At 34.1% G+C, this 57,671-nt stretch carries 54 protein-coding genes and 3 pseudogenes (1 of these 57 running past the window's edge); 38 read left to right on the top strand and 19 right to left on the bottom strand.

Features of this window, described 5'->3' with window-relative positions; translation table 11 throughout:
- Together BM211_RS13695 and ppsA are read left to right on the top strand one after the other, a co-directional pair.
- Positions 1 to 797, top strand: the 3' portion of a protein-coding gene (locus tag BM211_RS13695; protein ID WP_090997999.1) for a protein adenylyltransferase SelO. It extends 679 nt beyond the left edge of the window; only the last 797 of its 1,476 coding nucleotides appear in the window; its start codon lies off the left edge, out of view; its stop codon occupies positions 795 to 797.
- A 231-nt stretch (positions 798 to 1,028) separates the two neighbouring features.
- Positions 1,029 to 3,641 carry a phosphoenolpyruvate synthase gene (gene ppsA, locus BM211_RS13690; protein WP_090997996.1) on the top strand — a complete coding sequence of 871 codons (2,613 nt, stop codon included), beginning with the start codon at positions 1,029 to 1,031 and terminating at the stop codon, positions 3,639 to 3,641.
- 346 nt (positions 3,642 to 3,987) lie between these two features.
- On the opposite strand, the gene BM211_RS13685 is transcribed toward ppsA, so the two are convergent.
- From BM211_RS13685 to ric, 3 genes are all read right to left on the bottom strand, one after another.
- Positions 3,988 to 5,406, bottom strand: coding sequence for a PQQ-dependent sugar dehydrogenase (locus tag BM211_RS13685; RefSeq protein WP_035434233.1), 1,419 nt, complete (start codon positions 5,404 to 5,406; stop codon positions 3,988 to 3,990).
- A 212-nt stretch (positions 5,407 to 5,618) separates the two neighbouring features.
- The gene (locus BM211_RS13680; RefSeq protein ID WP_035434237.1) at positions 5,619 to 6,308 is read right to left on the bottom strand and encodes a Crp/Fnr family transcriptional regulator; all 690 of its coding nucleotides are present in this window, start codon (positions 6,306 to 6,308) and stop codon (positions 5,619 to 5,621) included.
- 264 nt (positions 6,309 to 6,572) lie between these two features.
- Positions 6,573 to 7,280 carry an iron-sulfur cluster repair di-iron protein gene (gene ric / locus BM211_RS13675; protein WP_035434239.1) on the bottom strand — a complete coding sequence of 236 codons (708 nt, stop codon included), beginning with the start codon at positions 7,278 to 7,280 and terminating at the stop codon, positions 6,573 to 6,575.
- A gap of 339 nt (positions 7,281 to 7,619) precedes the next feature.
- On the opposite strand from ric, the gene BM211_RS13670 reads away from it, so the two are divergent.
- The 5 genes and pseudogenes from BM211_RS13670 to BM211_RS13660 all read left to right on the top strand — a co-directional run bounded on the left by BM211_RS13670 (position 7,620) and on the right by BM211_RS13660 (position 12,795).
- Entirely contained in the window at positions 7,620 to 8,903 is a 1,284-nt protein-coding gene (locus tag BM211_RS13670) for an aminopeptidase P family protein (RefSeq protein ID WP_035434240.1), read from the top strand.
- 192 nt (positions 8,904 to 9,095) lie between these two features.
- Positions 9,096 to 11,240: a DNA topoisomerase III gene (locus tag BM211_RS13665; protein WP_035434243.1), complete on the top strand. Its 2,145-nt coding sequence runs from the start codon at positions 9,096 to 9,098 to the stop codon at positions 11,238 to 11,240.
- Positions 11,241 to 11,287: 47 nt separating this feature from the next.
- Positions 11,288 to 11,446 (top strand): annotated as a pseudogene (locus BM211_RS26005) (IS6 family transposase); the annotation flags it as partial.
- A 288-nt stretch (positions 11,447 to 11,734) separates the two neighbouring features.
- Positions 11,735 to 12,101: pseudogene (locus BM211_RS27140) on the top strand (DUF3994 domain-containing protein); the annotation flags it as partial.
- A 274-nt stretch (positions 12,102 to 12,375) separates the two neighbouring features.
- On the top strand, positions 12,376 to 12,795 hold the full coding sequence (locus BM211_RS13660; protein WP_035434246.1) for a hypothetical protein: 420 nt from the start codon (positions 12,376 to 12,378) through the stop codon (positions 12,793 to 12,795).
- A gap of 523 nt (positions 12,796 to 13,318) precedes the next feature.
- Here BM211_RS13660 and BM211_RS27415 read toward each other — a convergent pair.
- Positions 13,319 to 13,454, bottom strand: a pseudogene (locus BM211_RS27415) (tyrosine-type recombinase/integrase); the annotation flags it as partial.
- Positions 13,455 to 13,753: 299 nt separating this feature from the next.
- Here BM211_RS27415 and BM211_RS27135 point away from each other — a divergent pair.
- The gene (locus tag BM211_RS27135; protein ID WP_035434250.1) at positions 13,754 to 13,882 is read left to right on the top strand and encodes a hypothetical protein; all 129 of its coding nucleotides are present in this window, start codon (positions 13,754 to 13,756) and stop codon (positions 13,880 to 13,882) included.
- 325 nt (positions 13,883 to 14,207) lie between these two features.
- Here the strand turns inward: BM211_RS27135 and BM211_RS13640 are convergent, their stop codons facing one another.
- A complete protein-coding gene (locus BM211_RS13640; protein ID WP_051957332.1) occupies positions 14,208 to 15,227 on the bottom strand; it encodes a glycosyltransferase in 1,020 nt (339 codons plus the stop codon).
- 425 nt (positions 15,228 to 15,652) lie between these two features.
- Here BM211_RS13640 and BM211_RS13635 point away from each other — a divergent pair, with 425 nt between their 5' ends.
- A complete protein-coding gene (locus tag BM211_RS13635) occupies positions 15,653 to 17,464 on the top strand; it encodes an acyltransferase family protein (RefSeq protein WP_035434252.1) in 1,812 nt (603 codons plus the stop codon).
- A 190-nt stretch (positions 17,465 to 17,654) separates the two neighbouring features.
- Here the strand turns inward: BM211_RS13635 and BM211_RS13630 are convergent, their stop codons facing one another.
- Positions 17,655 to 18,419 (bottom strand): alpha/beta fold hydrolase, encoded by a 765-nt coding sequence (locus tag BM211_RS13630; protein WP_035434254.1) that lies wholly within the window; start codon positions 18,417 to 18,419, stop codon positions 17,655 to 17,657.
- 746 nt (positions 18,420 to 19,165) lie between these two features.
- Here BM211_RS13630 and BM211_RS13625 point away from each other — a divergent pair.
- From BM211_RS13625 to BM211_RS13610, 4 genes are all read left to right on the top strand, one after another.
- The gene (locus tag BM211_RS13625; RefSeq protein ID WP_035434255.1) at positions 19,166 to 20,062 is read left to right on the top strand and encodes a LysR family transcriptional regulator; all 897 of its coding nucleotides are present in this window, start codon (positions 19,166 to 19,168) and stop codon (positions 20,060 to 20,062) included.
- Between the two features lie 64 nt (positions 20,063 to 20,126).
- A complete protein-coding gene (locus tag BM211_RS13620; protein ID WP_035434257.1) occupies positions 20,127 to 20,960 on the top strand; it encodes a YitT family protein in 834 nt (277 codons plus the stop codon).
- Positions 20,961 to 21,135: 175 nt separating this feature from the next.
- The gene (locus tag BM211_RS13615) at positions 21,136 to 22,143 is read left to right on the top strand and encodes an LCP family protein (RefSeq protein ID WP_090997993.1); all 1,008 of its coding nucleotides are present in this window, start codon (positions 21,136 to 21,138) and stop codon (positions 22,141 to 22,143) included.
- Between the two features lie 195 nt (positions 22,144 to 22,338).
- Entirely contained in the window at positions 22,339 to 23,634 is a 1,296-nt protein-coding gene (locus BM211_RS13610; protein ID WP_177206939.1) for a DUF1254 domain-containing protein, read from the top strand.
- 596 nt (positions 23,635 to 24,230) lie between these two features.
- Here BM211_RS13610 and BM211_RS13605 read toward each other — a convergent pair.
- Positions 24,231 to 24,842 carry a LysE/ArgO family amino acid transporter gene (locus BM211_RS13605; protein WP_090997987.1) on the bottom strand — a complete coding sequence of 204 codons (612 nt, stop codon included), beginning with the start codon at positions 24,840 to 24,842 and terminating at the stop codon, positions 24,231 to 24,233.
- A gap of 157 nt (positions 24,843 to 24,999) precedes the next feature.
- On the opposite strand from BM211_RS13605, the gene BM211_RS13600 reads away from it, so the two are divergent.
- The 6 genes from BM211_RS13600 (at position 25,000) to BM211_RS13575 (ending at position 29,535) form a co-directional block, all read left to right on the top strand.
- A complete protein-coding gene (locus BM211_RS13600; RefSeq protein WP_090997985.1) occupies positions 25,000 to 26,451 on the top strand; it encodes an aminotransferase-like domain-containing protein in 1,452 nt (483 codons plus the stop codon).
- A 13-nt stretch (positions 26,452 to 26,464) separates the two neighbouring features.
- Complete coding sequence (locus tag BM211_RS13595) at positions 26,465 to 26,632, top strand: DUF3933 family protein (protein WP_081905001.1); 168 nt, start codon at positions 26,465 to 26,467, stop codon at positions 26,630 to 26,632.
- A 242-nt stretch (positions 26,633 to 26,874) separates the two neighbouring features.
- Positions 26,875 to 27,378 (top strand): sigma-70 family RNA polymerase sigma factor, encoded by a 504-nt coding sequence (locus BM211_RS13590; protein ID WP_035438210.1) that lies wholly within the window; start codon positions 26,875 to 26,877, stop codon positions 27,376 to 27,378.
- Complete coding sequence (locus BM211_RS13585) at positions 27,365 to 28,387, top strand: anti-sigma factor (protein WP_035438209.1); 1,023 nt, start codon at positions 27,365 to 27,367, stop codon at positions 28,385 to 28,387. The genes BM211_RS13590 and BM211_RS13585 overlap by 14 nt, the downstream gene beginning before the upstream one ends.
- On the top strand, positions 28,369 to 28,680 hold the full coding sequence (locus tag BM211_RS13580; RefSeq protein ID WP_090997982.1) for a hypothetical protein: 312 nt from the start codon (positions 28,369 to 28,371) through the stop codon (positions 28,678 to 28,680). The genes BM211_RS13585 and BM211_RS13580 overlap by 19 nt, the downstream gene beginning before the upstream one ends.
- Positions 28,681 to 28,824: 144 nt before the next feature.
- Positions 28,825 to 29,535, top strand: a complete 711-nt coding sequence (locus BM211_RS13575; protein WP_090997979.1) for a class I SAM-dependent methyltransferase — start codon at positions 28,825 to 28,827, stop codon at positions 29,533 to 29,535.
- Between the two features lie 35 nt (positions 29,536 to 29,570).
- On the opposite strand, the gene BM211_RS13570 is transcribed toward BM211_RS13575, so the two are convergent.
- Positions 29,571 to 30,521: a patatin-like phospholipase family protein gene (locus BM211_RS13570; RefSeq protein WP_035438203.1), complete on the bottom strand. Its 951-nt coding sequence runs from the start codon at positions 30,519 to 30,521 to the stop codon at positions 29,571 to 29,573.
- A gap of 95 nt (positions 30,522 to 30,616) precedes the next feature.
- Positions 30,617 to 30,748: a YjcZ family sporulation protein gene (locus tag BM211_RS13565; protein ID WP_035438201.1), complete on the bottom strand. Its 132-nt coding sequence runs from the start codon at positions 30,746 to 30,748 to the stop codon at positions 30,617 to 30,619.
- 242 nt (positions 30,749 to 30,990) lie between these two features.
- Here BM211_RS13565 and BM211_RS13560 point away from each other — a divergent pair, with 242 nt between their 5' ends.
- Positions 30,991 to 31,764, top strand: coding sequence for a YwqG family protein (locus tag BM211_RS13560; RefSeq protein ID WP_090997977.1), 774 nt, complete (start codon positions 30,991 to 30,993; stop codon positions 31,762 to 31,764).
- A gap of 301 nt (positions 31,765 to 32,065) precedes the next feature.
- Positions 32,066 to 33,229: a transglutaminase domain-containing protein gene (locus BM211_RS13555; protein ID WP_090997974.1), complete on the top strand. Its 1,164-nt coding sequence runs from the start codon at positions 32,066 to 32,068 to the stop codon at positions 33,227 to 33,229.
- 231 nt (positions 33,230 to 33,460) lie between these two features.
- Here BM211_RS13555 and BM211_RS13550 read toward each other — a convergent pair whose 3' ends face one another.
- Positions 33,461 to 33,769 (bottom strand): ArsR/SmtB family transcription factor, encoded by a 309-nt coding sequence (locus BM211_RS13550; RefSeq protein WP_035438196.1) that lies wholly within the window; start codon positions 33,767 to 33,769, stop codon positions 33,461 to 33,463.
- Positions 33,770 to 33,981: 212 nt separating this feature from the next.
- On the opposite strand from BM211_RS13550, the gene BM211_RS13545 reads away from it, so the two are divergent.
- Together BM211_RS13545 and BM211_RS13540 are read left to right on the top strand one after the other, a co-directional pair.
- Entirely contained in the window at positions 33,982 to 34,920 is a 939-nt protein-coding gene (locus BM211_RS13545) for an aldo/keto reductase (protein WP_090997971.1), read from the top strand.
- A gap of 51 nt (positions 34,921 to 34,971) precedes the next feature.
- Positions 34,972 to 36,156 carry an MFS transporter gene (locus BM211_RS13540; protein WP_035438192.1) on the top strand — a complete coding sequence of 395 codons (1,185 nt, stop codon included), beginning with the start codon at positions 34,972 to 34,974 and terminating at the stop codon, positions 36,154 to 36,156.
- A gap of 65 nt (positions 36,157 to 36,221) precedes the next feature.
- Here the strand turns inward: BM211_RS13540 and BM211_RS13535 are convergent, their stop codons facing one another.
- Entirely contained in the window at positions 36,222 to 36,446 is a 225-nt protein-coding gene (locus BM211_RS13535; RefSeq protein ID WP_035438190.1) for a hypothetical protein, read from the bottom strand.
- 85 nt (positions 36,447 to 36,531) lie between these two features.
- The gene (locus BM211_RS13530) at positions 36,532 to 36,879 is read right to left on the bottom strand and encodes a DUF4257 domain-containing protein (RefSeq protein WP_035438188.1); all 348 of its coding nucleotides are present in this window, start codon (positions 36,877 to 36,879) and stop codon (positions 36,532 to 36,534) included.
- Positions 36,880 to 37,198: 319 nt separating this feature from the next.
- Here BM211_RS13530 and rsgA point away from each other — a divergent pair, with 319 nt between their 5' ends.
- Both rsgA and BM211_RS13520 read left to right on the top strand, forming a co-directional pair.
- A complete protein-coding gene (rsgA, locus tag BM211_RS13525) occupies positions 37,199 to 38,251 on the top strand; it encodes a ribosome small subunit-dependent GTPase A (protein ID WP_035438185.1) in 1,053 nt (350 codons plus the stop codon).
- A gap of 192 nt (positions 38,252 to 38,443) precedes the next feature.
- Complete coding sequence (locus tag BM211_RS13520; protein WP_035438182.1) at positions 38,444 to 38,812, top strand: DUF3979 family protein; 369 nt, start codon at positions 38,444 to 38,446, stop codon at positions 38,810 to 38,812.
- 237 nt (positions 38,813 to 39,049) lie between these two features.
- Here BM211_RS13520 and BM211_RS13515 read toward each other — a convergent pair whose 3' ends face one another.
- The gene (locus tag BM211_RS13515) at positions 39,050 to 40,090 is read right to left on the bottom strand and encodes a YkvI family membrane protein (protein WP_035438179.1); all 1,041 of its coding nucleotides are present in this window, start codon (positions 40,088 to 40,090) and stop codon (positions 39,050 to 39,052) included.
- A 335-nt stretch (positions 40,091 to 40,425) separates the two neighbouring features.
- On the opposite strand from BM211_RS13515, the gene BM211_RS13510 reads away from it, so the two are divergent.
- The 3 genes from BM211_RS13510 (at position 40,426) to BM211_RS13500 (ending at position 43,699) form a co-directional block, all read left to right on the top strand.
- Positions 40,426 to 40,884: a DUF3939 domain-containing protein gene (locus BM211_RS13510; protein ID WP_035438176.1), complete on the top strand. Its 459-nt coding sequence runs from the start codon at positions 40,426 to 40,428 to the stop codon at positions 40,882 to 40,884.
- Positions 40,885 to 40,957: 73 nt separating this feature from the next.
- Positions 40,958 to 42,223: an MDR family MFS transporter gene (locus BM211_RS13505; protein WP_090997965.1), complete on the top strand. Its 1,266-nt coding sequence runs from the start codon at positions 40,958 to 40,960 to the stop codon at positions 42,221 to 42,223.
- Positions 42,224 to 42,365: 142 nt separating this feature from the next.
- A protein-coding gene (locus tag BM211_RS13500; protein WP_090997962.1) for an IS3 family transposase occupies positions 42,366 to 43,699 on the top strand; the annotation gives its coding sequence in 2 pieces (ribosomal slippage) (positions 42,366 to 42,749 and positions 42,752 to 43,699; 1,332 coding nt in all).
- Between the two features lie 113 nt (positions 43,700 to 43,812).
- Here BM211_RS13500 and BM211_RS13495 read toward each other — a convergent pair.
- Complete coding sequence (locus BM211_RS13495; protein WP_035438172.1) at positions 43,813 to 44,223, bottom strand: DUF1259 domain-containing protein; 411 nt, start codon at positions 44,221 to 44,223, stop codon at positions 43,813 to 43,815.
- Between the two features lie 413 nt (positions 44,224 to 44,636).
- Between BM211_RS13495 and BM211_RS13490 the strand changes: the two genes are divergently transcribed.
- A complete protein-coding gene (locus BM211_RS13490) occupies positions 44,637 to 45,701 on the top strand; it encodes an FUSC family protein (RefSeq protein ID WP_035438171.1) in 1,065 nt (354 codons plus the stop codon).
- 398 nt (positions 45,702 to 46,099) lie between these two features.
- On the opposite strand, the gene BM211_RS13485 is transcribed toward BM211_RS13490, so the two are convergent.
- On the bottom strand, positions 46,100 to 46,291 hold the full coding sequence (locus BM211_RS13485; RefSeq protein ID WP_035438169.1) for a DUF3896 family protein: 192 nt from the start codon (positions 46,289 to 46,291) through the stop codon (positions 46,100 to 46,102).
- 181 nt (positions 46,292 to 46,472) lie between these two features.
- On the opposite strand from BM211_RS13485, the gene BM211_RS13480 reads away from it, so the two are divergent.
- Both BM211_RS13480 and BM211_RS13475 read left to right on the top strand, forming a co-directional pair.
- Positions 46,473 to 47,942 (top strand): flavin monoamine oxidase family protein, encoded by a 1,470-nt coding sequence (locus BM211_RS13480; protein WP_371261877.1) that lies wholly within the window; start codon positions 46,473 to 46,475, stop codon positions 47,940 to 47,942.
- A gap of 371 nt (positions 47,943 to 48,313) precedes the next feature.
- A complete protein-coding gene (locus tag BM211_RS13475; RefSeq protein WP_090997960.1) occupies positions 48,314 to 49,264 on the top strand; it encodes a CobW family GTP-binding protein in 951 nt (316 codons plus the stop codon).
- A gap of 31 nt (positions 49,265 to 49,295) precedes the next feature.
- Here the strand turns inward: BM211_RS13475 and BM211_RS13470 are convergent, their stop codons facing one another.
- Together BM211_RS13470 and BM211_RS13465 are read right to left on the bottom strand one after the other, a co-directional pair.
- Positions 49,296 to 49,766, bottom strand: a complete 471-nt coding sequence (locus BM211_RS13470; RefSeq protein ID WP_090997957.1) for a GNAT family N-acetyltransferase — start codon at positions 49,764 to 49,766, stop codon at positions 49,296 to 49,298.
- Positions 49,767 to 49,909: 143 nt separating this feature from the next.
- Complete coding sequence (locus BM211_RS13465) at positions 49,910 to 50,848, bottom strand: metal ABC transporter substrate-binding protein (RefSeq protein WP_090997954.1); 939 nt, start codon at positions 50,846 to 50,848, stop codon at positions 49,910 to 49,912.
- 273 nt (positions 50,849 to 51,121) lie between these two features.
- Between BM211_RS13465 and BM211_RS26490 the strand changes: the two genes are divergently transcribed.
- Together BM211_RS26490 and BM211_RS13455 are read left to right on the top strand one after the other, a co-directional pair.
- Complete coding sequence (locus BM211_RS26490; RefSeq protein ID WP_090997951.1) at positions 51,122 to 51,265, top strand: hypothetical protein; 144 nt, start codon at positions 51,122 to 51,124, stop codon at positions 51,263 to 51,265.
- Positions 51,266 to 51,342: 77 nt separating this feature from the next.
- Positions 51,343 to 52,002 carry an oxidoreductase gene (locus tag BM211_RS13455; protein WP_035438163.1) on the top strand — a complete coding sequence of 220 codons (660 nt, stop codon included), beginning with the start codon at positions 51,343 to 51,345 and terminating at the stop codon, positions 52,000 to 52,002.
- A 92-nt stretch (positions 52,003 to 52,094) separates the two neighbouring features.
- On the opposite strand, the gene namA is transcribed toward BM211_RS13455, so the two are convergent.
- Positions 52,095 to 53,135 carry an NADPH dehydrogenase NamA gene (namA, locus tag BM211_RS13450; protein ID WP_090997948.1) on the bottom strand — a complete coding sequence of 347 codons (1,041 nt, stop codon included), beginning with the start codon at positions 53,133 to 53,135 and terminating at the stop codon, positions 52,095 to 52,097.
- Between the two features lie 218 nt (positions 53,136 to 53,353).
- Between namA and BM211_RS13445 the strand changes: the two genes are divergently transcribed.
- The 5 genes from BM211_RS13445 to BM211_RS13425 all read left to right on the top strand — a co-directional run bounded on the left by BM211_RS13445 (position 53,354) and on the right by BM211_RS13425 (position 57,466).
- Positions 53,354 to 53,809 (top strand): methylated-DNA--[protein]-cysteine S-methyltransferase, encoded by a 456-nt coding sequence (locus BM211_RS13445; RefSeq protein ID WP_035438159.1) that lies wholly within the window; start codon positions 53,354 to 53,356, stop codon positions 53,807 to 53,809.
- Between the two features lie 322 nt (positions 53,810 to 54,131).
- The gene (locus BM211_RS13440) at positions 54,132 to 55,790 is read left to right on the top strand and encodes a peptide ABC transporter substrate-binding protein (RefSeq protein ID WP_090997945.1); all 1,659 of its coding nucleotides are present in this window, start codon (positions 54,132 to 54,134) and stop codon (positions 55,788 to 55,790) included.
- 58 nt (positions 55,791 to 55,848) lie between these two features.
- Positions 55,849 to 56,265: a FosB/FosD family fosfomycin resistance bacillithiol transferase gene (gene fosB, locus BM211_RS13435; RefSeq protein WP_035438154.1), complete on the top strand. Its 417-nt coding sequence runs from the start codon at positions 55,849 to 55,851 to the stop codon at positions 56,263 to 56,265.
- 23 nt (positions 56,266 to 56,288) lie between these two features.
- Positions 56,289 to 56,834 (top strand): short-chain dehydrogenase, encoded by a 546-nt coding sequence (locus tag BM211_RS13430; protein ID WP_035438152.1) that lies wholly within the window; start codon positions 56,289 to 56,291, stop codon positions 56,832 to 56,834.
- 14 nt (positions 56,835 to 56,848) lie between these two features.
- Positions 56,849 to 57,466: a phosphoserine phosphatase 1 gene (locus BM211_RS13425; RefSeq protein ID WP_090997942.1), complete on the top strand. Its 618-nt coding sequence runs from the start codon at positions 56,849 to 56,851 to the stop codon at positions 57,464 to 57,466.
- A gap of 4 nt (positions 57,467 to 57,470) precedes the next feature.
- Here BM211_RS13425 and BM211_RS26760 read toward each other — a convergent pair.
- On the bottom strand, positions 57,471 to 57,671 hold a 201-nt coding region (locus BM211_RS26760; RefSeq protein WP_218160807.1), incomplete at its 5' end, for a hypothetical protein.

Here is a 57,671-nt window from a genome sequence, read left to right as displayed (position 1 = left end):
ATTTGCTTGAGGAAGTGATTAAGCGTCAAGCTTCGTTAATTGCGAAATGGCAACTTGTGGGCTTTATTCATGGGGTGATGAATACTGACAATATGGCTATAAGCGGAGAAACAATTGATTATGGTCCTTGCGCCTTCATGGATACTTATAATCCAGAAACAGTATTCAGTTCCATTGATATTCAAGGTCGCTATGCTTATGGCAATCAGCCATATATTGGTGGATGGAATCTTGCAAGGTTTGCTGAAATTTTATTACCGCTTTTGCATAGTGATTATGCAAAAGCAATGGAAATGGCTCAAAATGCAATTTTAAATTTTAATGAGTTATATCATTCAAACTGGCTCACTGGAATGAGAGCTAAATTAGGGATATTTAATGAAGAAGAGCAGGATAAACTCCTTTTTGAAGAGCTCTTTACTATAATGGAGAAGTATCGTGCGGACTATACGAATACCTTCCGTGCGTTAACTTTTGATAAGCTCAGGGACATGGCTTTGTTTGAGACTACAGAGTTTGCAGAGTGGCATGTAAAGTGGCAGGAAAGACTAGGTAGACAAGAAGAATCGAAAGCTTCCTCACAATTATTAATGCGAAAAAGCAATCCTGCGATAATCCCTAGGAACCACAGGGTAGAAGAAGCATTAGAAGCTGCTGTAGAACATGAAGATTATAGCGTGATGGAACGTCTTCTTAATGTTCTTTCAAATCCTTACGAGTACTCCAAAGAACAAGATGAGTACGCTACACTGCCTGTGCCATCATCCTGTCCTTACCGAACTTTTTGTGGTACATGATATAGAAGCGTTAGGGATAGTGTTTTCTATAATATAGTTTAAGATTCGCACAAAAAAATGCTACTTCTTTAGTTGGAGGTAGCATTTTTTTAGTTTATGGTAAGGTCTAGCTATTTTTTTGAACTCTTCCTAATTTAATTATAGCATTTAGAAAATGGTTAATATAGGCTTTTTATTCTCATTTACTACTGCTAAAATCAATAGAACATTAATGGTAAGGGGAGATGTGGAATGAGTTCTTTGGTTCTCGGTTTTCAGGAAATGGAAAAAACGCAGCTTTTGCTCGTTGGCGGAAAAGGGTTACATTTAGGGGAATTATCAAAAATTGAAGGAATACAAGTACCAGAAGGATTTTGTGTTACAACAGTGGGATATCAAAAAGTCATCGAACAAAACGAAACGTATCATGCTTTGTTAGATCGATTAACAATGCTAAAAGTAGAGGATCGAGATCAAATTGGTGAAATCAGCGGGAAGATTCGGAAAATCATTATGGAAGTAGAGATTCCTTCCGATGTTGTGAAAGCTGTTGCTCACTATCTCTCCCAGTTTGGCGAGGAACATGCTTATGCAGTACGTTCCAGTGCAACTGCTGAAGATTTACCACATGCCTCTTTTGCTGGTCAGCAAGACACTTATTTAAATATCATTGGAAAAGAAGCCATTTTGCGGCACATCAGCAAATGTTGGGCTTCCCTATTTACAGATCGTGCTGTGATTTACCGTATGCAAAACGGGTTTGACCACAGCCAAGTGTATTTATCCGTTATCATTCAACGGATGGTGTTCCCGCAGGCTTCAGGAATTTTATTTACTGCTGATCCGATTACTTCCAATCGAAAGCTACTATCTATCGATGCTAGCTTTGGACTGGGTGAGGCCCTTGTCTCTGGCTTGGTGTCTGCCGATTGCTATAAGGTGCAAGAAGAAAAGATCATCGATAAAATGATTGCAACCAAAAAACTAGCAATCTATGCTCTAAAAGAAGGAGGCACAGAAACACAGCAAATAGAACCCAATCACCAAAAAAGTCAAACACTTACTGACCAACAAATTCTACAATTAGCACGCATAGGAAAACAGGTAGAAGCTTATTTTGCTTGCCCGCAAGATATCGAATGGTGTCTGGTTGACGAGACATTTTATATCGTGCAAAGTCGTCCGATTACTACTTTATACCCTGTCCCTGAAGCAGATGATCAGGAGAATCGTGTTTATGTATCTGTCGGTCATCAACAAATGATGACCGATCCCATGAAACCATTGGGAATGTCTTTATTCCAGTTAATATCTTTTGGACCTAGGTTTAAAGCTGGTGGGAGGTTATTTGTTGATATCACGAATAATCTGGCTTTACCTGTCAGCAGAAAAACGATAATAGATGCATTGGGACAATCCGATCCGCTTATCAAAGACGCACTTATGACCGTAGTCGAACGAGAAAATTTTATAAAATTTTTACCAGATGATGGGGAAATACAAAGTTCCAGTCAAAGTAATAATGGTAAATCTGTGGATTTTCTAACACAAATCGAAAACGATCCGACAATCGTTACTGATTTGATCAAGAGTAGTCAAACATCGATAGAAGAGTTAAAACAAAACATCCAAACGAAATCAGGATCGAATGTATTTAATTTTATTCTAGAAGATATCCAGCAATTAAAGAAGATATTATTTGACCCACAGAGTTTGGGGGTAATTATGGCAGCTATAGATGCTTCATCATGGATCAATAAAAAAATGGAGAAGTGGTTAGGTGAAAAAAACGTAGCAGACACGCTTTCTCAATCTGTACCAAACAATATTACTTCGGAAATGGGTCTGGCGCTATTGGATGTCGCAGATGTGATTCGTCCTTATCCAGAAGTAATTGATTATTTACAACAAGTAAAAGATGATAACTTTTTGGATGAACTGGTTAAGTTTGATGGTGGGCAGGAAATCCAAGACGCTATCAATGCTTATCTCAACAAATACGGAATGCGATGTCCCGGAGAAATCGATATTACTAAAACTCGTTGGAGCGAAAAACCAACTACAATTATCCCCATGATTCTCAGTAACATCAAAAACTTTGAGCCTAATGCTAGCGAGCGAAAATTTGAGCAAGGGCGACAGGCCGCTTTGAAAAAAGAACAAGAGTTATTAGACCGAGTGAATCAATTACCGTGTGGTAAACAAAAAGCCGAAAAGACAAAACGAATGATCAGCCTGATCCGGAATTTCATCAGTTATCGGGAATATCCAAAATACGGCATGATTAATCGCTACTTCGTTTATAAGCAGGCTTTGATGAAAGAAGCCGAACAGCTTGTACAAGCCAAAGTTATTCGTAAAAAAGAAGACATATACTATCTTACTTTTGAGGAACTTCGTGAAGTTGTAGATACAAAAAAATTGAATTACCAGACCATCAGCAAACGAAAGGAAGAGTACAAACTATATGAAAAACTAAATCCCCCTCGTGTTATCACGTCTGATGGCGAAATCATTGTAGGTAAATACAAACGGGAACATCTCCCATCTAATGCTATTGCTGGTCTACCTGTTTCTTCCGGTGTTATCGAAGGAAGAGCACGTGTCATCTTAAATATGGAAAATGCGAATTTAGAAGAGGGAGATATATTGGTTACCGCCTTTACCGATCCTAGCTGGACACCGCTGTTTGTAGCTATCAAAGGCTTGGTTACGGAAGTAGGTGGTTTGATGACCCATGGTTCTGTCATTGCTCGAGAATACGGTCTTCCAGCAGTTGTAGGTGTGGAGAATGCTACGAAGCTGATCAAGGATGGACAAAGGATCAGGGTGAATGGAGCAGAAGGGTATATAGAAATACTATAATTTATTATATTTAAATCATAAAAGAAGAGAATTAGGAGAATCATTGACAGCATGGTACTTTGTGGTCTATGGTAAGAACTTCGTCACTAGGACATATAAGGGGCAGTAACTGAAGATTGGTATTAATGTCTGTTAAGATTATCTTGAAATCGGGAATGCTTTTTTATAAAAACCAAACTAAAGTCTGCTGAAGAAGAAAACATTTTGATTAATCATTTTTCAAAATGTTTTCTTTTTATTTATCATAAAATGTGGATTTGCGAGGTGTTTTTGAACAAACTTTATTTTAAAGCTACAATTCGCTCTGTTTTGAAATTTTCTCCTTCTTTGTCTTTATCGTCATAAATCACGGAACAATTTCAAATACAGTACCTTGGTTAAAATCAGTCACCTTCATAGAACCATAAACCCCTAAATATAGTTTGGTTTGATCCAGATTCGTTCCCAAAGTAACATAATAGGCTGATTGAGACTCAAAATTATAATCAGTTTCAATAACACTAAAATCATTTAGTTTACAATCTGTCCTTACTCTGGTATAAGCTAAAACCCCTCTAACTGGAGATCGAGATTCTTCTTTCTGGGCAAAATCGGTAAACACAACGCTTCCTGTTAAATTTGGGATTCCATTCCCCATATATGGCTGAACTCCTGTAAGTGCAGTTCCTCCAAATTTATCGGGTCTAGGATCCTTATGAAAATAACTAGTTAAAGGCTGAAGACGCCCTACTAAAGTTTTTATTGCTTCATTGTAATAAGCAATTGTGTTCTCATCTAAAGTCGGATTTACGGAACAGTGCCTTATAAACGAAGTAGGAAAAGCACCTTCCCACCCTCGCCAGCCAAAGTTAATAAATCCTTCTTGATCAGTTAAAGAAGCTTGAATAAGCTGAGTAACCGGTATTGGTTTATAATGAACGAATGAAAAAATTGACTCTACCAGGTCCTGTCCGACATTTCCCGCATATTTGATATATTGGTTATTAAACCTTTGAAATGAAATGCCTGTTATATTACGAACCCCTTTGGCAATTACCGTAAGTGTTTCCTGAATAGGTGCGGGAAGTTCATTAAAACGTGTGACTACAGGTGGATTATAATTAAATGTATTCTTATCTACATCAATTTCAATTATTTTACCTGCTATTTCCATATCATCCTGGCTTAAATTAAATGGGTCATAGCCTGCTCCGCCATCTCCAGTTGTTAAAATAAGTTTTCTGGTTTCAGGTGAAAAGTTTAAGCTATTGACACCATTATGATTAAAAAATGGTCTTCTTATGTTAAGTAATGTCCGTCGTTTTTGAGGTTGACCGTTCGATTGTAAAATCCATTCTTCAACTGTATCAATATGATCATATTGAGTTTCTCTATTTATCCACCTTAGATTTAAAGTATTGGAATCACACGGGTTAGGCTTAAAATGTTCAGAAAGAGCCCCTGGACCTTGTGTTCCAGCTACTGAATAATGAAGATAAAACAGACCGTTATAATAAAATTCTGGATGAAACGCTAGCCCTAGCAATCCCCGTTCATCATATCCACTACCTGAAACACCTTGTTCAGAACTACCTAACTTTATAATTCGCGAGCGAATATCTAAAAAAGTCCTTATAACTCCGTTTCCTATGTAAAAGATCTCTCCTACCTGAGTTACAATAAATAATCTTTCAATTGAGTCACCCGGAAGTATAGCTGTTTTCAAAACAGTGGGTAAATTTATCTTACTTACAATCGGTCGTAAACTAACCTTAACTTTTATCAACTAATTTGACACTCCTTCTAATTGTTTTCTTTTATAAGAATATGATTAGAACTGTTTTATTAGTATCAAATTAGGGCCAGAGAATTAGAGGGATTTCCTTTTAATTCTAGATCTTTTTCCTAAAGTCAATCGTTTTTTGTTATCATTTTCACCCTGGAAAAATAACAATGCAACATAGAGAAAACGGATAGGGTGCGATGTGTCCTATGTGATTAAATGATTTCTGCTTTTAATTTTTCTGGAATGATAATGAAATAACCATTTTCATCAATAGTGATCAATTTTCTTCTTTTTAACTGATTAATTGTGCGACTAATTGTTTCTCTTGATGTTCCAATCATATTGGCGAGTTCTCGATTCGTAAACTGGGTCGTTAAAGTATATGTACCATTCATTTCTACACCATTTGACTTACATAAACGAAGCAATAACATAATAATTTGTTCGTAAGTATCGTGAAGAATTTGTTCTTCTAATCTGTTCTGAAGATCCACAATTTTTTCTCCAAGAACTTTAAACATTTTAATACATAATTCAGGATGCTGAATTAAAATTTTCTCGAAATCAGCGATTGGAGTAACGATCAATTGTGCAGCCTCAAGTATTTCAGCATGTGCTGGGAAGGTACCTTTTTGAAAAAAGCCAGCATGAGGAAACATTTCTCCAGATTGAAGTACAGAAACAATTTGTTCTTTTCCAGTTGCGTCTGTTTTTTGAATTTTTACTTTACCTGAGTGGATAAAAAACACGCGATCAAGTATGTCGCCCTGCATAAATACAAACGATTTTTCCTTATACATTCGTAATTGTGAAATATCTACAATAGGCTGAAGTTCTTCCTCTGAAAGTTCTTTAAAGAGAGGCACTTCCTGTAAATGTTTTTTTATCATTTTTGCTTTCATATATACAACTCCTTAATAATTCAAGATATTTTCTTATAATAAATTTATATCAATTTTTTAAATGAAGCAGTGATAAAAATCATATTTGTGAGAAAGTGAAACTTTTATCAGTAACAGAAAAAGTACATAAGAAATAGAACATAAGCAAAAAGTGCTTATGTTCTATTTTTTACGTATAAGCGGTATCTATTTAAGAAATTTTTTATTTATTTAAGATCAAAAAATGTTGTTTTTGAACCTTAATTTGATATCTATAGATTGTACTTAAGCCTTTGCAATTGCACGCGGAAACAAAATATTATTTTCTAAATGAATGTGCTGGAATAGATCGGATTCAAGAGTTGCAAGTCGTTGATAGACAAGACGATAAGTACCGCAAGCTCCTTCTGGAGGAGTAAAGTCATTCGTAATGTTTCGAAGTTCTTTTATAATATCACCAGCATGACTATGCTCACTTTCCAGTTGTTCTACCACTTTGCGTAATTTCGCATAATTTTCATCAGTTGGATTTTGCTCAAATGCTAAAATTAACGGAAAATCTACTGTTTCTTCTTTAATTATATGCTGTTCTAATTCTGTTTTTAGTTCATGGAATAGCTTATGAATTTGAGCTAAATGAGGCTGATTTGATCCATGAACGCGGAATACTTTTGTCACATATGGACTTAACTGTGGCAATTCTTCATTTAAATAGCGATGATGTTTATTCACAATATAGTCAATTAATTCACTATAATTCGCGGTTGTCCAGTCAATTTTTGATTCATTTAATACTTTTGTTTCATGATAAAGAGTATTTAAGTTTGTTATAACTTCTTCTACTGATAAATTTCTCTCATGAATTGCATCGATAAGTGGTCTGTTACCTCCACAACAAAAATCTATTCTATATGATTTGAAAAGGTCGCTTGCTTTTGGGAATTTCGTAACAATATCACCAATCACAGAAGTCTCAGTAAATACATGTTCCATATGAATGCCTCCATTAAATTTTAATTTTATATCTAGATTAAAAATAGCAATAAATTTCAGTTTATGTAGTGATATATATCACTGATAACCTGTGAATTTCACCATACGTTGTTTGTGTGATATAGCCGATGCTTGTATTTATGCTAAAAGTAAGTGGAGCCTAAAAGAGCCAAGTATGGCAAATGAAATCGCTCCATTTTTTCAAGAGTAAATAACGATATTTTCATAGGGAGTTGTAATGTTTCGAATTAATTGACGGAAAATTATAACAATAATACAATGAAATAGAATGGATAGTCAGTTTTAAAGGGCTTTATAGAACTTAAGGGGGGGATTGTTATGAAGCAATCATTTTTTACTCGCAATCGAAAAAAATTAGCAGAAACATTGCCGGATGAATCTGTTACCATTTTATTTGCTGGACAGGCGCCTTATAAGTCAGCCGATGACCATTATAAATTTGTGCCAAACCGAAACTTCTATTATATGACTGGTATTGATGAGCCGAATGTTATTTTGGTGTTAAAAAAAGTAGGCGAAATAGTAGAAGAAATGCTCTTTATTGAGAAGGCAGATCCAGTTCTTGAAAAATGGGTAGGTAAAACAATTTCAAAAGAAGAAGCACAAGCTATTACAGGGATAAAAACGGTTGTGTACTTAGAAAGTTTTGAACAATCAATAGCGAGAACGTTTTTTACAGAACATGTAGAGCACGTGTATTTAGATTTAGAACGTCGTGAGTGGGCGGGGACAGAGACACGGACATTAACATTCGCTAAACATGTAAAGGAACGTTATCCACACCTTACAATCGGTAACGTTTATCCAAATATTACTGAATTGCGCGTATTTAAAACGGATAAAGAAATTGAAAAGATACGAGAAGCAATTATGGTTACAAAAGAAGGTATTTACAATGTGCTCAAACATGCGAAAGAGGGCATGATGGAATATGAATTAGAAGCTCATTTTGATTTTACACTAAAATCATCTGGTATAAAGAATCATGCATTCAATACGATTTTGGCAAGTGGGAAAAATGCAACCGTGCTGCATTATGAAAACAATGATTCTAAAATTAATAAAGGTGATTTAGTGTTGCTTGATCTTGGAGCTCAAAAAGATTACTACAATGCTGATATCAGCTTTACGTTCCCAGTGAGCGGAACATTTTCGAATCGCCAAAAACAGATTTACAATATTGTACTAAAAGCATTGAGGGAAACAATTGAGCTTATGAGACCGGGATTAAAATTTTCTGCACTAAATGAGCATACGAAAAAGGTACTTGCAGAAGAATGTAAGAAAATTGGTTTAATCCAAGAAGACTCAGAACTCTCCAATTATTATTATCATGGAGTGAGCCATTTCCTTGGCTTAGATACTCATGATGTAGGTTCATACAAAGATCGAGTGCTCGAAGCTGGCATGGTCATTACAGTGGAACCTGGTTTGTATATTGAAGAAGAAGCAATTGGAATTCGGATTGAAGATGATATTCTTGTTACCGAAAATGGATATGAAAATCTGTCAAAGGACATAATCCGAACAGTTGAAGAGATTGAAGATTTCATGAGAGCACATAATCCAAATGTGAAGGATAGACAGATCGTTGTAAAATAAGAAGAACGAAGGCGCCTAATGTTTGGCGTCTTTTTCATGTTGTTTTAGCATTTTTAGTAGTGCGTAATATAATGACTTTCTATTGTGAAGGGACTAAAATTAAGCGTATAATATTATAGGTCTAAAATATATAAGAGGAATTGTGAATGATAAAATGTAAGTAACACTGGCATTCAGATAGGGAGTTTTAAAATGAAATTAATTATTGCCGAGAAACCAGATCAAGGTTTGGCGCTTGTTTCTCAATTTAAATACAGGCGGAAAGATGGCTATTTAGAAGTAGAGGCGAATGAACTGTTTCCAAACGGGGCGTACTGTACGTGGGCAATTGGTCATTTAACGCAGTTATGTAACCCGGAACATTATCATGCGGAGTGGAAAAAATGGTCATTAAACACGTTGCCAATGATTCCAGAACGGTTTCAGTTTGAAGTAACGAAGTCAAAGTATAAGCAATTTAATGTTGTGAAACAGCTGCTACATAATCCGCAAGTGACGGAAATTATTCATGCGGGAGATGCTGGGCGCGAAGGGGAATTAATTGTACGGAATATCATTCATCTTTGTAATGTGCAAAAACCGATGAAACGTCTTTGGATTTCTTCTTTAACGAAGCAAGCAATCTATCAAGGCTTTAAAAATTTACTTGATGAAGCGGATACGGTGAATACTTATTATGAAGCATACACACGGTCATGTGCGGACTGGGTAGTTGGAATGAATGCATCCCGTGTTTTTAGCATTTTACTAAAGAAAAAAGGAATGAATGATGTTTTCTCCGCTGGGCGTGTGCAAACACCAACACTTGCATTAATTGTGAAACGCGAGAAAGAAATCGAAAACTTTAAATCGGAGCCATTTTGGGAAGTGTTCGCAACCTTTAATATAGATGAAAAAAAATATGAAGGTAAGTGGGAACAAGATAATGAGTCGCGCCTAAAAGATCCAAATATGGCAAATAAAATTGCGGCATTTTGTCAAAATAAACCGGCTGAAGTGAAAGAAATGAAAACAGAGCGGAAAGAGTTTCAGCCACCATTTTTATTTAACTTGTCATCTTTACAAGCAACGGCGAATAAAGCATTTAAGTTTTCACCGAAAAAAACACTTGATATAACACAAGCTTTATATCAAAAAGGAATTGTCTCGTATCCACGTTCGGATTCTAACTATGTAACAGAAGGCGAAGCTGCAACGTTTCCTGATATTTTACAGAAATTAAGTCAGTTTGAAGAATATAAAGATGTATTGCCAGTACCGATTCCTTCTATTATGAATAATAAGCGTTACGTAAATGAAAAAAAGGTTACAGATCACTATGCAATTATTCCAACTGAACAAGTAACGAATCCAAATAAAGTATCAGGTGATGAAAGAAAAATTTATGATATGATTGTAAGACGTTTAATTGCAGCGCATTATGAAGCGGCGATTTTTGACTACACTACAATTACAACGCTTGTTGATGGCCGTGCTGAATTTGTTTCCAAAGGAAAGCAACAAATTCAAGAAGGATGGCGCAAGGTCATTTTTCAAGATGATAAAGATGAAGAAGCGATTCTTCCGATTGTAAAAGAAGGTGAACAAGGTAAAGTTGTAAAGGTGAAAGTGAAAGAAGGAAAAACACAGCCGCCAAAACGATATACTGAAGGTCAGCTTATTACGTTAATGAAAACAGCAGGGAAATATTTAGAGAACGAAGAGTTGGAAAAGGTATTGAAGAAGACAGAGGGGTTAGGTACTGAAGCAACGCGTGCTGGTATTATTACAATGCTAAAGGACAGAAAGTATATTGACGTAAAGAAAAACCAAGTGTACGCGACTGATAAAGGAAAAGTACTTATAACTGCAATTGGTGATAAAATATTAGCTTCGCCAGAAATGACAGCAAAATGGGAGCAGCGGCTTGCAGAAATAGGAGAAGGAACAGCTTCGCCTGCTGCATTTATGGAACAAACGAAAAAGCTCTCAGCAAAAATTATTGAAGATGCAATTGAAATGTCTGATAAATGGGATTTTACAGGATTACATGTAGAATCGATTGAACGCTCCAATTCAAAATTTACAGTTGGTAAAAAGGTAGGAAAGTGTAAAAAATGTGATGGAGATATCATTGATAAATCAACATTTTACGGATGTTCGAACTACAATACAACGAACTGCGATTTTACAATTTCAAAGAAAATATTAGGGAAAACGATTTCACAAAAAAATATGATGAAGTTACTAAAAGGTGAACAAACGGAGTTAATGAAAGGGTTTAAAAAGAACGATAAAACGTTTGATGCGAAGTTAGAATGGAAAGATAATAAGATTAATTTTGTGTTTGAGAAATGAAAGTTGTCAATAAATAAAAAAGTTCTGTATTAATTTTGGAATGAAGAAGGGCTGATATGGGGTCCAAATCATTTTAAACAGTAATCGCTATATTGAGTGGTGCGGAAGTCATGCATATGATTAAAAAAGAACAGATTGATTTACAAGATCAGTCTGTTCAAAATCAGAAAGAATTCAGCCATCAATTGTTTGAGCTAACAGCATAAAATACAATTCTGCTAGAAATATATACGCTATATTCTTTATTATTTTATCTTTGCACCAGAGCATAAATTGTCGAGCAATCGATGATTTATGCCTTTTTTCTATAATATTCTTATAATTATTTTGACGCATTACTTTTTTTACCATAAAATAATATTCAGATAACCAAATTTAACCGAAAATATGAAAAAAGATATACCTTTCTAGCAATTATATGCTTAGGTATGTCCTTTTTTTATAATTATAAGGGGGGAATTTAATGAGTCAATTCAAAAGAATATTGTTTTGAAACCTCTGTTTTTGATAATGAAACGGTACAAATATCAAAAAACGGTAATGAATTGTTAGGAGAATGGGGTAGTTATAAAGGTTCTAAGTTCTATGTAGGTTTAGAATTCAAAGAAGATGGTACATATACCGCATATGATGATACAGGTAAAACATCGTATGAAGACAACCATATGACAGGAACATGGTTCTACAGTGCAGACAAAAGCAAATTACATTCATCCCTAAAGAGTTTGTTAAAGACGGTAAAAAGCTAGAAGAGAAACAAATGAATGCGGTAGAGACTATAATGTTGAGTTTTTCAGAGCAGGTTCTTTGAAAATGATAGATGGTAAAGGGAATACAATAACAGCAGAAAGACGTAAATAAACACAAAGGTGGCTTTTAAATAAAGTTTAACTGTTTATATAGTAAACGTATTATTTATCAGCATCTCACTCATCTATTTTGCGGTTAAATATTACTTCTTACTATTCACAGGTTTAAGTTTAAAGGTACACCTAAATTTAAGAAGTCAGTTTGGGCGAAGTCTTTTCGAAACCTATTGTTCTTTCTGTATAGCGGTGGACTTATTTCAGAAGAGCATACTTTTACTTTCAAGTACTAAAGTCAATATTACATAAATAAAAGGGGTACAGACGAAATGAACGGTATAGCGAACTTAATTGAAAATCATGTTGAGACTTTGTTTCTTATCTTTGTAAGTATAATTGTACTAGTATTTCAAAGTATTGTCTTTGGAAGAATAGTAAGAGACCGGTTTAAAAGTAAAGATATAGAGAAGTTAAAAGAAGATAAACAGTATATTAAGAAGTTAACTATAGTATACATAGGAATTATGGTAATAGGAGCTATAACAAACTTACCTTTATTCGGATTTATATTGTTAGGTTTTATGTCTAACACTATTATATTAACGTCTTTAAAGATAGAATTGTCTGATACAAAGTCAAATCAGTTGAAGACTGTAAAGAACTCAAATTTCATGCTATGGTTTGTAATAAACGCTATGCACTTAGTATTATTCTTTATTGAGGAAATAAAGCTTATTAAAAGTATTTAGGGGGAGACTTATTGATAACGATATGACTTCTTATGCTTCACTGATGAACTATATAATAATTGCATTATAACTAGCTATTTTTCTAATGGTCGTTCTTTACTTTATTAAGAAAGACTTATTAATAGCTATAATTAAGAAGATGATAAAGAAAGACATTAAGATAGAGGATATAGGTCTTTTAAATGCAGTAAGATACTTATTATTTAAAGGTATTATTATTCAAGTAACAGTTACATTGATTTTAAGCTTTATGTACGGGTTATCTCAAGTAACACCTATGTATGTGAGTTTTGTAACAAACATTGTTCTTTTATTATTTTTCTCATTTGAGTTAAACTATAAAATGGATAAGAATACTTTTTATAAAACAAAAAGAAATGTATTTTTAATACTGTCATTCCTTGTCACAGTGGGGTACTTTTCAGTAGCTTTAGACTTCTTTAGTCAACTATATTGATAAATCTATAAAAATATACACTAGTTAAGTAGTATATTTTTAGATTCTATATTATTTAGCTATTTTTTATTCTAACAATCCACTTAGCTGCGCATATATTTTTGTGGTTTCACTCTTTTTATGATTAACAACGGATTACTTCAAGAAGTGCTCCGTTGCTAATCAATTGAGTCGCAAAACTATGCCGTAATTGATGTGGATGATTAGAAATAAGGAAAGGCACTGGGTTCTTACCCTACTTAAGGAACTTTCCAATGAAGAAAAAAATTCTTTACTAATTCATAAATGTGCTGATTATGCTATTTGTTAGTAAAGAATTTTTTTTATGTAACACCTTCTTTAAATCGAGATAGAAATTAGAAATGTGGTAAATGGATAAGAGTTCTAACTGTAGGGAATAAATACGAAAAAACAATGTTTCATTTACAACTATTCATAAAAAATTCAATTGTATTTTAAAAAACATAGCATGTGTTAATTTTGTGAAAAAGGATGTGCAATATGAACAAAAAGAAAAAGTACACTGTTGTTGGTACTGATATTGATGAAGTGAAGGAGCTAAATAAGAACTCTGGTTTAACTTATAACGAAGTAAAACAATTATTGGTGAAACAAATGAAACAAAAGTGAATATAAACGGAACTGAAAATATATAAATGTGTTCCATTAAAAGTGTACTTGACTGGACTATATCATATATGGCGAGAAGACCTCCAGCTCAAGCGCGAAAGAAGTGGTGGGTGAAAAACCCCCCATTGATGGAAGTTTCACTTTATAATATTTTTTTCTGGGAATATAGGAAACGTAGAAAGTATGAAAAAGGGTCCATTATTCAGATAGCCAGACATAATGATATTTTGTGGTATTTTTTGATTCTCCGCTTCAAATTGTCTATGTGTTCGCTTTTTTTACTGGTTATTTATGAGTAAGAGTAGCAATCACAGTTTTTATAATGTCAAACGTTACTTGACTGATTTTTTCTTGAGGCAAAAAGTATCAATATATACATTTGCGGGAAGATTTTAAATGTAAAAAAGCGAATTTTGTCTTTTGTAGTTAATTCACTGAAAATTCTTTTTCTAAATTCATTGAACTGATCGCGATAGCTTTTGACTAGTGATTTTTTAATTTTATTGTCATTCATATTAAAAAAAGATGTAATAGTCAAATTCATCATATTAAGTAAACAGATATTATAAATATCATCGAACTCGTCCTCTCTGAACAATGCTAGCCTCTCGACGTATATATTCAGCATATCCAAATGTTCTTTAATATTCTGAACGTCGGTTGATTTGCTATGAAGTATGCTGTTTGGACGATTAAAATAGTAATATAACCTTTCATCAGTAATCACGTATTTATTGACCCTTTTCAACAAAAAACAAATAATTTGCTCATCTTCCGCACGTCTATACTGAGTGTTGAAACGAAGATTATTAAATAGATTTTTCTTAAACAGTTTGTTAGAAACAACAACTCCTACGCCATTTATTTCATATTTTGGATCAAACACTGTCTTGATTGCACCAACTTTATCATAAACGCTGATTTCAATATCATCTCTTGGAGGTTCGGCGTAATTACTGTCCCAGCACCCTCTACTAAAGCAAGCTGACATATCTGCATTGTACTTTTTAAGTAATGAATATAAACGTTCATACATATCAAGGTGAATATAATCGTCAGGGTCAACAAATGCAATATAATTACCTGTTGCTACATCAAGACCCATATTCCTTGCCGAACTTACACCCTGATTGCTTTGGTGGATAACTTTAATCCTGTCCTCTCTTTTTGCGGATTCCTTGCAAATTTGTAAGGAATTATCTGTTGAGCCATCATCAATAAGAATAATTTCAAGGTTTTTATATAATTGTCCACACACTGTATTTAAACATCTTTCAAGATAATCCTCTACATTGTAAATAGGAATAATAACTGATATTTTTTCTTTGTGTATATGTTCAATCATAGCTATCTCCTTTATTTTAATATATTTAATTTTCATATAATTCCCATTTAATTTTATGTTAATTATATGTTCTTAATTAAGAACTAACAAGTGGAATTTCTTCTTTAATATGGAAACCCGCTTTATTTGTTAAAGAGAATTTAAAGAGTCTAGTATGATATTCCATTCTTTTTACACTTCAATTTCGGAAAAGAAAAGTAATAAAATATCTAATTTTATTTGCACAAACAATTTTATTATAATGAATGATATGGTAAAATTTTATGTATTGTGTGCATTATTATACAAGATAAGTATGTTCTTTATGATAATGTACTATTTTTGTAAACCTTTTATTTTGAATTTCGTTTATACTTTTTTAGTGTGATCGGCAGGAGTTTGTAAACACTTACATAGTTTTTAGAGAAAGATGGGGGTGACTGTGAATGCCCACACCAGTAAAGAAGAATAGTCGTTATATGGTTGGATTAGACAGTTTAAGGGGCCTAGCCATACTAGGTGTTATTTTGTATCATATTAATTTTAATTGGTTGCCTGGAGGATTTTTAGGTGTTACTGTGTTTTTTGTACTTTCGGGTTATTTAATTACGGATATTCTTGCTGTTGAATGGAAGGAAAAAGGGAGAATTGACTTAAAGGATTTCTGGTTGCGCCGGGCAAGGAGATTGCTTCCAGGGATGCTTGTCATGCTTGTTATAACATTAGCGTGGATTACAATTTTCCATAGCTCGATACTTTGGAAAATGCGTGGAGATTCTGTAGCTGCTATATTTTATTTTAGTAACTGGTGGTACATTTATCACAAATTATCATATTTTGATAGCTTCGGTACAGTTTCTCCACTAAATCATTTTTGGTCGTTAGCTGTTGAGGAACAGTTTTATGTAGTTTGGCCGCTTATCATTGGTTTTGGCCTTTCTTATGTAAAAAAACAATCACGTCTAACATTATTTATTTTTCTCGGAGCGATTGCTTCAGCTGTCGCGATGGCGATAATCTATGTACCAGGAGATGATCCAAGTAGAGTTTATTATGGTACCGATACAAGAGCGTTTGCCTTACTGATTGGTGCAGCACTTGCTTTCATTTGGCCGAGCAGTAGATTGGCTGAAAAAATTATTCCAAAGGCTCGTCTTGTTCTTGATATAATTGGAGGAATAGCTCTTATTGTTGTTCTTGGTATGTTTTGGAAGACGAATCAATACGATCCATTCTTATACCGCGGAGGAATGTTCCTTTTATCGATTGCTACTGCAATATTAGTAGCAAATCTTGCCCATCCAGCTAGCCGTATTAGTGTCTTTTTAAGGTTTAGACCTTTACGCTGGATTGGTGTTCGATCTTATGGGATTTATCTTTGGCATTATCCGATAATCACATTGACAAGTCCTCAAGGAAGTGCTGGAGAATTTCAACTTACAAGAGCAATTTTTCAATTTTTTCTTATTATATTTATGGCGCAACTTTCATGGAAATTTATCGAAAATCCAATTCGCAAAGGCGCGTTGAAGAACTTTCATTGGCGCAACTTTAGAATAAGAAATTTGGAGCTAGCTGGTAAGTTAGTTTTAGCATTTGCGATCTTTGTTACTGTGACAGCAAGTTTTGGCTTAACGACTGCAAGCAAAGCAAAAGAGAGTTCTAAAAACAAAGTAGAGTCGGTACAAACAGAGCAAAAAGATCAGCCTAAACATCCAAACGTAGTTTGGGAAGAACCAGCTGATAAACCATCGCAAAGCAAAGAAGAAGTGAATTCTACGGGGTCTAAAGAATCTGCATCGATTACAGCTATTGGAGATTCAATTATGATCGATGTCTCTTCCAATTTAAAAAATGTTTTTCCTAATATTAAGATTGATGCGAAGATTGGAAGGCAAATGTCTGAAGCGACTGCTGCGGTTAATAGAATGAAAAAAGAGGGTTCTTTAGGTCAGTGTATTATTATTGGATTGGGTACAAACGGAGCATTTACGACTGAGCAAATATCATCATTAATGCAATCAATAGGTAATGAGCGTAAAGTTATATTGGTGAATACAAGAGTGCCGCGTCCATGGGAATCAGTGGTGAATAACAAGTTAAAAGAAACAGCGTCAAAATTCTCAAATATTACGCTAGTTGATTGGAATTCAGCAAGTGCTGGGAAGAAGGAATATTTTGAACCAGATGGGGTCCATTTGACGAAAGCAGGGGAAGATGCATATACCTCGCTTGTAGTGAAGAGTATTAAAAAGTAGAGTAATAGCGAATGAATAACTTTTCACTTGATTTCACTTTGATGTGAAGAACATTATTTTTTAATATATTTCTATATGTATACAAATTTTAAAAATATGGACTAGATAAGTATAGAAAAGTGAGACTGTAAATAAATATAATTTACATATGAGAAGAGAGTCGCGTTAGTTTGCGACTCTCTTTCATATATTATGATGATGTACGTTGTAAAAATTGAGAGTACAAATCGTAAAAATAATTTGGGCGAAAAATATTTGCAGCATGACCAGCTAATGGAATTTCTTTATATGAAACATTTGGAAGAATGGATTTCAAATCAAATAAACAAGATTTATAGAGATGATCATGTTCTCCCATTACCCATAAAATTGGTTGCGTGAGTTCTCGTAATCGGGATTTTAAATCGAATTCTAAACGATGCCGTAGTGACTCTCGAATAATAGATCTGTGTAATTGTAATCCAAATCGATAGTAAATATTTTTGGAAACGATCGCAAATGGGTTTGCTTTTAGAATGCCACTTGGAAATATAGTACTAGCATACTGATTAAGCCAAGAAGAGTACTCATTATTTCGTTTGTCCCAAAACTTTTTAAAGACATTAAATAACTTAGAGGGGTTATTGTAATGACCTCCAATATGACATAGACTCAATACTTTTTCTGGATACTTATGTGCAAATATAGTAGCAATATAGCATCCGTAGCTTAGGGCACAAATGTGAGCTTGTTGGATTCCTTCTTTTTCATATAAATCTGACAATTGATCTACTAATCGATCTAAAGAAAAATCAATGGCTTGTCCTTTGTCATCACCATGACCAAGTAAATCGTACGTGATGATGTTATAAGAAGAGGAAAATAATTTACACTCCTTTTTAAATGCACGACGATTTCCAACTAATCCATGAATGAATATAATAGTTTTTTTCTCAAAATCTTTTTTTGTTTGCAAAAGTATGCCCCTTTCAATTCTATTGTAGAAAAAATATGTTCTACTAAAATGTTGTTATTACTAGTAAGCTAAGGCACCGATTATGCTTGGAAAATTGAAATAGATGATGAATATAAATTTATATAAGTTAAGTTTTTTTGATGTTTAATAGATTGGGTATAACTAGTTTTAAGTACCAGGTAATAATAGCAGATGGTTGTGTGGTTTGTAAAGGAAACTTAATGTTAGATATATTGGAAACTAAAATATACTTCGATTTAGTAATTGCTGATGGAGAGAACATGAAGAAGTGGTTATTCACTATAGCTATCATTTTATAAAATGATAGTGAAGAGAAGTGTGTGAATATAATTACATGTTTTTTGATTAATCCATCCATCATTTTTATTAATGGTTTTAATTAAAATAATTCATTTTATTTATTTCCAATATAAATATATAATAGCGATTAGGTGAGTGTATAGGATTATTATTTAATATCTTTCGTTTTTAATTTAGATGTGAAAGATTAAGAATGTATAAAGTTTACCTATGAAGCTAACTATTTCTATGAGAATAGTTAGCTTCATAGGTGTTTGAGAAAAGGTTTTACTTTATATATTTTCTAATACCATTTTTCATTATGATGGATATGTAGTTATAACAATAAGTTGATGATACAAAAATCTTGTAATCTTTATACATACATAAACCGTAATTTATGCTATTGAAGATGAAATAATGATTGTACAACAGGAGGCATTATTATGGAGCTACGCCATTTGAAAACTTTTATTATTGTAGCGGAGAGCGGTGGATTTACACGGGCTGGAGAAAGACTCGGGTATACACAATCAACAATCACTAATCATATTCAATCTTTGGAAGAAGAAATTGGAAGCCCGTTGTTTGATCGCCTCGGAAAAAAGGTCGTTTTAACTGAAGTAGGAAAGCATATGCTTTCTTACGCACAAAAAATATTGGCATTATCAAATGAGGCACTAGAATCATCTCAATTAAACGGCAAACCATCGGGAACGATACGTATTGGGGCAAATGAGTCTTTAATGATATATCGATTACCTGTTATTTTATATGAATTTAAAAAGAAGTATCCGCATGTCCATATCATTTTACAACCATCAGAGAGCCAGGAGTTGCATAATGAATTAAAGTCAGGGAAATTTGATTTTGCTTTATTTACAAATCCAGAAAAACTAGGTGTAGATATTGTCACTCATTCACTTGTTAGAGAAGCGATTGTGCTTGTTGCTCCGCCGGGGCATCCGTTAACGAAGCAAAAAGATGTTACTCCTTCTGATTTAGAAGGAGAAATGTTATTGCTTACTGAGCCAGGAAGTTATCGAGACTTACTAGAAAAATGGATAAAAGAAGAAGGGGTTAACTGTTCGCGTATTCATTTTTGGAGTATAGAGGCAATTAAACAAACTGTAATGTGCGGGTTAGGGTTATCGTATTTACCGTTTATTACAGTTAAGGAAGAGATTGAGCGTGGAAAGTTAATCGCGCTGCCATGGAAGTACAGTGAGGATTTTGTGACAACTGAACTGGCATATCATAAAAATAAATGGTTAACTCCAGCGATGAAGAAACTAATAGAAATGATTGAGAAACATGCAGAGAACTGGAGAGAGACAATTTAGTTTCCTAAGGTGTATAGAGATTAGAAGAAAAGAAACACCTAAGAATAGACGGGAGGAAAACGTAATGAATGAACGTATGAAAGAAATTATACTTGTTGTAGTTGGATCGTTATTATTCGCGATTGGAATTAACTATTTTGCAATTCCAAACCGATTATCAGAAGGAGGAATTATCGGTCTTACGGTAATTACTTACTATTTATTTGACTGGTCTCCTGGTACTGTAAACTTAATAATGAATGCTGTTTTACTTGCAATTGGTTACAAATTTTTTGATAAGAAAACGATGGTGTATACAATTCTTGGGATTATATCTACATCTTTCTTTTTATATATTACAGAAGGTGTGGCAACTCCGGTAAATAATGATACATTATTAGCAGCTCTATTTGCAGGTGTGTTTGTTGGTATTGGTTTAGGATGTATGTTCCGTGCGGGTGGTACATCAGGCGGTTCAGCTATCATAGCTAGGTTGGCAAATCAATATTTAGGCTGGAGTGTTGGAAAAGGTGTACTCATTATCGATATCGTTGTTATTGCTGGCTCAGTATTTATTATTGGGCAAGAGAAAGCTATGTATACACTTGTAGCGGTCTTTATCGGTGCAAAGGTTATTGATTTTATTGTGGAAGGGTTAAATACAAAAACAGCAGTGACTATTATTTCAAATTATCCAGATATAATTCGAGAAGCCGTTATGCAAAATATGACACGTGGTGTAACAGTACTGGAAGGACGAGGCGGTTACACAGGAAATAATAAGGAAGTGTTATATGTTGTTATTAATAAACAAGAACTCGTTCAATTAAAACAAGTAGTGAGCCGAAAAGATCAAAATGCCTTTGTCGTTATTCATGATGTACGAGATGTATTAGGTGGTGGCTTTAAAGCAAGTTAAAAGATCTAGCCTTCAAATGATTGAAGGCTAGATCTTTTTTGTTTGGATAGCAAAAAATTATGAATGGCAAATGATAAAACCTTACAAAAACGTAAGGTTGCTGAAATATAATTCGATACAAAAAATGTTACATTTCAATTAAACTAAAAGAAGATGTTCTGAAAGGAGAAGTGAAATGAAAGCAGACATGGAAGCAACAAGTAGAAGTGAATTGAAAAAAAAACGCTCTAAAAAAAGAGTTTTTTTATGGCTTTTGATAATTTCTGTGCTGTTTCTCGTCACAGGAGGAATAGGTTACAGTTTCTTTATATATAGTAAAGCAAAAGCGGTTGTAAGTAATTCTTATGCAGAAATAAATAAATCTGATAAACGTGATACAGAGGTGGCGCCTGTAAAAGATAATATTTCTATTTTAATAATGGGTGTTGATGAAAGTGAGAAAAGAAAAAGCCAATATGGTGAAGCGGTTCGTACGGATGCGTTATTATTGGCAACGATTAATAAAAATGATAAATCGGTAAAATTAGTGAGCATTCCTCGTGATTCGCGCGTATATATACCGTCTCGAAAGAAAGTAGATAAAATTACACATGCGCACGTATTTGGTGGAGTGGAAAGTACGCGCGAAACGGTGGAACGTTTTTTAAATGTACCTGTTGATTATTATGTGAAATTTAATTTTGAATCGTTCATCAAAATAGTAGATTCACTTGGTGGAATTGATTTGGATGTGCCGGTTACTTTTACAGAACAAAATAGTAAAGACCAAGCTGGTGCCATCCATCTTGAAAAAGGGTACCAACATTTAAATGGAGAACAATCGCTTGCGCTAGCTAGAACACGGAAAATCGATAGCGATGCAATGCGTGGTCAAAGACAACAACTTGTAATTGAAACAATTATCAAAAAAGCAGTATCAGTTAATTCCATTACAAAGCTTAGTTCATTATTAGATGCAGTGGATCAAAACTTGAAAACAAACTTAACATTCAATGATATGCTAGCAATTACAAAAAATATGGCAGGAACAGACTTAAAATTAGAAAAGATACAAGTACAAGGAACAGACAAACGTATTAAAGGTATTTATTATTATCAACCAGACGAGCAAAATGTAAAAGGAATATCGAAACAATTGAATGATCATCTTGGAATTTCTGGGAAATCAGAATCTAATAAATAAGAAAAGGTTGGCTTTTTGCCAGCCTTTTCTTATTTACTATTCGGTTATAAATGCTTTTTAGAAAAACCAGCTTTGACATGATTATTTTTGCATCGCAAGCAATATATTTTTGTAGGTATAGAATGAGAAGGATAGAAAGGGTGCAAAGCAAACTCGTTTAGGAGGACATATTTGTAAAAAATGAGGAGGGGGACCATGTCCTCAATCGAAAATTTAGCTTATAGTATCGGGCTGCAAGCTTATATTTATGGATATCCCTTGTTAGTAGTAAATAGAACGAGACAACTCACCGCCCCCATAGAAAATGGATTAGTACTCAATCAATTTGTATACAAAGAAGAATTAGCGAATCCAGCTGAAAAATTCATCGTGTCTCCTAATGTAGATACTTTGTATATGTACGCTTGGTTAGATGTTTCAGGGCAACCTGTAATATTACACGTTCCGAATACGCATGATCGGTATTATACAGTGCAGTTATTAGATGCTTGGACGAACACATTCGCGAATATAGGAAGAAGAAAAACAGGTACAGCAAAAGGACGTTTCGCTATAGTTGGTCCTTATTGGAAAGGAACATTACCTTCTGAAATAATAAGAATTACAGCTCCAACAAACACTGTATGGGCTTTAGGGCGTATATTAGTGAGAGGTGATGAAGACATTTCTAGAGTTCGAGAGCTGCAGAAACAGTTTATTTTTACAACTTTAAGTGGAAATAGTCCTATAGTAAAAGAACATAAAGACAACATATTATCTACAACTGCGATAGAAGATTTATCAGCTATTGAATTTATTGAAATACTAAATAGAGAGATACGAAAGAATCCTCCTCCACTGGAAGAGCAAATGTTGTTTCAGACTTTTAAATATATTAGAATTAATCCTTTTGAATCAACTACATTTCAAAACATAAATTTAGATATTTTAAAAGGAGTGAACCGTGCGATAAAGGACGCAGCGAATATTATTAAATCTAGTAATCAATTTGTAAAAGCAAGAAATGGCTGGCTATACTCAAATAAAATTGGTGTATATGGTGCAGATTTTTTAGTAAGAGCTGTTGTTGCTTATTCGGGTCTTGGGGCGAATGTAAAGGAAGAGTCCATTTATCAAAGATCATTTATAGATGATATGGGAGAAGAATTAACCGGGAAACAGAAATATATTTTACATTTTGAAAAAGACAATCTTCCAGAAGTGGATGCGTTTTGGTCAGTAACCGTATATAATGTGGATTTTTATTTAATTAAAAATATTCTCCACCGTTATGCAATCGGAGATCGGACAAAAGGATTAACTTATAATGAAAATGGTTCTTTAGATATTTATATGCAACATGAAATGCCAAAGGGGAAAGAATCAAATTGGTTACCAGTTCCAAAAGGGAATTTCAATTTAGTTATGCGTTACTATCAACCGAATTTTCGTATTTTAAACGGAAGTTATCAAACTCCGCCTGTGAAAAAAGTTAGGCATATTTGTTTTTAAAGAAATGGTCACATTGTTAAAGAAAGTTGTTGGAAAAAATTAACTTGAAAGAATAGCTAAGAGAAACTGTTTAAATTACAAAGATTGTCTCTTAGCTATTTAAAAATTATTTTAATATGCCGCTGCTATACAGAAAACATCATGATCTGCATTTGCTTGCTCCCTTTGTTTGAACACCTCGCATGTGGTAGGAAAAGGCCATGACCGCTCCTATGTATGGCTAGATGCTCTCGTATACTCCTATAAAAAAGAAAGAGGTTTTATATCGGTTTTCTAACTTATCTGCATTTATCCCGCTATTTGTGGGCAGTAATACTCCCACCTCAAAATTCAGCGAAAGCATTGTCCAGCTCTAGCGGCTAGAATCTCCGGTCGTTTCGCCCCCTCGGACGAGGCAAAAAGTACCTCTCTGTCAGGGGCGTGGGCGTCCTGCGATTCTGAACGAGCCGCTTCCGCTTTTCTTAAGAAGTTAGGCGGGAGATAAACTGCCCGTAAAAGCCCGATTGGTGAGGGCTGATAATCAGTGGGGGATGAAGAAAACCCCCACTGATTAAAGTTTCACTTTATATCAGGATATTTTAAATAATCGAATGTAACTAAGTGAATAGTTTCACCAACATATAAAACGCAACGGTCCAAATAATCACACCAGAAATTTTATTTAATAGTTGTATTCGTTTTCCGGATGCATCAACTTTCCCCAGTATCCGTCCAGCAATCGCTAATCCGATAAACCATAGCCAAGAAACGAAAATTGTTGCGAAGGTAAATGCCCATTTTTCAGTTCCTATATATTGAATGGAATTTGTTCCAATCACTCCAATCGTATCTAAAATAGCATGTGGATTTAATAAAGAGACAGAAGCTGCAAAGACAATTTGTTTTTTTATTGAAATTGTTTGTTCTTCATTTTGGGATGAGGTAGGTTCACTTTTCCATATTGCCCATCCCATGTAAAGAAGAAAGAAAAATCCAATTGTGTAGAGTGCAGTTGTTAACCAAGAAAATGTTAATAGTACAAGAGATACGCCTTGTACAGCAACTAAAATTAAAATAGTGTCACAGATTGCCGCCGTGATAACAACTGGAGCAGCTTTAAATAATGTAGATTGACTGGCACCTTGATTAAAAACAAACACATTTTGTACACCTAAAGGTATAATAAGTCCAAATGCAAGAATGATGCCGTGAAGAAATGCTTCACTCATTTTTTCACCTCCTATTTAAAAGCGTTTTTTGGTGCAATAATTACTTATTGGTGTCTAGTATATAAAGTGAAATATCAATTGTATCCATCCATATGGATGGATGATGACCCAACCAAAGTATATACTGTAATTGTAGAAATAAAATTGGAGTGATATTATGGAACAGCTTGATTGGAAACCTAATACTTTGTCTCCAATTCCTTTATATAAGCAAATTGAAGACTATATAAAAGAGAAAATTGCAAATGGAGAGTGGACAATCGGTACGAAATTACCGTCTCAACGAACGTTAGCAGATGCCTTTAAAGTGAACAGAAGTACAATTGTTACTGCATTAGATGAATTAGCTGCTCAAGGATTAATTGAAGGAAAAGGAAGACAAGGAACGAGAGTAATAAATAACACATGGGGGCTATTAACTTCTTCGGCACCTCTGAATTGGAGTTCATATGTTGATACTGGAATGCATTATCCTAATTTACCTACAATTCGAGAAATTAACCGAGCAGAGTTTGATCCCAATATCATTCGATTAGGAACAGGTGAACTTTCGTCAGAACTTTTGCCGCAAGAGAAAACAAAATATATTATGAATATACTTTCGAAGCAGAGTTTACCTTTAGGGTATGAAGAACCAAAAGGGGATATTTTACTACGCGAGCAGCTAGCAAAGTATTTACAAACATTAGGGATACAGGCGTCAACATCAGCTATTTTAGTTGTTTCTGGCGGTATACAGGCTTTGCAGTTAATTTCTATGGGGCTATTACAAAAAGGAGCAACAATTCTAGTAGAAAAACCTTCTTACTTATATTCACTTAATATTTTTCAGTCAGCAGGGATGCGTTTAATTGGTATTCCGATGGATCAAGATGGAATACAACCAACACTTATCTCAAAATATACAAAGCAATTTGATAGCTCACTGCTTTATACGATTCCTTCTTTTCATAATCCAACTGGGACTTTGATGAATCATGAGAGAAGAAAGGGGGTTGTAGAAACTTGTAATGAAATTGGTCTACCTATAGTAGAAGATGGAGTGTATCAAGATTTGTGGTTCGGATCTCCATCTTCAAAGCCATTAAAGGCATATGATAGAAGTGGGAGTGTACTTTACATTGGAAGTATGTCTAAGACAATTAGTCCAGGATTGAGAATTGGCTGGATTGTAGGACCAGAGGCCGTTATTAATCGATTAGCAGATATTAAAATGCAAACAGATTATGGATCAAGTTCTTTGTCACAACGAGTTGTTGCTGAGTGGTTTTTAAGTGGATTGTACGAAGAACATTTAGATTGTACCCGGCGACAGTTACAAATGCGTAGAGATATTGCATTACATGCATTGGAAAAACATTTTGCGCATATTGCAACATGGAATATACCAGAAGGCGGTTTTTACATCTGGTTACATATAAATTTGAGATTTTCTATGCAAAAACTATTTTATAAAGCATTACAAGAAGGCATTTTACTGAATCCAGGCAATTTGTATGATCGGCACGCTGAGCAACATTTGCGAATTTCATACTCTTATGCATCACTACACGATATTGAAAAAGGAATTGAAAAGCTTGCTCGAATTATACAAGAAATAAAACAATAAAAGGAGAATGAAAATGAGACGCTATGTCATTTGCCAAGTGATAAATGGAACAAAATATTTAGCTGCTTATGCAGAAACAAAGCAAGAAGCGATTGAAAAAGCAGAACTGTTAGGGTTAAGAACGGGAGCGCGTTATATTGTTATTACGGAGGAAGAAGCAGAGGGATTGCAATATCCGTAAAGGGATGGTAGCTATTATGGCTACCATTTTTATATTTGTGTGTAGTAAGACTCCTATGTTGAAAGGAGAAGGGAACAATTGTCCGTACAATCCTTATTAACGAAAGCGTCCTTGCCTCTATGTACATATTTTTTGATAGTATAATAGATAGTTATTATTTGGAAGGTTACGTATATAATTTTTTGTATTTTCTGCAACTTTTTAAAGTGTAAGAACGTGTTATATGTGAAAGGGGGATGGAATTGGCGATTGAGAAAATATATAAGCTGTATATAAATGATGTATACCGCTATTTGTATTCTCTTTCTCGTAGTCATCATGTGGCAGAAGATCTTGTCCAAGAAACATTTTACCGAGCTTATTTGTATCTAGAAGATTACGAAAATCAAAACGTAAAGTCTTGGTTGTTTAAAGTGGCGTATCATACTTTTGTCGACTATATAAGGAAAGAGAAAAGGGTATCTTGTGTAGGGGAAAGCTTATTAGAGACATTACAGGCAAGTGATTCGACTGAGGAATATGTTGTGGCGAAAAATAGTTATGAAAAGCTTATTGGATTTATTCATACACTACCAATTATGGAAGCACAGTGCATTTTGTTATGTGATGTGCATCAGTTAACGTATGAAGAGGGAGCTTCTGTACTTGATATAAAGTTAAATACATATAGAAGCCATGTGTTTCGAGGGAGAAAAAAACTTCAGAAATTAATAGAGGGGGAGAATAGTCACAATGACAAAAGATAGACCGCCTTCTGAGCAAGAAGGATATAAAGAATTCTTAAATGAAGCACTTCAGCAAACGGTAACACCTCTTGCAGAGGAAAAACAAGACCAAGCGTTGAAAAAAGGAAGAAGTCGAGCAAGATTTACAAATATATGCTTAGTTCTTACGTTCTTATTATGTATCCAACCGATTTTGTATATTGCAACGATGATTTACTATAATTTTAGTTCAACAAATGCTTCAGAAATTCGTGAAGTAACAAAACAAACGTTAAGTATTACTGAGCCAAATGTTTATATGAAGGAAAGATACATGAAACAAAAATTGTTGCCATTTAGCTTGCAATTACAGTTTGATCTATCTAAAAGAGTGGGAAAGAAAGATGTTCGTATCGGAACAGAAAATATACATTTTCTATTTAGTGTGCCAACAAAAGTAAATCGAAATTATTCAATCGATGAACCAATTCCAGAAGTGCAGTATGAAGATAATGAAGTGCTGTTTCATCCAGATAATTATTATACATCGTATAACAGTGGAAACGAACGAGAGGTATTACAAGGCCTACCGAAAGAATCTGTTGTAGAAGTGTATGTGTCTTTTCGTGAGTTACTTAGTATTAAAACGGTTAATGAAACTTTTAAAAATGTAGATGTTGTCTGGTATGCGGTAGATACAGGGTTAGAAAAAGAACGAGGAAAGCATGATGGATATTACGTTACTCCAATTGGTTTTCCAGCAGACAGCATTGCAAATCTTGAGGGCCCTTTTTCGAATGAAGTACCTCATGAAAAACAGTTTGTTACTATTTTGAAATCATTACAGAAACATGAGAAGTTAGCAGGGGAAATTGCACGAGCGAAAACGCTAGAATTACCAAAGCGCATTGCTTATATTGAAAAGAATGGAATTAAATCGTATGGAGCGGTAGTTACTGGACCGAAGGAAGAAATTGAAAAAATATTAGAAAATGAATATGTGAGAAAGTGGAAAGTGGGTGAAACAAGATTATGGAATTGGCATTCTTAAGAAAACGAAAAACAGGCATATATAAACAAGAAACGTGGTTAGGAACATTTTCCTTGTTGCTAGCGTTAATCACTTTATTGTATATAAATATTACTATGATGCTAGAGGATGTATTTATAGGAGAATATGCCTATGTGATGATACTAGTTGGATTAGTGTTTTCAGTAACAGGAATGATTACAAAACAAAAGAGTCGGAAACGTGCGATATGGGCGTTTAGTTTATATGCGTTTATGTTTATATTTATCTTTTTCTCATTTATGTTAGCTTGGATGATAAACCCAATGCCATGATATTGCTTAGTAGGCTTGGATATTTGTTTTCTTCAGTGAAAATGAATTAGAAACTATGAATAAATTTTTTTGTATGAAGAGAAATTGAATTTTGATGGAGATATTATATATCCATAGAAGAATAAATGCCGAAGGAGGAGAAAAATGAACCGAATTCAACATATAAGACAGAAGGAAAAAGAATATCACGAGCAGTGTTATGCTAATCATAAGTTATTTGAAGAAGGGTCATGGCTATATAAGCCAGTTTCGGATGTAATTGAGATGATGAATTTATTTCAAGACCGACAAAGTGTTACTGCACTGGATTTAGGATGTGGGGTCGGCAGAAACAGCATACCGATTGCGCAAAGAATGAAAGCAGGGAAAGTGGTATGTGTAGATTTGCTTTCTTTTGCATTGCACCAATTGCAGCAATATAGTGGTGATTTTCATGTTGCAGATCGGATTCAAACAGTAGAAAGTGCGATAGAAGATTATCCAATAACGGTGAATGAATACGATTATATTGTCGCGGTATCTAGTTTAGAGCATGTATCCTCCAAAACTGCGTTGGAAGAAATATTGCATAATATGAAAATTGGGACGAAAGATAAAGGAGCTAATTATATTGTAATAAATTCTAGTGTGGAAGAAATTGATATGAACACGCATGTAAGATTGGACCCTTTATTTGAAGTAAATCTTTCAACAGAAGAAATGCTTTGTATGCTACAAAAGATATATAGAGGGTGGGAAGAATTACATGTAGTAGTAAAGCCACTAGAGTATCAGATTGTTAGGGATGAACAGCCTGTTTTATTAAAGACAAAAGCAGTTACTTTTTGTGTAAGAAAAAAGGCTGAAAGTGAATAAGTAAGTTTTAAATGGAAGAGGATGAATTAACAATTTTACGGTTGGTTTTGGTTATTTGAATCAGAAGAATCACGACGGTATCGGTGTATATATTGATTAAAATTCCAAGAGCTTAGAAATTTTTCAGCTGCTTGATAACCAGAATGATAAAGCCATTCTTTTTCTTCATCACTTAAATTGAAGTTGGTACTCGTAATGTTCCCAGTAGGGATTTTAATTGTGCGTGCCCTTGTTTCTGTATTGAGATAGCGTAAATCGTGGGCTTGCATCATTGTTTTAAATAGCCCTTTAAACATAGAAATAGGTTCTTCATAGTGCACAGGTTCAGCTTGAATTTCGTCTTTCACAAAATGAAATCCAAAGGTAGGCCAGCGTGGAATGTTTGGTGCGTCGAAAATCCATATCGGATAATTACTGAGAATACCTCCGTCAAGCATATAGCAAGGGTTCTTCCACTTAGGAGTTTTCCATTTTACAGGTTGAAAAAAGAAAGGAATCGTACTGCTCATTCTTACTGCTTTGGCAATAGAAAATTTTTTGTTTGAAAAGCCATATTGTGGTAAATCGTCAGGGAAAATTACCATATTACCATTGCTAATATCTGAAGCAATAATTTTTAAACCGCCCTGGTTAGGTAAGTCACTAAAACAATAGACGCCCTTTTTTGATAATAAATTCTCTAACCATTGTTCTATAAAGTCATTTTTATATATACCCATGTTGAACCATACATTTACTCCTTTTCCGATAAGAGGAATTTTCCCTAGCCATGTTTTTGTTAGAAAGTTGGGGTAATTAGCGTTATTTATGATTATTTTTAATTCTTTTCCTGTATAGCCGCATGCAAGCAGTGCGGCTATTATAGCACCGGCTGATGTACCAGCAACTCGCTCCCATTCATAACCGTGTTCTTCTAATGTACAAATTGCTCCAACATGTGCAATTCCTCGAACGCCGCCTCCTTCAAAGACACCGTCTATTTTCATAAAGGTTCCTCCCTTCAATGTATTATTTATAAAGTAAACGAAAATAAAAAAGCACGATAAACGCGTGCTTTTTTATAATAGTTGTTAAAGGTTACTTAGCAGACAAAGCCGCCCCAACAGCTAGCTCCAATGATGATCAGAAGGATAAATAAAACGATTAATAAAGCAAAACCGCCAAATCCACAACCGCCAAATCCTCCACAACCGTAACCATATCCATAACCCATATTTATTTCCTCCTTAATATAAAAATTTGGGTAAACAAAGTGGAAAGTATGAAGATGTCTTACAAAGGATGATAAGTTTGCATGTTTGTAGGAACACTGTATATTATGTCTTAGAAAGGTTTTTCGATTATAATGAACAAGCCCTTTTTTTTAATGGGCAGTAGAGATAGATGGGAAAATGAAAGAAGATTTATAAAATATCATGATATGATGTAGATAATCATGTAGAAGAAGGGGTTTGTTTGATGAAACATATTGAATCATTAATTGAAAAGTATCACTTAAATCATATAAAGGATGAATTGTTAATGGCGGCGTTTGAATGTATAAAAGTAGTGCCATCACAAGAAGCGATATTACCGATAGGGTGTTCAAAAATGGGGGGATCACCTGATTTACCAGCAGAGTTAGCATACCCTACTTATAAAGGAAACCCTCTTCACTTTGTTGCTCAGTTTAATTTAGCTGAAATTCAAGCTGTAGGTATAAAAAATGATTTGCCTGAAAAGGGAATGTTATATTTCTTTTATTTTGCTGATGAAAAGCAGGAAGGTTTTTATGAAGTGTATGGAAATTCGAACGTAAAAGAAGGCTGGCGTGTTTTATATTATGAAGGAACAATAGAGGAATTACAAAAAACGCATCAAATGAAAGAGCAATATTCTCAGTGTAGAATTACATTTGAAAAGGTGCAAAAACTTCCTGAGTTATTTATTGAAAACGAAGACGATTCAGACCGTTTCTTACAACTATTAGAGGAATTAATACCGGATCACTATGACAATCATCAAATTTTTGGTACACCATTTTCCGTTCAAACAGAAGTATTTGAAGAAGCGCAGGAATTTATGAATGTGCATCATAGGGAGATGACATTGTTATTTCAAGTAGATTCTGATGAGCAACATTTGAACATGATGTGGGGAGATATGGGAATGTTATATTTCTGTATTGCAAACGAAGATATAAAGCAACGCCGTTTTGAAAATGTTTGTTGTATTTTACAAAGTTTATAAGTTGAAGAAGAAGCAGTTTCACGTGTGAACAGAAATTGCTTTTCTAATTGTATTGAGTTGATTAGATCATACAGGTTTAATATAAACTCGAATAAATAGTTTAATAATGTTTGAATTACTAATAAGCACATAGATTTTTAGGTGATATCAACAGTTTCTGGTTGTCTAACCTTATTTTTATGTGGATTTCTTTCAAAAATGCGTTAAAATATAAAAAGTGTATTTCCTTTTTTAATAAAACTCAAATTTATATATAATAAATGTGTTTTATAATTATTTTAGATTAAGAGGATGTGGTGAAATGAAGAAATCTGTAAAATGTTTATCAACTATTGTAATTTGTTCGTCTATTATAAGTGGCACTCTTCATATGCCTTCAGTATCATATGCTGCTACAAAACAAGTAACTGATACTAGTTCTGTAAGCGATGCGAAACTGATTGCAGCATTTCAAAAAGAGCTACAACAGCGTTTAAATAATCATGAAACTAATATTACAATTGGTTATAAGACAAAGAATGCAAACATAAAAGAAGTTTTGAATACACTGGTGCAAGCTTATAATCAAACGTTAGAAAAGAATGAATATTTAAAATATAATGTAAGTGGTACGAAATTTTCGATTCGTGGTGTACCAGGGAATTATTCATTTACTTTGAATATTACATACCGAGAAACGAAAGAACAATCACAGTATGTGATGAAACAAGCAAAATCAATTGTAAATTCAATAGTTAAAGCCGGAATGGATCAAAATGAAAAAGTAAAAGCGATTCATGACTATGTAGTGAAAAATGTTTCATATGACACATCACTGCGTTCTTATACTGCATATGACGCATTAGCGAAACATTCGGCAGTTTGTCAAGGATATGCACTATTAACTTATCAGTTATTAAAAGAAGCGGGAATTCAATCTCATATTGTAACAGGAACTGGAAATGGGCAGTCTCATGCGTGGAATTTAGTAAATATTGATGGGAAATGGTATCACCTCGATACGACATTCGATGATCCAATTCCGGATAAACAAGGACGTGTTACATATTCTTATTTTAACATGTCCGATGAACAAATGAGTAAAGATCATCAGTGGGACCGTAGTAAATATCCAGCTGCCAATACAAGTTATTATAATGAGTTAACAAATAAAATTAAGGCAGGAAATAAGAAAGCACTTATATATAAACAAATCTTAAAAGATACAAACCTTGTTTATTTAGCAGCAGAATTTGGAGCTGAAAATTATAGCCAATTAAAACAAAAACTACAGCAAAAATTCAAAACGAAACAGGAAAAGGTAGAATTACGTTATCATCAACCAGTCAATAATACGATGAATGATGCTAAAAAAGTACTGAATGAAGTTGCCTGGCCAAAAGGGACAAAACGAGTGTCATATCAAGTAGCTCCTTACCAGGCGCAAAATGGATATTCATTGTTAACAATTACATTTTCATATTAATAACGAAAAAGAGCATCTTAATGAAGATGCTCTTTTTATATACAAGTAAAAAACAACATAAAAGCTCCTTTTTTTAGGTGGGTGAGAACATCTGGCTATGGCTGAAACGGTCAGGGCCTTTTTTGCCACATACAAAGTTTAAAACATAAGGAGAAAGCAAGTAGCGGTCATGCGTTATTCTGCATAGCAGCGGCTTATATGTCGAAAAATTAAAATAGATTTATATGGTTATTAATATGGTTCTGTTGCTTGTAAAATAACATCTAATAATCTTGGGAATCTCTTGTTTAAGTCTTCTGTCCTAATAGAGATAAAACGCTGTGTTCCTTCGATTCTCGTATACATAACACCAGACTCTCGCAATACTTTAAAGTGATGCGAGAGTGTAGATTTTGCGATAGGAATGTTTAAAGCACCGCAAGACTGTTCACCGCTTGTTAGTAAGTCATTTACAATCTTTAATCGAATTTGATCACTAAGTGCATATAACACAGAGGAGAGTCGGATTTCCTCACGATTTGGATGATATAGAGTACGCATTTTTTCACCTGCTTTTCATAACGTATTTTATTTTCAATTTGCGGATAGAAAATTCCACACCACAATATTAAAAATTAAGTATGATAAGTCCAATTGGTAAGAGCCTTGTATTGTTTGAGAAGATGTATTCTATTTGCATTATAACATTTATCATAATATATTTCTATTGTTCGAATATATTCGAACAATAGAAATATAAAGGGGAAAGAAAAATGAAATTAGTAACTTTACAGAAGGCGGAGTTGGAAGTTTCAAAAATTGGTTTTGGAACAAATGCGGTTGGTGGCTATAACTTATTCTCAAATATTGATGAGGCAGAAGGAACGAAAATGATAGAAGAAGCTTTATATCAAGGAGTTACTTTTTTTGATACAGCAGATGTATACGGATTTGGACGTTCAGAAGAGTTGTTAGGGGAGGTGATACGAAACAAACGAAATGATATTGTACTTGCTACGAAAGGGGGGATTCAAAAGTTATTAGGAGCTAATACTCGTATAAATAATAAACCTAATTACATAAGATTAGCGGTAGAAAATAGTTTACAACGGTTACAAACAGATTATATAGATTTATATTATTTGCACTTTTCAGATCCAACAACTCCATTTTCAGAGTCAGTTGGAGAACTAGTACGTTTAAAAGAAGAAGGAAAGATTCGAGCGATTGGCATTTCAAATGTCAATATTAAGCAGTTAAAAGAAGCGAATCAGCATGGGGATATAGCTGTTTTGCAATCACCATATAACATGTTAGAGCGGACTGCGGAAAAAGAATTAATTCCGTATTGTATGGAACAAAATATTTCATTTATTCCATATGGCCCTCTTGCTTTTGGAATTTTAAGTGGTAAGTATCCAAAAGATTTGCAATTGAGCCAGGGGGATTGGAGAAGAGGTATTTCTTTATTTGAAGAGGACGTATTTAAGAAGAATTATGAGAAAGTAGAAAAATTAAAGAAATTTGCAACTGAAAGAAGTACGAATATGCCGAATTTAGCGTTAGCTTGGTTGCTTGCACAAGATGGGATTGATGTTGTCATTCCAGGAGGCAAACACGTAGAGCAAGTAAGGGAAAATGTGAAAATAAATGATTTTACTTTACTTAAGAGTGATTTGCGAACAATTCAATCTATTTTAGTAGGGGAATAAGATAAAAACTGCATGTGTTGCTTTTATGAATAAGTAGAAAGGGTGATTATAGTGAGGAAAACGATATTTTTATTTTTTTTAATCATGTTTATGATAGGAACAGATACATTTTTAATTTCACCTCTCTTACCTACACTGCAAGAATTATATAATGTCTCTACAGAAATATCAGGTTGGATGGTAAGTGCATACGCATTAGGATATGCTCTATTGGTGTTAATTGCGGGTCCTATTTCTGATGGCATAGATAGAAAACGGGTTATAGTAGGGGGAATGATGTTTTTTTCAATTAGTACATTTTTATGTGGTATAGCTCCTACTTTTTGGTGGATGATCACCTTTCGTTTTTTAGCTGGTGTTAGCGCAGCGTTTGTATCACCGCAAGTATGGGCGTCTATTCCGCTTCTTGTATCACCTCAGCATATAATGAAATGTATAGGAATTGTTACAGCTGGGTTATCTCTGTCACAAATGTTGGGATTACCTATCGGAGCTTACCTTGCATCTGTCCATTATTCTACGCCGTTTTTTGTAATTGGAATTTGTTCCGCTATACTGGGAATACTCATATATTTTACACTGCCTCATTTACGACCGCTGCAACAAGAATTTGAAAAACAAACAATTTTTAGTCGTTATAACGAGTTATTACAAATATCAAAAACAGTACCATCATTTTTTGCTTATTTCTTATTTCAAACGGGAAACTTTGCAGCTTTTTCATTTTTGGGAAAATGGTTATCAGATCAGTTTCAATTAAAATTAAATGAAATCGGAATAGCCATGCTTATATTAGGATTTGGGAATTTAATAGGTAATTTGTTTGGGGTTAAACTTGTCAATAAGTTTGGTAAGACCTGCTCGTTTTATGGGGGGATTACTGTGCTTGTTGCTTTGTATTTGATATTGCCTCACTTAAAATATGTGTTATTTATAGAGGTATTCTTCTTTATTATATTTTTTATAACAGGTATATTGTTTGCTATTATGATGAGTGCATTACAAACACTATCACAATCAGCAAGAGGTACTATTGCAGCACTTACTAATTCATCAATGTATATTGGACAAATGATTGGAGCAGCTTTAGCGGGTTTTTTATATGTAATATTTCACAATTTTTTTGCTATCGGAATGTTTACAGCTAGCATGTATATTTTTTCTTTATTCATGTTTAAACGAGCAGGAATTATACAAAATATAGAATCTGAAACAAAACAGAAAATAGTTTCATAATGAATGTGCAAAACATAAAATATATTATGTAAACATTAAAAATAAAGCACTGTTTCATGTATATACTAAAACAGTGCTTTTCGTTTAGCTTGAATTGTTGCAGCATTTTCATCTTTAATACCAGCTTCTTTAATAATACGTTGTTTAGCTTTATCTAACAAATCGTTTACTGCTTCGCCAAAATAGTTTGCTTCTCGCTTTGTGCGGGCTTCTCGTAAACATTTGTAGTTTTCTATCAGCTCCTCTTTTTCAGAGTCTGTTAAGAAATCTTCTGTTTTTTTGTTTGCCATACGAAACACCCTCTCTTCTGACAGACGCTTTCATTCAGCATTTTTATTTTTCATTATATCAGTAAATTGCAAATTGTAGTACATATTAACGCCTTAATAATTTGTCAATTTCTTGTATTTTTTCATTTGCTTTATTCATTTGTGTATTCTTTGCTTGTTCTCCTCCAAGCGCTTGATGGAGTAAAAATGTTTGACCAGAAATAGCAGTAACGATTGCAACTTTAATGATCTCTTTTATTGTTGTCGCATCAAATAAAACAAGGCCGAGTAGGGCAGCGAGGCTACCAGTGATGATATCAGCTAAAAAGCCAAGATGGAAAAATGTCTTTAGGCGGCGTGGAAGCAATAATTTTCCTTGATGATTGATAAGGTGGGCAACAAAACCGGTGATTCCACCAACGAGAAGAGCAGTTAGCCACGAATACATATCCATCAAACTCACTCCTTTTAGTAAATACCATTCTGTTTTTGACGTACTTACTCCTTTTTAAATAGTAGATGTGTGTATTGAGAAAGTTTGTTTGGGTAATATTTTTGTTATATAAGATTTAATCTGATAATTCTGTCGAAAGTTATGGATATTTTGTTTGAAATTTCATATAATGTAATTAAATACAATAAGAGCGGAGTGATGTATTATGGCGAACGTTAAGAAGATGTATACAGTTAATACAAGTAAGGAAGGAATGGACGAAGCTTTTTAAAGATTCGTTATATCCTTCCGCAGTAAATATAATAGGGAGGATTCAAGATTGAATCGTAATTATTTAATGGAATTTGGATGGGATACACATTTTGAAGATCAATTATTAGAGCAATATGAAGTAGGACGTGTTTTATTAGAGCATAAACATACGTATCGGATTATATGCGAAGATGGCGAATATGTAGCTGAGTTAACAGGGAAATTTCGTTATGAAGCAATTGAGAAGGGTGACTATCCCGCAGTAGGAGATTGGGTAAGTATAACAAAATTGCCAAATGAAAAAAAAGCGCTGATTCATACTGTGCTTACAAGAAAAAGTTCTTTCTCTCGAAAAGTAGCTGGAGATAAAACAGTGGAACAAATTGTTGCAGCAAATGTGGATTATCTCTTTTTAGTTAATGCGTTAAATGCTGATTTTAATGTAAGGCGAATTGAGCGTTATTTATTGTTAGCATATGAGAGCGGAGCAATGCCTGTCGTTATTTTAACAAAGAGTGATTTATGTGAAGATGTAGAGCAAAAAATAATGGAAACAGAGGCGGTTGCAATTGGCGTACCTATTTTTGCAGTTGATAGTTTGCAGCAAACAGGGATAGACCAATTACAACAATTTTTACAACCGGGAAAAACGATTGCGCTTATTGGTTCTTCGGGAGCAGGGAAATCCACGCTACTGAATGCGTTAATCGGAAATGAAGTGGCCAAAACAGGGGGAATTCGTGAGAGTGATAGTAAAGGAAAGCATACAACAACACATCGAGAATTGTTCCAATTATCAACTGGTGCACTTGTTATTGATACACCGGGAATGAGAGAGCTTCAGCTTTGGGAGGGGAGCGGTGCAATGCACGCAACTTTTTCCGATATTGAAGAAATTGCTCAGAAATGTCGCTTTCGAGACTGTCAGCATGAAAATGAGCCTGGTTGTGCAATTCGTGCTGCGATTGATGAGGGAACATTGGAAGAAGCTCGATTGTTCAGTTATAGAAAACTACAAAAAGAAATTGCTTATGCGATGCGAAAGCAAGATGCTCTTTTAGCTCGTGCAGAGCGTAATAAATGGAAAGATGTCACAAAACAAATGAGACAGAAAAAATAGAAAAAGCTCCAAAGGCGTATATGCGCTTTTGGAGTTTTTTTATGGGTGGACAACGGTATTTGAATGTTACAATATAAAAGTATAATGTGTAAGATATAGTTTTGAGCAGGGAAATACAGCTGTTATTGTTGTTTGTGATACAATAAATATCCATAGGGTATATTGAGCAAGTGGTAAGAGAGGGGATATTTTATGCTGCACGAGGAGATTGCATCATTTTTTAAGGTTCTTCCACAAGAAGACGGAACACGAGGATGGAAGTATTATATTCAAGAAGAAAAAGGTACATATTTAATAACAAACACAATTTCATTAACAGGTACAAGTATAGAATTGTTTTTTAATACAGAAGATGAGGTTCGTCTTGTTTTATATAAAGATGGTCAGGCGATAACAACGTTTCAACGTATTGCTGTCCAAAAGATTGATATTATAAAAGAAGAAGAAAGCATTCAATTTGTACTAGATCGTATGCCAAGCCGCATGATTCGATTGCAGTTAAAACCGTTTTTGGCAGTTGAAATGGGATTGTATTGGGAAGTGTGTGAAGATTGCGAGTAAAAAACATCTAGTTATTAACGGATGTTTTTTATTTTGTCATTTGTAGTCATTAAGGGATTTCTCCCTCAAGGATTTGCGGAATTCAAAGAAAATAAGTTGGGATAACGGTGAATATGTTCTTAAGTAGGAATCTAAGAAATTAGTATTGTGAGATTTAAGGTGTAATAAAAAAAGCACGTGAATAAGATGATTCACGTGCTTTTCGATTTAGTTTGATAAAGGCTCAATTCGTTCAACTTATGTATTTCGCTGTTGTTTGAATGCGATAATTGGAAGAAGGATTAAGCTAATCCATCCAATCATAGGGTATAACATATGAAGTAATTCACTATAACCGATATAACTAAAACAATAACTAATAAGTAAAATAAAATAAATAATAATGTTACTTCTCCAGCCGGTGATAGATTGAAGTTGTTTCGTCATACCAAATATGTTACCGACAAGCGTTGTAAATACTTCTCCAAAAATAATTAATACAAAAAAGAAATGAAAAGTAGCATTGAAGCGACGGACAACTTCTGCCAGCGGGATATTATATTGATAAAATTGTTCGACAGTTAAAATGGCGAAATGACTACATAATAAAATTAAGCAAAGGCCAGCCCCGCCTAACATACCACCCCATTTAATGGCCTTCTGGTCTTTTACTTCACTTGCTAATGGTACAAGTACACTTTGAGCGAGGGAGAGGTTTAGTGCAACATATGTAATTGGACTTGTAACCCATTTCATATTCCAATTTTCAGAAGGTGTCATGTTGAACATAGAGGATACATCATGAAAGAGTGTTGTAATAGATAGTCCCACGATAAAGATCATCATAATTGGTACGACGAGTGAATTGACTTCGAATACCCCTTGTAATCCACGGCTGCCAATTATAATGCAAGCGAGTATCGTTATAAAGATGCCAAGTTGTCTTGGGAGGCGAAGCTGCTCTTCAAAAACCGCTCCAGCTCCGGAGAGCATAACGCTTGTTACTCCAAATAATACAAGGAGTAATAAAATATTTACAACGTTCCCAAAGACATCACCAAATAAATATTTGTTAAATTCTTGTGCGGAAAACGCTTTAATTTGTGAAGAAAGCAGCATCATTTTTGTACCTAACCAAATAAAGAAAATGCCGCTTACTAAAATGCCAATTGTTCCATATGTGCCATGTATTGTAAAAAACTCAACAATTTCTCTTCCGGTCGCAAATCCAGCTCCAACGACAGTTCCTATATAAGTAGCAGCAATTTTTTTAGCTATTTTCCATTGCTGATTATCCATGTGATCCCTCTTTCTTATGCTATGAGCTCATTTATTTGTTACTTAGATTTTGAAAATAAGATAAAGTGAAACTTTAATCAGTTATTTCTTGCTTTTCTTTTTTCGTTTTTCTTGAATTTTGAGATAAAAGAAGTTTCACTACCTATTGAAAACTTTACTTTATTTCATACATATGAATGAGTGAGGACAAACATACGATAAAGTGAGAATTTCACATAATTTTTTAAAATATGAGCCAAGTAGAAGGGCTTATCGGTAGATTTTAGATGTGTTTTTCCATAATTCATATTTATCTAGCAATTTATGGTATAATGAAGAAAAGGGGGGCGGAGAAGATGTTTCGCTTTTTTAAAAAAGGTAAGGAAGAAAGAGAGATTACGAAAGATGAATTAGAACTTGCTATGGCAAAATTTCTTGAAGCAAATGCTAATGTTGTATATACAGTGTTAGTAAATGATGACTACACGGTTAATTATGACTTATTAAAACCTTATTTACCTGCTTTTCCTACGAATACATTTATTATTACAAAGGAGACTCTAGAAGTCTTTGAGGATACAAACGCTAACCTTACGCTTGTTAAAGAAATTGATGATGTACAACGTGCTGTAGATCAATATGTAACGGAAAAAGAAGTTTTTCCAATCGTTGAAGGAAATGAAAATCGCCTTATTTGTTCAATCAAGTTAGGTCCATACTTAAAAAGAGGATTAAAACGAAATTTATATGTATCAGAGAAACATTATTTAGTGACAAGTAAACCTGATAAAGTAAGTACAACTACTGTACGATAAAGAAATAACAATGATGTATTGCTGTTTCTTTATTATAAACATCATGCGGAAGGTGTAGAGAAGAGGAAACTTCATGGTTTTAAAAGATTGGGATTTAAATTTAAAGATTCGTTTAGTAGGGGAATGGCTCTTCGGACTTTTCTTTTGGATGCTTCTTCCGTTTATGGCAATATATTTTGCGGAAGAACTAGGGAAAACTACTGCTGGAATATTACTTGTATTATCGCAAGTATTATCTGTTTTTGCTAATTTAATAGGCGGTTATTTAGCGGATACGTACGGCCGTAAACGTATGATGGTGATTGCTACATTTGTACAAAGTATTGCCTTTGTACTATTTGCTTTTGCAAATTCACCGTGGTTGCAATCGCCTCTCTTAACATTTGTAGCTTTTTCTCTTATTGGTATTATGGGTTCTTTATATTATCCAGCGAGTGCAGCGATGGTTGCAGATCTAGTACCTGAAGAACAGCAAAGTAAAGTATTTGCGGTTTTTTATACAATGATAAATATTAATGTTGTATTGGGACCGATTTTAGGAGCGTTTTTCTTTTTTTCTTATCGTTTTGAGTTGTTAATGGCAAGCGTTATTATTAATTTTATATTAGCATTTGTATTACTTAAGTTTATAAAAGAAACGTTACCAGAGAATAAAATAAAAGTGGAAAAGCAAGGCGGATGGCTTACTGTTGTGAATGAACAGATAAAGAATTATCGAATTATTTTTCAAGATGGTGTCTTTCTGTTGTTCATCGTTGCAGGTATTCTTGTTGCTCAAACATTTACACAGATGGATTTATTGTTAGCTGTATACATAAAAGAAAATGTTCCTACGCAAGAATTTTTTAATCTAATGATAAATGGAGAGAAATTATTTAGTTGGATTATTGCGGAAAATGGATTTTTGGTTGCACTATTTACTGTATATGTAACAAGGCTAGCAAATTACTTTTCTGAGAGGACTATCTTTGTTTTATCTTCTTTTGCATATGGAATCGCAATGATTATATTTCCTCACACTATATCAGTCTGGGGCCTCGTTATTGCGATGCTCATTTTCACGTTTGGAGAGCTATTAGTTGTTGGAATTCAAAATAGTTTCGTTTCTAAATTAGCACCTGAACATATGCGAGGACAATATTTTGCAGCAGCAACACTTCGGTGGTCTATTGGCCGAACAATTGCGCCGATTGCGATTCCTTTAACAGTCTGGATAGGTTATCAATATACATTCTATATCATTGCGGTACTTGCGTTTTTGAGTGCGATTTTATATTATGTAATGTTTCAGCTGTTAAAAAATAAGGACATTAAAGTAAGCAAAGTAATGAATGAGTAAGCCTGGCGATATGAAAATAAATATAAAAGAGAAATACCTTTTTTTTAAAATGTACCCTATAGAATAGACACTTAAAAAAAGTCTGTTCTATAGGGTATTTCTTGTATAATAGGAGAAAAATTAGGATCGGAGAAATTTCAAAATGACGAAAAAGCTGTTTACAGAAAAAGAAGTTCAAATTCTATCAAGGAATCCATATGTGAAATCTGTAAGTGAAAAAGTCATTACTTATACAGACGAATTCAAACGTATTTTTATTGAAGAAAACGAAAAAGGAAAGTTGCCTCGAGACATTTTTGAAGAATGTGATTTTGACATAGATGTGATTGGAATGCAACGTGTTATATCATCGGGAAGTAGATGGCGTGGTGCTTATAGAGAGAACGGTGTATTCGGTTTACGTGATACGCGTAAGGGGAATTCCGGAAGATTCCTTGAAAGAGAACTTACATTAGAAGAAAAGTATGCACGTTTAGAAGCTGAACGAAACTTACTAAAGGCTGAAAACGAACTGTTAAAAAAGATCAAACTTATGGAAGGGAGGATGAAAGGAAAATAGTGTTACCACCTAGTCAAAAATACCTATTGATTCGTTCTGTCATCGTAAAATATAACTTAAGAAATATGGTAAGTCACTTGTGTAAAACAGCTGGCGTTTCACGTTCTGGATACTATAATTATTTCTCTTTACAATCTCAAGAACAGCGAAAACAAAAGAATGCTCAAGATGAAATGGCAAAAGAAATCATTTTAAAAGCTTTTCAATTTAAAAATCGAAATAAAGGGGCTCGTCAAATTAAAATGACATTAGCGGGTCAATTTCAAGTTGTCTACAATTTAAAGCGTATACGTAGAATTATGAAAAAATACGGGATTGTCTGTCCGATTCGCAAGGCGAACCCTTATAAAAAAATGATGAAAGCGACGAAAGAACATCGAGTTGTACCTAATCTATTAAATCGGGAGTTCAAACAAAATATTCCTGGTAAGGCGCTTCTAACAGATATCACTTATTTAGTTTACGGTAAGAATAAGAAAGCTTATTTGTCCACAATTCAAGATGGATCCACGAACGAAATCTTAGCTTATCATGTTTCAGAACGGCTGACGTTAGATATAGCTACCCATACCGTGCTTAAGCTAAAGAAGAATAGGAGAGTCAAATTAGCTGAAGGCGCGTTTATTCATTCAGATCAAGGAGTTCATTACACAAGCCCTACTTATCAGAAATTAGTCAAGAAGTGTAAGCTAGGACAATCTATGTCGAGAAGAGGAAACTGTTGGGATAACGCTCCACAAGAATCATTTTTTGGTCATTTTAAAGATGAAGCATATATAAAACCTTGTGAGTCTTTTGCGCAATTAGAAAATGAAATTAAGAACTATATGACGTATTACAATCATTATAGATATCAATGGAATTTAAAGAAGATGACCCCTGTTGAATACAGAAATCATCTCCTTGATGTTGCATAACTTTTTTCAAAATGTCCTTTACAAAGGGTACAGATTATTTATAGGGCATTTCTCTTTTTCTGTTTGAGCATTATTATATATCAAATTATTAAAAATATATTAAGGTATTTACTTCATTCATCAGCGATAGGGTAGCTACTAAGAACTGAAAAAGAATTTGCCAATTTTTTTGCGAAAAGTAATGGCGGTTCTACTGATTGAACATGAATATACATGATTAATGGATTCATATATAACCAATGATTATGCAAGGCGCTAACAATAATTCCTTGTTGAGTGATTGATCGCATAAATGAGGGGATTTCTTCTTGCAAAACAGCAATTTCAGCTAAATTCAACGCATTACCACTTTGATCCAAAGATTCAAAGCCTACGCCGACAGGTATTACAGACATACTCGGTTTTCCTTGAACAAGCACCTTAAAATTGCGATGGAAAGATACTGAACAAGAATTTTGATTGATTTTACTTTTCCCTTTCAGAATTGTAGCAAATTGTTCGCATAGAAAGTTAATGTTGTGCATAAATGTATCCCTCCTCTATTAAACGGAATGGGAATTTTGATGAAAAAAGAGGTGTCACCATTTTTGTTAAACACCGTTTTGTCCTTTTTCTAATTAACACTCCAAAAAGAGAATGTTTTTATAACGATATGCATAAATTGTCTGTTTTAGAATGGAGAATAACAATGAGAAATGCATTAGAATTCATAAAGAAAAGTTACTGTATTCGATACACTTGTATGTATATCATTTTTAGATAATTAATGTTATTGGAAGAGCAACTGTTGGAAAAGATAAAGCTATACGATAATGAGGGCATAAAAAGTATAGAGCAGTGCAGAGGTAATCATGATATCTATGGTAAATATAGGGGTGAAATAACTGTAGCAGATTAAAAATGTATGTAAGATTATTTTTTGTACAAGGGAGTTTTTATGAAAAAAACGGATAAACAAAATAAAGGACTACTAAAAGGGTTAATGCTCATAACAAAAATAGCTTTAGCTTCTGGTGTGTCATGGGAATTAGCAAAAATGTTAGGATCAAAACACCCTTATTTGGCACCATTAACTGTTATTCTTTCCATGCAAGAAACTGTCCAGCATTCTGCCGCGTATGCTGTTTACAGAATTATCGGCACGATTTTTGGAATTACTGTTTCCGTTTCTATTATTAGTCAGTTAGAAGTAAATGGATGGACGATTGGATTTTTACTGTTAGGCGGTATGTTGCTTCCAGTTATATTTAGGGTTCATAAAACCATCATACATCAAGTAGCTTTAACCATTTTACTAGTGTTTGTCTTTGTACATAAAACGAATTATTATGTGTCAGATCGAATTAGAGATACGATCATAGGTGCGCTTATCGCCATTATCGTACATATGGTAATTTTTCCACCTAATTATGTGAAAGAAGCTCGTTCGACGTTAAATCAATTTGGATTGCATCTTGTACAGTTGTTTGAAAAGACGGCCCTTTGGGTAACTATTAACTGCGATCCTGTTACAGGACAACAATTAAGGGAGAGTACAGCAACTCTACTCCAGGAACTACATGATGTTCAAAAAGATTTTAAGCTAGCAGAAAAAAGTTTAAAATTAAATCCATTTACTAAAAATAAAAAACAAATTTTAAAACAAAACGAACAACTCCTTTCACAGCTAAAGACAGGGTATACCTATATTTCTGGCATACAAAACACATTCAATGACTGGTCCAAAACAAATATCATTTCAAAAGCTGATCAACAACTATGGACTGTTCAATTGCAAATGCTGGGGAGATACATAGAAAAGCAACTTAACAAAAGTTCAGAGAATCATCAAAACTTTAAATATACTCTAGACTTACTGGACCTTTCTTCGATTTCTGTTCAAGTTAATATCTCACCAGAATTAGAGCCCTATAGATATCAATTAAGTTTGTATAATGACACGCTTAAATTAATTCAGGAGTTAAAAAAGGATAATAGTAATAACTATATAAATACAAATTAAAAAACGACATAAAAACCTCGTTCTTTTTAAGGGAGGACGAGAGCAGCTGGCCGTGCATAGATGCGGTCAGTGCCTTTTCCTGCTAAAACAAAGTGAGGGAGCAAGTAGCGGTCATGCTGTATTCTGCATAGCAGTGATTTATATGTCGAAAAATTAATATGGATTTATATAGTAGGCTTCATTAAAGGTGAGGCCTTTTTCTTTTTTGAATGCTTTATTCAAACATATATACTCGTTTTAACTCGCAGTAAGGTCCCCGCAAGATGCAGAGAGAAACAAAGGAGGCGGGGGACATCTGCTAATATGTGCCGGCATCGACAAGGTTTCCATCAGTGGAGGAAAGAAAAAACCGACTGATGGAATTTTTACTTTATGTCTTAAAAATTTATATACCTGTTTTAGTGAGCGATTCCTCTTTCAAAATGATTCATTTCAACTAAGGTAAGAATGTAATCGTAATTATCAACCATTCTTATAATTTCATTGCGTTCGCTTTCTGTTAATTTCACATCTCTTAATCGTTTACATAGTTGAGATTTCTGGTTTTCTAATTGTTTCTTAATCTCATGATAGGTGTAAGAGCGTTTCATGTTACCATCCCTTTCCTTACATTTTTTACCTTCATTTTTATTATACGGATAAAAAACAGAAATAAGTGCATATCTCTTTGAAGATTTAGTGAAAATTCAGAAAATAAAAGCATGATACATCCTTCTCCTGAATACAATTCATTGAACTATGAATTTGTACTTATAAGTAGGGGTGGGGCTGATGCGATTGAATATGCAATCCCATCTTACAACAAAGATGGTATCTATCATTGATAATGGCTTACCAAAAACGACAGTACCAAAAAATGTTATTATTATTGGAGCGGGCATGGCTGGATTAGTGGCAGGATCCTTATTAAAGGATGCTGGTCATCGTGTGAAAATATTAGAAGCAAATAATCGCATTGGTGGGCGCATTTATACGATGAGAATGCCAGAAACAGGTTTATATCTAGATGTTGGAGCCATGCGGATTCCTTATACACATGAATTAACACTTGCTTATAATAAGAAGTTTGGTTTGAAGTTAAATCCATTTATTAATCGAAATGAAACGGATATTATATACGCAAATGGTCGCAAAATTACATTGAAACAATATGAGAAAAATCCGAGTATTTTGCGTTATCCAGTTGCAGTGAATGAAGAAGGAAAGTCATCAGAAGAGTTGTTGATGTTAGCAATACAACCCATTCTTGATTTTATTAAAAGAGACCCAGAAAAAAATTGGAGTATTGTAGAGAAAGATTTCGGTCGGTATTCTACAGCAGAGTTCTTGAAGGATTATCCTCATCAATATAAGTTAGCTTTTTCACCAGCTGCTGTAGAAATGATAGGGGTACTTCTTGATTTAGAAGGATTTTTAGAAAGGTCTTTTGTAGAAACGTTGCGCTTTATTTACATTTTACTGCAATCTACAGGGTTTTATGAAATTGAAGGCGGCAATGATGCGTTGCCAAAGTCTTTTTTACCACAATTGCAAGCTGATATTATCTTTCAGCAAAAATTAATGAAATTAGTGCAGCACGAAAAAGGAGTTACCGCATATTGTCGTAATGAAAAAACGTTTGAATATAGCAGTATTACAGGAGATATTGTCATTGTCACAATTCCGTTTACAACAATGAGATTTGTTGAAATAGAACCGTTTGATTCGGTTTCTCATGAAAAGCGGAAAGCGATTCGAGAACTACATTACATGGCTGCGACGAAAATTGGAATCCAATTTAAAAGTCGTTTTTGGGAAGAACAAGGTCAACGTGGTGGCCGCATCATTACCGATTTGCCTATTCGTTTTTCGTATTATCCAAGTTATGGAATTGGAACGAAAGGGCCTGGAATGGTACTTGGGAGTTATACATGGTCGTATGATGCATTATTGTGGGATGGTTTATCTGAAAGTGATCGTATTTATTATACTTTGCAAAATTTAGGAACAATACTTGGAAATCAAGTGTATGATGAATTTATTTCTGGTTTATCGAAGAGCTGGACGTTAGACCCATACGCATTAGGAGGGTTTGCAATCTTTCAGGCAACCCAAGAATCAGAATTACAACCTCACATTGTGAAACCAGAAGGGAGAATATATTTTGCAGGTGAACATACTACGTTGTATCATGGGTGGATACAAGGGGCAATTGAATCAGGAATTCGAAGTGCAGCAGAAATTAATCAATTACAAATTTAAAAAGAATGTGGAATATATCTAATGTCTCTTTTGTGTACTTATGATTCTCTTATTTACTATTATTATATATTTGTGAAGACATGCCTACAACTAATATGTTCTCTATAAATCTATTTTAATTTTCCAACATATAAGTCGTTGCTATACAGAATACAACATGGGCTACTCGCTTGCTCCCTTTGTTTTAAAACCTGGTATGTGGCAGGAAAAGACCCTGACCGCTCCTATGCATGACCACATACTCTCGCCCACCTAAAAAGAAAGTGGTTATTATATTGTTTTTTTAACTTGGATATATGTATATTCGAAAATCAAAAGACAACCTATGATATAATTATGTAATTAGACACATTACAAGGAGATGTAGAATCGTGATTCCAGTAACAATATTAACCGGGTTTCTCGGATCAGGGAAAACAACGTTATTAAATCGTATTTTATCTGAAGAACATGGTAAGAAGCTTGCGGTTATTGTAAATGAGATTGGGCAAATTGGTATCGATAATCAATTGATTATGAATGTAGAAGAAGAAATAATGGAAATGACAAACGGCTGTTTATGTTGTACAGTACGTGAAGATTTGCTTGTCGCATTAAAGCATTTACTAGAAGTAAAGGTGGAAGGGAAAATGGATTTTGAAGGTTTAGTGATTGAAACAACTGGACTCGCAAATCCAGGCCCTATTATTCAAACATTCTTTTTAGACCCTATTATTCAGTCGGCATACCAAATTAATGGTGTAGTTACCGTAGTAGATAGCTATCATATACAGAAACACTTTGAAAAAGGGTTAGAAGCAAAGGAACAAATTGCTTTTGCTGATATGGTATTAGTAAATAAATTAGATTTAGTTGAGCGGGAAGAAATGGAGAATTTACTTATTGAATTACAAGGGATTAATCCAACAGCAAAATTAATTCCAACAACAAATTGTGAAGTAGATATCCCTTCATTATTAGATATCCAAACATTTAAAACACGTGACAAGTTAGAAATTTATCCGCATAAAGAACAGCATCATTTAGAAGGGGTAAAGTCCTTTGTACTAAGAGAAGAACGTCCTCTTGATCTACAAAAAATAAATGAATGGATGTCAGCTGTTGTACAAGAATTAGGAGAGTATTTATATCGTTATAAAGGTATATTATCTATTGAAGGAGTAGATCGCCGCGTTGTGTTTCAAGGTGTACATACATTATTTGCGGCTACATATGACAGAGAGTGGCAAGAAGGGGAAAAGCGGGTCAGTGAGATTGTTTTCATTGGTAAAAATTTAAATAAAGAATGGTTTCAACAACATTTTCAAGAATGTATAAAATAAGCCTGCATTTGCAGGCTTATTTTATATTACCTTATGTAAGTTTTACTTTATCTAAAAGTAACTCCATCACAACGCCAACAACAGGACCTTCATCGTCAATATCACCAGTTAAATGAAAGCTAAACGATTCATATAGTTTCATAGCTAATTTGTTGTTAGGATGAAGACTTAAATAAATCTTTTTGCATTGATATTTTTGTTGTAAATATGAAATTAATAAACGGAGAAATCGTTTCGCGTAGCCGTTTCCTTGAAAGTTGTGATCAATCATAAATCGGTCTAACCATATACTTTCATTTTTTTCGGAATACCATCCATACATTGCGTATCCAACAAGTGTATCGCTATCATACAAAGCTAGTGATGTTGCATTTCTTTCATATAACGATTCGGCTAAAGAAAATGCATTACTTTCAATAAATTGTCGTTGCTCCGCTGTTACGTCTAAGGCAGCTACTGAACGCCAATTCGTTGCTGTTACTTCACAAATGTGAAGATTCATAGTTCCATCTCACTTTCTTATAATTACAAACTACTATGGATAATTTTACTATACGATTTTTGTAAGTCAAAGCAATCTGGAAAGAGGTGGCATAAGAAAAGACCGCAGAAACATTTTTCAGCGGTCAGAAATGAATCGTTATATTAATTTGTTGCTTCTTTTAAAGTGTTAATGTTCTCTTCCATTAGTGTAAAGTAATCTTTATTCTTTTTCGCATCCTTATCGGAGATTGTTGCAAGATGATTTAAACGTAAAATTTTCGTTCCAGTTTCTTTTTGAATAACTTCTGCTACTTTTGGTGTAGAGAATGTTTCAAATAAAATATATTTTAATCCATGCTCTTTTGCTGTTGTTGTAATAGAAGCAAGTGCCTTTTGGGATGGTTCATCAGAAGCAGAAATACCTGCAATTGGAATTTGTTTTAAACCGTAACGTTGTTCCCAATATCCGTATGCTGCATGAGAAACTAATATTTCTTTCGTTTTTGCATGATCAGTAACTTCTTTAAATTGATTATCTAAACTTGTGAATTTTGTTTGCAATGCAGCAAAGTTTTTCTCATATTCTGCTTTGTGCTCTGGTTGTAGTTCAACAAGTGCATTTTTAATTGCCTCAGCTTGTTTCATTGCAAGTGTTGGATCTAGCCAAACGTGAGGATCTTTATCATGATGATGTTCTTCTTTATGACCTTCCTCGTGTTCGTCTTCAGTTGAAGCTTGTAGTTGAATATCTTTTGATGCATTCACAACTTTAACATTTTCATTTTTTAATGTTTTTTCCATTTTTTCAGCAAATGGTTCTAATCCAGCTCCGTTGTACACGAATAAATCAGCTTTGGCAACTTGTACAGTCTGCTTTTGGCTTGGCTCATACGTATGAGAATCAGCACCTGGTGGATACATAGATGTTACTTCTACATAATCACCACCGATTTTTTTTGCGAAATCAGCTAAAGGGAAAATAGTTGTATAGACGGAAAGTTTACCATTTTTTTTATTTGCTGTATTATCTTTGTTTGAACATCCAGCAAATATAAGGGTAAACATTAGAACGAATGAAAATATAATTGATCTTTTTTTCATTTTGTTTGCCTCGTTTCTTTACTTTCTAAAATATATTTTCTCCACAATAAAAAGAAAGGATAACTTCCTTTTTGTAAAACGTAATAATTACGCTTTATGTTCCTGATTTAGTATAATACATCTTTGATAATGTTGCAATAAATAATAATGATTACGATTTATAATTTGTTATAAATTTGTCACAATGCTCTGGTTTATTTTTTTTGTTTTTGCATATATCCTGCTAGTCGCTTCATATAGTGTGATAGAGGGTGCAGAGAAGGAGATGAGCGAATGGGATATATAAGTGAAGCGGTTTTATTAATATTGGCTGTCATTTTTCCATTATCATGTGTACTATTCTTTTTAAAAGGACTTATTCGTAATTTAGGGGATCCAAGTAAAATTACTGAGATGCCAAAAGAAGAAAAAGAATAAACAAAGCGCTTGCATACAATAGTATGCTTTGCTTATGATAGAGAAAAAGATTAGAAGATAAAGAGGTATGGAAGAGGATGAAAACAAGAACAGCCTTAGTACTTGGAGCTAGTGGCCTAGTTGGACAAGAAGTGACACAGTTATTGCTTGATTCAGATTATTATGATTCAGTGACAATTTTTGTGAGAAAATCACTAGACTGGGAACATGAAAAGCTTCAACAAAAACAGGTAGATTTTTCGATTTTGGAACAATATAAAGAGTTTTTTGCTGTAGATGATGTGTTTCATTGTCTTGGTACGACAATGAAAAAAGCAAGGACGAAAGAAAGTTTTAAAAAGGTTGATTATGATTATACATTACGAGCAGCTCGTGTAGCGGAAGTACAAGGGGTACAAAATTTTCTTGTTATTTCTTCGTTAGGGGCAAATCCGAAGTCGCTATTTTTCTATTCACAAGTAAAAGGACAGATGGAGGAAGATATAAAAAAACTAGTCATAGGAGGCATTCATATTTTTAGACCCTCCCTTTTACTTGGAGAACGAGACGAGTTTCGTTTTGGAGAAAGAATGGGAGAAAAAATTTCGGGAATTATACCGTTTTTATTTAAGGGTTCTTTTTCAAAATATAAGCCGATTTCAGCAGAGCAAGTAGCGAAAGGAATGTATGTAACAGCGCTGCGAGAAGAGGCTGGGGTTCATATACATGAATCTTCGGAAATTGCTAAAATGAAATAAAAGTGGTTTTTACTAGAAATGTTTTTCTTATAGATAATATTGATTGTATACAATAAAGAAACTGCCCAAAATTACTATTTCGGGCAGTTTCTTTATTTAGAAGTATGTTTAAGTTTTCCTGGAGCACGGCTATATTGAAATGGTTCAGCTAATTCAAAACCTAGCTCATTCGCCGCTGTTCTTGGAAAGTATGGGTTCCGTAATAGTTCACGGCCGATAAAAATTAAGTCAGCAGCTCCTTGTGCCAAAATTTCTTCTGCTTGTACGCCGCTTGTAATAAGACCAACAGCTCCTGTAGCAATTGAAACGTGTTCTCTTATATGTTTTGCATACGGAACTTGATAACCAGGGTACACATCGATATGTGCTGGTACAACAGCTCCTGAACTACAATCAATGAGACTAACACCTTGTTCTTTCATCCACTGTACAAACGTTACATAATCTTCTACAGTTAAACCTTCGGAATGATAATCATGAGCGGAAATACGAACAAATAATGGACCGCTCCATACTTCGTTTACCGCATTAATAATTTCGCGTAAAAAACGATAGCGATTTTCACAAGATCCACCATATTCATCTGTACGATGATTTGTGAGCGGAGATAAAAATTCGTTAATTAAATAACCGTGTGCACCGTGCAATTCAATAATATCAAATCCAGCTTGTTTAGCACGTTCTGCTCCGTTACGAAAGGCTGAAATTGTTTCGTTAATTTGTTTTTTGCTCATTTGTATTGGAGTTTTCATAGTGGAATCAAAAGGAATAGGTGATGGCGCAATAGGATCTGAATCAAGGACAGCTTTTCTACCGGCATGGGCAATTTGAATAGCTGCTTTCGCTCCGTGTTCACGAATCATATCGACGACTTGACGTAGACCGTTTATATGTTCATTGTCCCAAATGCCTAAATCTTTGTGGGAAATGCGGCCTTCTGATGTTACGGCTGTAGCTTCTATCATGACAAGCCCTACTTGACCAGCCGCACGTGATGCATAGTGGACGAGATGAAAATTCGTTATTTTTCCGTCTTCGTTTTCAGAGGAGTACATACACATCGGTGACATCACAATTCGATTTTTTAGTGTAACATCTTTTATTGTATATGGTGAAAATAATTGATTGTTCAAAATAAGAATCCTCCTTAATTTTGTTAAATGAGCATATTTCAATGATAATTTCTTAACTTATAGAAGTGTTATTTTATTGTAGCACCTAGCTCCCTTTTTCCATAACAAAATGCTTTAAGAAATGATATGATGAGTCTATGTTTAGAGAATGACTGTGATTTCGATGTTTTATAATGAAAGGTTTAATAATAAATATAAGGAGAGGTGACGTATTTTTTATGTATCAAGCATATTATAAAAGCGAACTTGGATGGATTGAAGTAAAAGGGGATGAGAGCGGTATTTCTTCTATATTATTTGTAGAACAAAATCAAGAAGATGTTTCTCATCCAATTGTTGAGCAATGTATAGTGGAGCTAGATGAATATTTTCATAAGAAGCGAACGGAATTTACTGTCCCGTTACAAGCGAATGGAACTCCATTTCAGAAACAAGTATGGAACGCACTTTGCAGTGTTCCGTATGGAAAAAGTGCTTCTTATCTTGATATTGCAGAGAAAATTGGCAACCCAAAGGCTGTACGAGCAATTGGCGGAGCGAATAGTAGAAATCCGCTTTCGATTATTGTGCCTTGTCACCGGATTATAGGAAAGAGCGGGAAATTAGTAGGGTATGAAGGGGGACTTTGGCGGAAAGAGTGGCTATTAAAACATGAAGGGTTTTTAGATAATTGAATTATTTAAGTTAAAAAGCGATATAATACTCTTTTTCTTTTTAAGGGAGACGAGAGCATCTGGCCGTGCCTAGAAGCGGTCAGGTCCCTTTTCTGCCACATGCGAGTATAGTTCATGTTATGCTCTGCGTAACAGCGACATTTATGTCGGAAAATTAAAATAGAATCATGCAAATGATAAGATAGAGAAAAAGCTGGCGTATGTCCCTTTTTTATTTTTTAAAAGATAGTATTTTAAATTATCAGAAGATTATGTATAATACTATTCAAGAGTACTTGATCTTATTTTTAGTTGTTATATAGGGAAAGAGGGGAAATGGCTTATGAAGAAGAAGGTGTCACTTATTACAGCACTTGCCCTTTCTACGAGTGTGTTGGTTGCAGGATGTGGAAGTGGGGAGAAAGCATCAACAACTGAAAAGGGAAAAGAAGGGAATGCAGTACTAGCTGATAAACAAGTATTAAATTTACTTGAAACAGCAGAAATTCCTTCTATGGATACATCAAAGTCAACTGATACAGTATCATTTCGGGTATTTGTAAACGCGATGGAAGGATTATACCGCTTAGATAAAGAGAACAAACCAACACCTGGTATGGCTAAAGACGTGAAAATAAGTGAGGATAAGAAAACATACACATTTCATTTACGCGATGCAAAGTGGTCGAATGGAGAACCCGTAAAAGCACAAGACTTTGTATTTGCTTGGCGTCGTGCTGTTGATAAAGCGACAGCATCAGAATATGCGTTTATTTTGTTCGATGTTAAAAATGCTGAGAAAATTAATAAGGGAGAATTGCCACTTGAACAGCTTGGTGTTACGGCAAAGGATGATAAAACATTAGTGGTTGAGTTAGCGAAACCTACACCGTATTTTCTAGCTCTTACAACATTCCCAACATTTTTCCCATTGAATGAAAAATTTGTAAAAGAACAAGGTGACAAATACGCATTAGAATCAGATAAGTTATTATATAATGGACCATTTATGATGAGTGAATGGAAGCATGAACGAAGTTATCAGTTAAAGAAAAATCCAAACTATTGGGATAAAGATAATGTGAAGTTAGAGGAAATTAATGTAAGCGTTGTAAAAGAAACATCAACAGCTGTAAATTTATATGATAGCAACCAAGTAGATCGAGTTATTTTAAGTTCGGAATTTGTTGATAAATATAAGAAAAGTGATGAATTTAAATCGGAATTAGATTCACGTATGTTTTTTATTCGTTTTAATCAGAAAAATCAGTTTTTTTCGGATAAAAAAGTGCGTCAAGCTATTGATTTAGCATATGATAAAAAGGGAATTGCAAATGTGATTTTAAACGATGGATCATTACCTGCATATTACTTAGTAGCACAAAAATTTACAAAAGGACCAGATGGAAAAGACTTCCGTGAAACAAATAAAAACTTTCATGATGGTAAAGATAATGCAGCAAAAGCAAAAAAACTTTGGGAAGAAGCGAAAAAAGAGCTTGGGCAAGATACAATTACAGTTGAAATGTTGAACTATGATAAGGATAACTTGAAAAAAGTTGGAGAATATATTAAAGCAGAATTGGAGAAAAACTTACCTGGTTTGAAAGTGAATATTAAACAGCAGCCGTTTAAACAAAAGTTAGATTTAGAAAAGAAATTAGAATATGAGTTCTCTTTATCAGCATGGGGCCCAGATTATCCAGATCCAATGACATTTATTGATATGTTTATTACAGATAGTGCATTTAACGAAATGGCATATTCTAATAAGAAATATGATGAACTAGTTGCGAAAGCAAAAGGTGAGTTGTTAACCGATGAGAAAGCACGATGGAAGGCTCTTTCTGAAGCAGAGAAAATTTTATTTGATGATGCAGCCATTTCTCCGGTTTATCAGCAGGGCGTTGCTTTTCTTGAGAAATCCAAGGTGAAAGGAACTGCTAGGCATACATTTGGAGGAGATTTTAGTTATAAATGGACATATATTACAAAAGAATAGTACGATGAAGATGCGCGAATATTGCGCATCTTTTTTTTACTGTGAGGAGATAATGAGAATGATAAAAGGAATGAATCATCTTTGCTTTTCTGTTTCAAACTTAGAGGAATCTATACAATTCTACGAACGAGTGTTGGAAGGGAAGTTACTTGTAAAAGGTAGAACACTTGCCTATTTCGACCTGTGCGGAATGTGGGTTGCATTAAATGAAGAAAAGGATATTCCAAGAAGGGAAATCTATCAATCGTATACACATATTGCGTTTTCGATAGAAAAAGAAGATTTTACAGCTTTATTACATCGTCTTGAAGTGAATAAAGTACATATTTTACAAGGAAGAGAGCGTGATGTACGAGATTGCCATTCTATTTATTTTACAGACCCAGATGGACATAAATTTGAATTTCATACAGGGACGCTGCAAGAGAGATTGCAATATTATAAAGAAGAAAAACCGCATATGTTGTTTTACTAAATATAGAAAAGGGGGAGAGGGCTATACATGTACTTGTTGTTGGTGGAACTGGTATGTTACAGAAAGTATCAAAGTGGTTTACTGAGCAAGAGCTTCATACTTCTGTAATCGGTCGAAACATAAAACGCCTAAAGGAGATGCGGAATTCATGTGATACTCCTGAAAGAGTTACATGTTTAGAGGTTGATTATCATAATAGTGATGAGTTGCGTGTTAAAATTAAAAATTCAATTCAAAAAAACGGACCAGTCACGCTTGTAGTTGCTTGGATTCATTCAACAGCTGTAGATGCATTGCAAATCATTAGTGAGGAGATTGAAACATTTTCGAAAGAATGGGAATTGTTTCATATAATTGGAAGCAGTGCTTATAAATCAGGAGAAAAAATAAGATGTTCTTCTTTATGTAGATATTATCGAATTATATTAGGTTTTATAGTAGAAGAAAAACGTTCGAGGTGGTTAACACATGATGAGATTGCGAGTGGTGTTATAGCCGGAATTCAACACAAACAACGGGAATGGATTGTCGGAACATTAGAACCATGGGATGCTAGACCGAGTTGGTAAAGGAGAAAATGATGATGAAAACAATGTTATATATTACGCGTCACGGGGAAACAGAATGGAATGTAGAAAAAAGAATGCAAGGCAGAAAAAATTCAAATTTAACGGAAACTGGAATACTACAAGCAAAACAATTAGGGAAACGTATGCAAGATATGCAGCTTGATGTTATTTACAGCAGTCCAAGCGGAAGAACAATGCATACAGCTCAGTTAATTAAAGGAGACAGAGATATTCCAATTGTAGCAGATGAACATTTATATGAAATTGATATGGGAGTTTGGGAAGGGCAAACACAAGTTGAATTACAAGAGAAATATCCGAAAGAGTTAGATTTATTTTGGAATGCACCACATCAATATGAATCTAACTCAGGTGAAAGTTTTTATGCCGCGAGAGAGCGTGTATTAAAGGGGCTCAAATACATTCTTCAAAAGCATGAGGGAGAAAGTGTTTTAATAGTTTCTCATGCTGTTACAGCGTTACTTATGATGGGACACTTTGAGCGACGTTCTATTGAAAAAACATGGGATGGTCCCTTTATGCACAGTACAAGTTTAAGTATGATTGAAGTTAAAGAGCGAGAAAGTACAGTTCATTTATTTGCTGATATTGCGCATTTTGAAGAAGTGTAAAGGTTTATAAGGAGAAATTCCCATTCTTTTTGGGAGAAGTAATCTGTTTTAATAGATAAATAGACCGCTTAAAGCGGTCTATTTGCATTTTTGAAAAAGCGAAGGATATTTTTTCTATGTTATAGAGTTGGATTAAATTATATATTATATTAGCGACGGGAACGGCAAGAACGAGAGCGACGGGAACGGCAAGAACGAGAGCGAC

It is taken from the genome of Bacillus sp. 491mf (assembly GCF_900112415.1).
Classification (GTDB): Bacteria; Bacillota; Bacilli; order Bacillales; family Bacillaceae_G; genus Bacillus_A.
This window is presented reverse-complemented; position numbering and strand designations above follow the sequence as displayed.

Coding starts and splice junctions, on each gene's coding strand:
- BM211_RS13555 (WP_090997974.1), top strand. CDS start 32,066: ATGAAGAAATCTGTAAAATGTTTATCAACTATTGTAATTTGTTCGTCT.
- BM211_RS13585 (WP_035438209.1), top strand. CDS start 27,365: ATGACAAAAGATAGACCGCCTTCTGAGCAAGAAGGATATAAAGAATTC.
- BM211_RS13595 (WP_081905001.1), top strand. CDS start 26,465: ATGAGACGCTATGTCATTTGCCAAGTGATAAATGGAACAAAATATTTA.
- BM211_RS13545 (WP_090997971.1), top strand. CDS start 33,982: ATGAAATTAGTAACTTTACAGAAGGCGGAGTTGGAAGTTTCAAAAATT.
- ppsA (WP_090997996.1), top strand. CDS start 1,029: ATGAGTTCTTTGGTTCTCGGTTTTCAGGAAATGGAAAAAACGCAGCTT.
- BM211_RS13495 (WP_035438172.1), bottom strand. CDS start 44,223: ATGCACAACATTAACTTTCTATGCGAACAATTTGCTACAATTCTGAAA.
- BM211_RS13575 (WP_090997979.1), top strand. CDS start 28,825: ATGAACCGAATTCAACATATAAGACAGAAGGAAAAAGAATATCACGAG.
- BM211_RS13480 (WP_371261877.1), top strand. CDS start 46,473: ATGCGATTGAATATGCAATCCCATCTTACAACAAAGATGGTATCTATC.
- BM211_RS13565 (WP_035438201.1), bottom strand. CDS start 30,748: ATGGGTTATGGATATGGTTACGGTTGTGGAGGATTTGGCGGTTGTGGA.
- BM211_RS13665 (WP_035434243.1), top strand. CDS start 9,096: ATGAAATTAATTATTGCCGAGAAACCAGATCAAGGTTTGGCGCTTGTT.
- BM211_RS13625 (WP_035434255.1), top strand. CDS start 19,166: ATGGAGCTACGCCATTTGAAAACTTTTATTATTGTAGCGGAGAGCGGT.
- BM211_RS13600 (WP_090997985.1), top strand. CDS start 25,000: ATGGAACAGCTTGATTGGAAACCTAATACTTTGTCTCCAATTCCTTTA.
- BM211_RS13445 (WP_035438159.1), top strand. CDS start 53,354: ATGTATCAAGCATATTATAAAAGCGAACTTGGATGGATTGAAGTAAAA.
- BM211_RS13605 (WP_090997987.1), bottom strand. CDS start 24,842: ATGAGTGAAGCATTTCTTCACGGCATCATTCTTGCATTTGGACTTATT.
- BM211_RS13615 (WP_090997993.1), top strand. CDS start 21,136: ATGAAAGCAGACATGGAAGCAACAAGTAGAAGTGAATTGAAAAAAAAA.
- BM211_RS13635 (WP_035434252.1), top strand. CDS start 15,653: ATGCCCACACCAGTAAAGAAGAATAGTCGTTATATGGTTGGATTAGAC.
- BM211_RS13660 (WP_035434246.1), top strand. CDS start 12,376: ATGAACGGTATAGCGAACTTAATTGAAAATCATGTTGAGACTTTGTTT.
- BM211_RS13510 (WP_035438176.1), top strand. CDS start 40,426: ATGTTTCGCTTTTTTAAAAAAGGTAAGGAAGAAAGAGAGATTACGAAA.
- BM211_RS13535 (WP_035438190.1), bottom strand. CDS start 36,446: ATGGCAAACAAAAAAACAGAAGATTTCTTAACAGACTCTGAAAAAGAG.
- BM211_RS13470 (WP_090997957.1), bottom strand. CDS start 49,766: ATGAATCTTCACATTTGTGAAGTAACAGCAACGAATTGGCGTTCAGTA.
- BM211_RS13640 (WP_051957332.1), bottom strand. CDS start 15,227: ATGATTGAACATATACACAAAGAAAAAATATCAGTTATTATTCCTATT.
- BM211_RS13505 (WP_090997965.1), top strand. CDS start 40,958: ATGGTTTTAAAAGATTGGGATTTAAATTTAAAGATTCGTTTAGTAGGG.
- BM211_RS13515 (WP_035438179.1), bottom strand. CDS start 40,090: ATGGATAATCAGCAATGGAAAATAGCTAAAAAAATTGCTGCTACTTAT.
- BM211_RS13680 (WP_035434237.1), bottom strand. CDS start 6,308: ATGAAAGCAAAAATGATAAAAAAACATTTACAGGAAGTGCCTCTCTTT.
- BM211_RS13490 (WP_035438171.1), top strand. CDS start 44,637: ATGAAAAAAACGGATAAACAAAATAAAGGACTACTAAAAGGGTTAATG.
- BM211_RS13620 (WP_035434257.1), top strand. CDS start 20,127: ATGAATGAACGTATGAAAGAAATTATACTTGTTGTAGTTGGATCGTTA.
- BM211_RS13530 (WP_035438188.1), bottom strand. CDS start 36,879: ATGGATATGTATTCGTGGCTAACTGCTCTTCTCGTTGGTGGAATCACC.
- BM211_RS13570 (WP_035438203.1), bottom strand. CDS start 30,521: ATGAAAATAGACGGTGTCTTTGAAGGAGGCGGCGTTCGAGGAATTGCA.
- fosB (WP_035438154.1), top strand. CDS start 55,849: ATGATAAAAGGAATGAATCATCTTTGCTTTTCTGTTTCAAACTTAGAG.
- BM211_RS27135 (WP_035434250.1), top strand. CDS start 13,754: ATGAACAAAAAGAAAAAGTACACTGTTGTTGGTACTGATATTGATGAA.
- BM211_RS13425 (WP_090997942.1), top strand. CDS start 56,849: ATGAAAACAATGTTATATATTACGCGTCACGGGGAAACAGAATGGAAT.
- BM211_RS13440 (WP_090997945.1), top strand. CDS start 54,132: ATGAAGAAGAAGGTGTCACTTATTACAGCACTTGCCCTTTCTACGAGT.
- BM211_RS13520 (WP_035438182.1), top strand. CDS start 38,444: ATGCTGCACGAGGAGATTGCATCATTTTTTAAGGTTCTTCCACAAGAA.
- BM211_RS26490 (WP_090997951.1), top strand. CDS start 51,122: ATGGGATATATAAGTGAAGCGGTTTTATTAATATTGGCTGTCATTTTT.
- BM211_RS13465 (WP_090997954.1), bottom strand. CDS start 50,848: ATGAAAAAAAGATCAATTATATTTTCATTCGTTCTAATGTTTACCCTT.
- BM211_RS13670 (WP_035434240.1), top strand. CDS start 7,620: ATGAAGCAATCATTTTTTACTCGCAATCGAAAAAAATTAGCAGAAACA.
- BM211_RS13580 (WP_090997982.1), top strand. CDS start 28,369: ATGGAATTGGCATTCTTAAGAAAACGAAAAACAGGCATATATAAACAA.
- BM211_RS13455 (WP_035438163.1), top strand. CDS start 51,343: ATGAAAACAAGAACAGCCTTAGTACTTGGAGCTAGTGGCCTAGTTGGA.
- BM211_RS13485 (WP_035438169.1), bottom strand. CDS start 46,291: ATGAAACGCTCTTACACCTATCATGAGATTAAGAAACAATTAGAAAAC.
- ric (WP_035434239.1), bottom strand. CDS start 7,280: ATGGAACATGTATTTACTGAGACTTCTGTGATTGGTGATATTGTTACG.
- BM211_RS13610 (WP_177206939.1), top strand. CDS start 22,339: ATGTCCTCAATCGAAAATTTAGCTTATAGTATCGGGCTGCAAGCTTAT.
- BM211_RS13550 (WP_035438196.1), bottom strand. CDS start 33,769: ATGCGTACTCTATATCATCCAAATCGTGAGGAAATCCGACTCTCCTCT.